Annotated in this window: 50 protein-coding genes and 5 pseudogenes (2 of these 55 running past the window's edge); 35 read left to right on the plus strand and 20 right to left on the minus strand. The window is 61.3% G+C overall.

The genetic code is table 11. The features are described from left to right. Both AWB68_RS01570 and AWB68_RS01575 read left to right on the plus strand, forming a co-directional pair. Window positions 1-1,300, plus strand: the end of a protein-coding gene (locus tag AWB68_RS01570) for a GH36-type glycosyl hydrolase domain-containing protein (RefSeq protein ID WP_087642611.1). 7,310 nt of this gene lie to the left of the window's left edge; the window shows 1,300 of its 8,610 coding nt (coding positions 7,311-8,610); its start codon lies beyond the left edge, outside the window; its stop codon occupies window positions 1,298-1,300. Further along, a complete protein-coding gene (locus AWB68_RS01575; protein WP_087642612.1) occupies window positions 1,290-2,639 on the plus strand; it encodes a sigma-54 dependent transcriptional regulator in 1,350 nt (449 codons plus the stop codon). The genes AWB68_RS01570 and AWB68_RS01575 overlap by 11 nt, the downstream gene beginning before the upstream one ends. Before the next feature lie 82 nt (window positions 2,640-2,721). On the opposite strand, the gene AWB68_RS01580 is transcribed toward AWB68_RS01575, so the two are convergent. Continuing rightward, window positions 2,722-3,210, minus strand: a complete 489-nt coding sequence (locus AWB68_RS01580) for an NUDIX domain-containing protein (RefSeq protein WP_087642613.1) — start codon at window positions 3,208-3,210, stop codon at window positions 2,722-2,724. 667 nt (window positions 3,211-3,877) lie between these two features. On the opposite strand from AWB68_RS01580, the pseudogene AWB68_RS01590 reads away from it, so the two are divergent. Next, a pseudogene (locus tag AWB68_RS01590) lies at window positions 3,878-4,153 on the plus strand (L-lactate permease); the annotation flags it as partial. A gap of 40 nt (window positions 4,154-4,193) precedes the next feature. Next, a complete protein-coding gene (locus AWB68_RS01595; protein WP_087642615.1) occupies window positions 4,194-5,348 on the plus strand; it encodes an alpha-hydroxy acid oxidase in 1,155 nt (384 codons plus the stop codon). Between the two features lie 12 nt (window positions 5,349-5,360). Here AWB68_RS01595 and AWB68_RS01600 read toward each other — a convergent pair whose 3' ends face one another. The 3 genes from AWB68_RS01600 to AWB68_RS50745 form a co-directional block, all read right to left on the minus strand. Continuing rightward, window positions 5,361-5,816, minus strand: coding sequence for a RidA family protein (locus AWB68_RS01600; protein WP_087642667.1), 456 nt, complete (start codon window positions 5,814-5,816; stop codon window positions 5,361-5,363). A gap of 117 nt (window positions 5,817-5,933) precedes the next feature. Further along, entirely contained in the window at window positions 5,934-6,131 is a 198-nt protein-coding gene (locus AWB68_RS01605; protein WP_160109943.1) for a DUF2970 domain-containing protein, read from the minus strand. Window positions 6,132-6,189: 58 nt separating this feature from the next. Then, window positions 6,190-6,312 carry a hypothetical protein gene (locus AWB68_RS50745; RefSeq protein WP_268810908.1) on the minus strand — a complete coding sequence of 41 codons (123 nt, stop codon included), beginning with the start codon at window positions 6,310-6,312 and terminating at the stop codon, window positions 6,190-6,192. 512 nt (window positions 6,313-6,824) lie between these two features. Between AWB68_RS50745 and AWB68_RS01615 the strand changes: the two genes are divergently transcribed. From AWB68_RS01615 to AWB68_RS01655, 9 genes are all read left to right on the plus strand, one after another. After that, window positions 6,825-8,138 carry an MFS transporter gene (locus AWB68_RS01615; protein ID WP_087642617.1) on the plus strand — a complete coding sequence of 438 codons (1,314 nt, stop codon included), beginning with the start codon at window positions 6,825-6,827 and terminating at the stop codon, window positions 8,136-8,138. Window positions 8,139-8,544: 406 nt separating this feature from the next. Then, entirely contained in the window at window positions 8,545-9,444 is a 900-nt protein-coding gene (locus AWB68_RS01620) for an MBL fold metallo-hydrolase (RefSeq protein WP_087642618.1), read from the plus strand. Between the two features lie 132 nt (window positions 9,445-9,576). Further along, on the plus strand, window positions 9,577-10,755 hold the full coding sequence (locus AWB68_RS01625) for an ABC transporter substrate-binding protein (protein WP_087642619.1): 1,179 nt from the start codon (window positions 9,577-9,579) through the stop codon (window positions 10,753-10,755). A 39-nt stretch (window positions 10,756-10,794) separates the two neighbouring features. Beyond that, complete coding sequence (locus AWB68_RS01630) at window positions 10,795-11,664, plus strand: branched-chain amino acid ABC transporter permease (protein WP_087642620.1); 870 nt, start codon at window positions 10,795-10,797, stop codon at window positions 11,662-11,664. Further along, window positions 11,661-12,692 (plus strand): branched-chain amino acid ABC transporter permease, encoded by a 1,032-nt coding sequence (locus tag AWB68_RS01635; RefSeq protein WP_087642621.1) that lies wholly within the window; start codon window positions 11,661-11,663, stop codon window positions 12,690-12,692. Before AWB68_RS01630 ends, AWB68_RS01635 begins: the two co-directional genes overlap by 4 nt. Continuing rightward, the gene (locus AWB68_RS01640; protein ID WP_087642622.1) at window positions 12,689-13,471 is read left to right on the plus strand and encodes an ABC transporter ATP-binding protein; all 783 of its coding nucleotides are present in this window, start codon (window positions 12,689-12,691) and stop codon (window positions 13,469-13,471) included. The genes AWB68_RS01635 and AWB68_RS01640 overlap by 4 nt, the downstream gene beginning before the upstream one ends. After that, a complete protein-coding gene (locus AWB68_RS01645) occupies window positions 13,449-14,159 on the plus strand; it encodes an ABC transporter ATP-binding protein (protein WP_087642623.1) in 711 nt (236 codons plus the stop codon). The genes AWB68_RS01640 and AWB68_RS01645 overlap by 23 nt, the downstream gene beginning before the upstream one ends. A gap of 77 nt (window positions 14,160-14,236) precedes the next feature. Beyond that, the gene (locus AWB68_RS01650) at window positions 14,237-15,238 is read left to right on the plus strand and encodes a dihydroxyacetone kinase subunit DhaK (RefSeq protein ID WP_087642624.1); all 1,002 of its coding nucleotides are present in this window, start codon (window positions 14,237-14,239) and stop codon (window positions 15,236-15,238) included. Window positions 15,239-15,240: 2 nt separating this feature from the next. Further along, the gene (locus AWB68_RS01655) at window positions 15,241-15,852 is read left to right on the plus strand and encodes a DAK2 domain-containing protein (RefSeq protein ID WP_087642625.1); all 612 of its coding nucleotides are present in this window, start codon (window positions 15,241-15,243) and stop codon (window positions 15,850-15,852) included. Between the two features lie 69 nt (window positions 15,853-15,921). Here the strand turns inward: AWB68_RS01655 and AWB68_RS01660 are convergent, their stop codons facing one another. From AWB68_RS01660 to aldA, 4 genes are all read right to left on the minus strand, one after another. Continuing rightward, window positions 15,922-16,833: an SMP-30/gluconolactonase/LRE family protein gene (locus AWB68_RS01660; protein WP_087642626.1), complete on the minus strand. Its 912-nt coding sequence runs from the start codon at window positions 16,831-16,833 to the stop codon at window positions 15,922-15,924. A 62-nt stretch (window positions 16,834-16,895) separates the two neighbouring features. Continuing rightward, on the minus strand, window positions 16,896-17,534 hold the full coding sequence (locus AWB68_RS01665) for a flavin reductase family protein (RefSeq protein WP_087642627.1): 639 nt from the start codon (window positions 17,532-17,534) through the stop codon (window positions 16,896-16,898). 80 nt (window positions 17,535-17,614) lie between these two features. Beyond that, window positions 17,615-20,236, minus strand: coding sequence for a CaiB/BaiF CoA-transferase family protein (locus tag AWB68_RS01670; RefSeq protein WP_235028155.1), 2,622 nt, complete (start codon window positions 20,234-20,236; stop codon window positions 17,615-17,617). Window positions 20,237-20,355: 119 nt separating this feature from the next. Beyond that, on the minus strand, window positions 20,356-21,789 hold the full coding sequence (aldA, locus tag AWB68_RS01675) for an aldehyde dehydrogenase (protein WP_087642628.1): 1,434 nt from the start codon (window positions 21,787-21,789) through the stop codon (window positions 20,356-20,358). Window positions 21,790-22,009: 220 nt separating this feature from the next. On the opposite strand from aldA, the gene AWB68_RS01680 reads away from it, so the two are divergent. The 8 genes from AWB68_RS01680 to AWB68_RS01715 all read left to right on the plus strand — a co-directional run bounded on the left by AWB68_RS01680 (window position 22,010) and on the right by AWB68_RS01715 (window position 31,595). Beyond that, window positions 22,010-23,170 (plus strand): CoA transferase, encoded by a 1,161-nt coding sequence (locus tag AWB68_RS01680; RefSeq protein ID WP_087642629.1) that lies wholly within the window; start codon window positions 22,010-22,012, stop codon window positions 23,168-23,170. 9 nt (window positions 23,171-23,179) lie between these two features. Next, the gene (locus AWB68_RS01685) at window positions 23,180-24,397 is read left to right on the plus strand and encodes a CaiB/BaiF CoA transferase family protein (RefSeq protein ID WP_087642630.1); all 1,218 of its coding nucleotides are present in this window, start codon (window positions 23,180-23,182) and stop codon (window positions 24,395-24,397) included. Further along, entirely contained in the window at window positions 24,394-25,578 is a 1,185-nt protein-coding gene (locus AWB68_RS01690) for a thiolase family protein (RefSeq protein ID WP_087642631.1), read from the plus strand. Before AWB68_RS01685 ends, AWB68_RS01690 begins: the two co-directional genes overlap by 4 nt. A gap of 9 nt (window positions 25,579-25,587) precedes the next feature. Next, window positions 25,588-26,037: a Zn-ribbon domain-containing OB-fold protein gene (locus tag AWB68_RS01695; protein ID WP_235028156.1), complete on the plus strand. Its 450-nt coding sequence runs from the start codon at window positions 25,588-25,590 to the stop codon at window positions 26,035-26,037. Window positions 26,038-26,370: 333 nt separating this feature from the next. Beyond that, the gene (locus AWB68_RS01700) at window positions 26,371-27,135 is read left to right on the plus strand and encodes a GntR family transcriptional regulator (RefSeq protein ID WP_235028157.1); all 765 of its coding nucleotides are present in this window, start codon (window positions 26,371-26,373) and stop codon (window positions 27,133-27,135) included. Window positions 27,136-27,491: 356 nt separating this feature from the next. Further along, window positions 27,492-29,018 (plus strand): D-arabinonate dehydratase, encoded by a 1,527-nt coding sequence (locus tag AWB68_RS01705; RefSeq protein WP_087642632.1) that lies wholly within the window; start codon window positions 27,492-27,494, stop codon window positions 29,016-29,018. A gap of 209 nt (window positions 29,019-29,227) precedes the next feature. Next, window positions 29,228-30,535: an MFS transporter gene (locus AWB68_RS01710; protein ID WP_235028158.1), complete on the plus strand. Its 1,308-nt coding sequence runs from the start codon at window positions 29,228-29,230 to the stop codon at window positions 30,533-30,535. A gap of 1 nt (window position 30,536) precedes the next feature. Further along, window positions 30,537-31,595 carry an amidohydrolase family protein gene (locus tag AWB68_RS01715; RefSeq protein ID WP_087642633.1) on the plus strand — a complete coding sequence of 353 codons (1,059 nt, stop codon included), beginning with the start codon at window positions 30,537-30,539 and terminating at the stop codon, window positions 31,593-31,595. Between the two features lie 57 nt (window positions 31,596-31,652). Here AWB68_RS01715 and AWB68_RS01720 read toward each other — a convergent pair whose 3' ends face one another. Together AWB68_RS01720 and AWB68_RS01725 are read right to left on the minus strand one after the other, a co-directional pair. Then, window positions 31,653-32,063, minus strand: coding sequence for a Zn-ribbon domain-containing OB-fold protein (locus AWB68_RS01720; protein ID WP_087642634.1), 411 nt, complete (start codon window positions 32,061-32,063; stop codon window positions 31,653-31,655). 2 nt (window positions 32,064-32,065) lie between these two features. After that, window positions 32,066-33,196: a thiolase family protein gene (locus AWB68_RS01725; RefSeq protein ID WP_087642635.1), complete on the minus strand. Its 1,131-nt coding sequence runs from the start codon at window positions 33,194-33,196 to the stop codon at window positions 32,066-32,068. Window positions 33,197-33,738: 542 nt separating this feature from the next. Between AWB68_RS01725 and AWB68_RS01730 the strand changes: the two genes are divergently transcribed. Together AWB68_RS01730 and AWB68_RS01735 are read left to right on the plus strand one after the other, a co-directional pair. Then, the gene (locus tag AWB68_RS01730) at window positions 33,739-34,455 is read left to right on the plus strand and encodes a FadR/GntR family transcriptional regulator (RefSeq protein WP_087642636.1); all 717 of its coding nucleotides are present in this window, start codon (window positions 33,739-33,741) and stop codon (window positions 34,453-34,455) included. Between the two features lie 208 nt (window positions 34,456-34,663). Then, window positions 34,664-35,515 (plus strand): oxidoreductase, encoded by an 852-nt coding sequence (locus AWB68_RS01735; RefSeq protein ID WP_087642637.1) that lies wholly within the window; start codon window positions 34,664-34,666, stop codon window positions 35,513-35,515. A gap of 86 nt (window positions 35,516-35,601) precedes the next feature. Here the strand turns inward: AWB68_RS01735 and AWB68_RS01740 are convergent, their stop codons facing one another. Both AWB68_RS01740 and AWB68_RS01745 read right to left on the minus strand, forming a co-directional pair. After that, window positions 35,602-36,294, minus strand: coding sequence for an ABC transporter ATP-binding protein (locus AWB68_RS01740; protein ID WP_087642638.1), 693 nt, complete (start codon window positions 36,292-36,294; stop codon window positions 35,602-35,604). Then, window positions 36,287-37,120, minus strand: coding sequence for an ABC transporter ATP-binding protein (locus AWB68_RS01745; protein WP_087642639.1), 834 nt, complete (start codon window positions 37,118-37,120; stop codon window positions 36,287-36,289). The genes AWB68_RS01740 and AWB68_RS01745 overlap by 8 nt, the downstream gene beginning before the upstream one ends. A gap of 240 nt (window positions 37,121-37,360) precedes the next feature. Between AWB68_RS01745 and AWB68_RS01750 the strand changes: the two genes are divergently transcribed. The 4 genes from AWB68_RS01750 to AWB68_RS01765 all read left to right on the plus strand — a co-directional run bounded on the left by AWB68_RS01750 (window position 37,361) and on the right by AWB68_RS01765 (window position 42,034). Beyond that, entirely contained in the window at window positions 37,361-38,503 is a 1,143-nt protein-coding gene (locus AWB68_RS01750; protein ID WP_160109944.1) for an ABC transporter substrate-binding protein, read from the plus strand. Window positions 38,504-38,524: 21 nt separating this feature from the next. Further along, on the plus strand, window positions 38,525-40,453 hold the full coding sequence (locus AWB68_RS01755) for an ABC transporter permease (RefSeq protein WP_087642641.1): 1,929 nt from the start codon (window positions 38,525-38,527) through the stop codon (window positions 40,451-40,453). Beyond that, window positions 40,450-41,406, plus strand: coding sequence for a D-2-hydroxyacid dehydrogenase family protein (locus AWB68_RS01760; protein ID WP_087642642.1), 957 nt, complete (start codon window positions 40,450-40,452; stop codon window positions 41,404-41,406). The genes AWB68_RS01755 and AWB68_RS01760 overlap by 4 nt, the downstream gene beginning before the upstream one ends. An 85-nt stretch (window positions 41,407-41,491) precedes the next feature. Continuing rightward, the gene (locus tag AWB68_RS01765; RefSeq protein ID WP_087642672.1) at window positions 41,492-42,034 is read left to right on the plus strand and encodes a DUF2889 domain-containing protein; all 543 of its coding nucleotides are present in this window, start codon (window positions 41,492-41,494) and stop codon (window positions 42,032-42,034) included. Between the two features lie 179 nt (window positions 42,035-42,213). Here the strand turns inward: AWB68_RS01765 and AWB68_RS01770 are convergent, their stop codons facing one another. From AWB68_RS01770 to AWB68_RS01785, 4 genes are all read right to left on the minus strand, one after another. Next, a complete protein-coding gene (locus tag AWB68_RS01770) occupies window positions 42,214-42,393 on the minus strand; it encodes a hypothetical protein (protein WP_087642673.1) in 180 nt (59 codons plus the stop codon). A gap of 29 nt (window positions 42,394-42,422) precedes the next feature. After that, a complete protein-coding gene (locus AWB68_RS01775) occupies window positions 42,423-44,120 on the minus strand; it encodes an FAD-dependent oxidoreductase (RefSeq protein ID WP_087642643.1) in 1,698 nt (565 codons plus the stop codon). Between the two features lie 112 nt (window positions 44,121-44,232). Then, entirely contained in the window at window positions 44,233-45,624 is a 1,392-nt protein-coding gene (gene hpaX, locus AWB68_RS01780; RefSeq protein WP_087642674.1) for a 4-hydroxyphenylacetate permease, read from the minus strand. Window positions 45,625-45,852: 228 nt separating this feature from the next. Next, the gene (locus AWB68_RS01785) at window positions 45,853-46,671 is read right to left on the minus strand and encodes a helix-turn-helix transcriptional regulator (RefSeq protein WP_087642644.1); all 819 of its coding nucleotides are present in this window, start codon (window positions 46,669-46,671) and stop codon (window positions 45,853-45,855) included. Window positions 46,672-46,847: 176 nt separating this feature from the next. Here AWB68_RS01785 and AWB68_RS51960 point away from each other — a divergent pair, with 176 nt between their 5' ends. Together AWB68_RS51960 and AWB68_RS01795 are read left to right on the plus strand one after the other, a co-directional pair. After that, window positions 46,848-47,144 carry a hypothetical protein gene (locus AWB68_RS51960; RefSeq protein ID WP_087642645.1) on the plus strand — a complete coding sequence of 99 codons (297 nt, stop codon included), beginning with the start codon at window positions 46,848-46,850 and terminating at the stop codon, window positions 47,142-47,144. Further along, window positions 47,101-47,806 (plus strand): annotated as a pseudogene (locus AWB68_RS01795) (IS91 family transposase); the annotation flags it as partial. The gene AWB68_RS51960 and the pseudogene AWB68_RS01795, both read left to right, overlap by 44 nt. Window positions 47,807-48,228: 422 nt before the next feature. On the opposite strand, the gene AWB68_RS01800 reads toward AWB68_RS01795, so the two are convergent. After that, on the minus strand, window positions 48,229-49,095 hold the full coding sequence (locus AWB68_RS01800; RefSeq protein ID WP_087642646.1) for a LysR family transcriptional regulator: 867 nt from the start codon (window positions 49,093-49,095) through the stop codon (window positions 48,229-48,231). 84 nt (window positions 49,096-49,179) lie between these two features. Here AWB68_RS01800 and AWB68_RS01805 point away from each other — a divergent pair, with 84 nt between their 5' ends. Both AWB68_RS01805 and AWB68_RS51295 read left to right on the plus strand, forming a co-directional pair. Further along, entirely contained in the window at window positions 49,180-50,145 is a 966-nt protein-coding gene (locus tag AWB68_RS01805; protein WP_125482849.1) for a DMT family transporter, read from the plus strand. Between the two features lie 214 nt (window positions 50,146-50,359). Next, a complete protein-coding gene (locus AWB68_RS51295; protein ID WP_087642648.1) occupies window positions 50,360-50,515 on the plus strand; it encodes a DUF1330 domain-containing protein in 156 nt (51 codons plus the stop codon). Between the two features lie 31 nt (window positions 50,516-50,546). Here AWB68_RS51295 and AWB68_RS01815 read toward each other — a convergent pair. Both AWB68_RS01815 and AWB68_RS01820 read right to left on the minus strand, forming a co-directional pair. Then, window positions 50,547-51,926, minus strand: a pseudogene (locus tag AWB68_RS01815) (tannase/feruloyl esterase family alpha/beta hydrolase); the annotation flags it as partial. A gap of 10 nt (window positions 51,927-51,936) precedes the next feature. Continuing rightward, window positions 51,937-52,947, minus strand: a pseudogene (locus AWB68_RS01820) (porin); the annotation flags it as partial. A 10-nt stretch (window positions 52,948-52,957) separates the two neighbouring features. On the opposite strand from AWB68_RS01820, the pseudogene AWB68_RS01825 reads away from it, so the two are divergent. From AWB68_RS01825 to AWB68_RS01835, 3 genes and pseudogenes are all read left to right on the plus strand, one after another. After that, window positions 52,958-53,524: pseudogene (locus tag AWB68_RS01825) on the plus strand (FAD-dependent monooxygenase); the annotation flags it as partial. A 435-nt stretch (window positions 53,525-53,959) separates the two neighbouring features. Then, a complete protein-coding gene (locus AWB68_RS51300) occupies window positions 53,960-54,241 on the plus strand; it encodes a transposase (protein ID WP_125482850.1) in 282 nt (93 codons plus the stop codon). A gap of 30 nt (window positions 54,242-54,271) precedes the next feature. After that, window positions 54,272-54,793, plus strand: a complete 522-nt coding sequence (locus AWB68_RS01835; protein WP_087642650.1) for a PH domain-containing protein — start codon at window positions 54,272-54,274, stop codon at window positions 54,791-54,793. A 447-nt stretch (window positions 54,794-55,240) separates the two neighbouring features. Here the strand turns inward: AWB68_RS01835 and AWB68_RS01840 are convergent, their stop codons facing one another. After that, a complete protein-coding gene (locus AWB68_RS01840; RefSeq protein ID WP_087642651.1) occupies window positions 55,241-55,972 on the minus strand; it encodes a GntR family transcriptional regulator in 732 nt (243 codons plus the stop codon). Window positions 55,973-56,131: 159 nt separating this feature from the next. Here AWB68_RS01840 and AWB68_RS01845 point away from each other — a divergent pair, with 159 nt between their 5' ends. Beyond that, window positions 56,132-57,267: the 5' portion of a class-II fumarase/aspartase family protein gene (locus AWB68_RS01845; RefSeq protein WP_087642652.1), read on the plus strand. 235 nt of this gene lie beyond the right edge of the window; 1,136 of the gene's 1,371 nt are visible here — the first part of the coding sequence; its start codon is at window positions 56,132-56,134; its stop codon lies beyond the right edge, outside the window.

The following is a 57,267-nucleotide window of genomic DNA, read 5'->3' on the forward strand; positions in this document are numbered from 1 at the left end:
GTGGCTGCCGCATTCGGGGCAGGGCGTGCGCACCCGGATTTCCGACGACCGCGTGTGGCTCGCCTATGCGAGTGCGACCTACATCGGCTGCACGGGCGACGCCGCGATTCTCGACGAGATCGTCCCTTTCCTCGATGGACCTCCGCTGTCGCCCGGCGAGCACGACGCTTTCTTCCAGCCGATGATCGCGGACGAATCGGCGTCTCTGTTCGAGCATTGCGCTCGCGGACTCGATCAATGCATCGAACTGACCGGCGAACATGGCTTGCCGCTGATGGGCACCGGCGACTGGAACGACGGGATGAACCGCGTCGGCGCGGGCGGGCGAGGGGAGAGCGTCTGGCTAGGCTGGCTGCTCCTGCGGACGATCGACTTGTTTGCGCCGCTCGCGCAAGTGCGTGACCGTCAGCGCGCGGCCCGCTGGCGCGCTCATGCGGAGTCGGTGCGCGAGGCGCTGGAGCGCGCTGCGTGGGACGGCGAGTGGTATCGTCGCGCGACGTTTGACGACGGCAGGTGGCTCGGTTCGAAGCAAAGCGACGAGTGCTGCATCGATTCGATCGCGCAGTCGTGGGCCGTGCTGTCAGGTGCAGCCGATCCGGCGCGTGCCGCGCTGGCGATGGCGTCGCTGGAGAAGCACCTCATCCGCCGCGACGACGGGCTTGCGTTGCTGTTCACGCCACCGTTTGACAAGACATCGCACGATCCCGGCTATATCAAGGGCTATCCGCCTGGGCTGCGCGAGAACGGCGGGCAGTATAGCCACGCGGCGATGTGGGCGATCCTCGCGTTCGCGAAGCTCGGGTGCGGTGACAAGGCCGCCGCGCTGTTCTCGCTTCTCAATCCCGTGAACCATGCGCGCACGCCGATGGAAGTCGATCGCTACAAGGTCGAGCCTTACGTGGTTGCCGCCGATGTCTATTCCGTGGCGCCGCATGTCGGGCGCGGCGGCTGGACCTGGTACACGGGATCGGCGGGGTGGATGTACCGTGCCGGTGTCGAAGGCATTCTGGGGATTCGTCGCGAGGGAGACTTTCTGGTGATCGACCCGTGTATTCCGGATGCATGGCCGGGGTTTCGAGCGACGGTCAATATGCAATCGACGTGCTATGAAATCCACGTGGAAGTCGAGGCCGGGCGCCGGATGACCCATGCGCTGCTCGATGGCGTCAGCGTCGATTGCGGCGATGGTCCCGTGCGCGTGCCACTCGACGCGGGGTCGCACCGTCTCCTGATTTCGCTTCGCGTCGCAGTGCACGAGCCCGTCGACTCCGGTGAAGAGGGATGCGCATATGCCCGGTGATGGCCGTCAACTGCTGTATGTGACACGCAAGGCAAACGACTCCCTTTGCGAGCGATTCGAAGCGCGGGGATGGACGATTGCAGTCGCATCGAGCGCCCATGAGGCAAGCCAGAGGCTGCGTTCCGCTTTGCCGACGGCAGGCTTGCTCGACCTGGCGAGCTGTTTCGAGGCGCGTGAACTCGTCGCGTTGACGGCTTCCCTCGCGCGGATGGACGTTGCCTGGGTCGCGGCCGCCGCGGGTCATCAACTGGAAGACGCGTCGTTGTCCGCGCTGATTCGCGATTATTGTTTCGACTACGTAACCCTTCCGGCTTCGAACGATCGTATCGTCGATGCCGTCGGGCACGCTTACGGCATGGTCGCGTTGCACGATAGCGCGCCGGCTGATTCATATGATGGGTCCGCGGACGGCGAGATGGTGGGTTCCTGCGACGCGATGCTTGCTCTGTTCCGCTCGATCCGCAAGGTCGCCATGACCGACGCGCCCGTTTTCATCTCCGGCGAATCGGGAACCGGCAAGGAGCTCACGGCCGTTGCAATCCATGAACGCTCGACGCGGCGCGGTCAGCCGTTTGTCGCGATCAACTGCGGAGCGATTCCGCCGCATCTCTTGCAATCGGAGTTGTTCGGCTATGAGCGCGGCGCTTTCACCGGCGCCAACCAGCGCAAGATTGGCCGGGTAGAAGCGGCGAACGGCGGGACCCTGTTTCTCGATGAGATCGGCGACCTGCCGATCGAAAGCCAGGCGAGCCTGTTGCGATTCCTGCAGGAAAGCAAGATCGAGCGGCTGGGCGGACATGACTCGACGCCGATCGACGTGCGCATTCTTTCGGCGACTCACGTCCATATGCCGACCGCGATGACTGAAGGCCGCTTTCGCGCGGACCTCTACCACCGCTTGTGCGTCCTGCAGATTGACGAGCCGCCGCTGCGCGCGCGTGGCAAGGACATCGACTTGCTGGCGAAACATATGCTTCACCGGTTTGCGAAGGATGCAAGCCGGCGGCGGCGCGGGTTCGCGGCCGACGCGCTCGCCGCGATGCACAACTACGGCTGGCCTGGCAACGTGCGCGAATTGATGAACCGCGTACGGCGCGCGATCATCATGTCGGAAGGGCGTCAGATCCACGCGCGCGACCTGGAGCTCGGCGAATATGTCGAAGGCGTGCCGGTTTCGCTGGATCAGGCCCGCGAAGCGGCAGAACGGCGCGCCATCGAATTCGCCTTGCTTCGCCATCGCGGACGTCTGGGCGAGACTGCCGCCGAGCTTGGCATCTCTCGAGTGACGCTATACCGGCTGCTCACGGCCTATGGGATGCGAACGCCGGCGGATTCTTGACTTGGAGACGAAATCGTACGGGTGGTGACCGTCTTTCCCGTCACCCGGACCCGTCGAGATGTCCCGAAAGGATAACGGCCAACTAACCGCCGTGATCTTTGCCGAGATACGCAACGACCGCCTTTGTCAGCGCGATGCTGTGCAATTCTTCCGGCGATGCCAGATGCGCGGCGACAATCTCTCGATTATCGAGCCGCAGCGCGGGTATGCAATCGAGGTGCAGTTCAAAGAAATGCACCCGGTCTCTTCGTCCGTCCCAAATGCCGCTGGCGCTGCCCGCGGGGAGTAATGTGTCCGACGACAGACCGATCTCCTCCTCCATTTCGCGCCGCGCCGCTGCATCAGGGGTCTCACCGGGTCGGAGACTCCCGCCGGGAAAGTTCCACTCGGCCCGGTACGAAGACTTCACAAGCAACAGTGCCCGCCCGACGTAGATCGCTACTAGCGCGCCTTCATGGCGAGGCCGTCGAAGGTGCCACCAGACGCGAACGAACGGGAATCCGAGGCGAAGCACCATGCGCCAGACGGAGTCGACAAGCCGGGCTGGTCGCGCTTGCTCGAGGCTCGGCATTGAAGTTCTCTCCTTTCCTTTCATGTTTCGGGTCTCAAGGTCATTCAGCGTCTGTCACACCACCGCCGGGAAACCGTAGTTTAGCCAGCGGCCGCATGTGAACCGGGCGTCTCTGTTTCGAAACTCGCCCGAGCATGCGAATGCCGGAAGCAGCAACAACGAATCGGGCTTTCGAAATGCACGGTTGAAAGCGGAGGGGAAAATTCTTTGCGCTCTGTCGTGGCATCCTCGATCGTGCGCAACTAACTGTCTGATTCGCCTATCTACCCCAAGACTGTGCGCGAATCACACAGCCGCGAACGTTCAATCGGCAATCCGATGCTGTTTTGCAGGGCACGGCCAACGTGGTGAACCGTCCGGCCGGAGCAACGATGCTTGCGAGCGCGGCAAATCCTGGCAGAGCGAGTGCGCCACCCAGCAGGAAGTCTGCCGGAATGCCGGAGGGATCGACGACCGCGCCGCCGACGAACGATCCCGAGGCGATTGCCCTGGATGGTGCGGGAATCGCGTTCCTGCGAAGCCGGTGCTCTGCGCCTGCGGCGCCGAGCCAACGAGCGCCAGTGCCAGGACCCATGGCCGCCGTTCAGCCCAGATTGAATTTGTCGATCTGGAATGGTCGCTATCGAGTAAATTGAATGCTCGTTGACGGTCCCACTGCGGACATCGGAACGTGCTGTTCGGCGGCATGCAGAAGGCGGCGGCTGGCCAGTTGGGTCTGGGCGTCAACCTGATGGGCGCAGCCAACAGCTCGGGCGGTGTGATGGGCACGATGATCGACGCGCAGTCGATCGTGGTGGCTTCCGCCGCTACCCGCTGGGTCAACCACGAAGGCGATATCCTGCGCTATGTATTCTTTCACTCCATTGCGCTCGCCTGCCTGGTGGGGCTCTTCGTCACGATGCAAGCCTACGTCTGGCCCTTCACCCTGATGGTCGTGCACTGAGCGCGGCGTTTGAAGCAATAACCCTGAACGAGATTTTCCAATGACCATCATTACCACCGTCGAAGACCTGCGGGTTCTGGCCGAGCGTCGCGTGCCGCGCATGTTCTACGACTACGCCGATTCAGGCTCCTGGACCGAGAGCACCTACCGCGCCAACGAGAGCGACTTCCAGAAGATCAAGCTGCGCCAGCGCGTGGCCGTGAACATGGAAGGCCGCACGACGCGCACCACCATGATCGGGCAGGACGTTGCCATGCCGGTGGCCATCGCGCCGACCGGCTTCACCGGCATGCAGCATGCCGACGGGGAGATTCTGGCGGCGCGCGCAGCCGAGAAATTCGGCATTCCGTTCTCACTCTCGACCATGAGCATCTGCTCGATCGAGGACGTGGCGGCGCACACCCAGGCACCCTTCTGGTTCCAGCTCTACGTGATGCGCGACAGGGATTTCGTCGAACGCCTGATCGAGCGCGCCAAGGCTGCGAAGTGCTCGGCGCTGATCCTCACGCTCGATCTGCAGGTGCTGGGCCAGCGCCACAAGGATCTGAAGAACGGCCTGTCGGCGCCGCCCAAGCCCACCATCGCCAACCTGATCAATCTGGCGACCAAGCCGCGCTGGTGCCTGGGGATGCTGGGCACGAAGCGCCATACTTTCGGCAACATCGTGGGCCATGCCAAGAACGTGGGCGACCTGTCGTCGCTGAGTTCGTGGACGGCCGAGCAGTTCGACCCGGCGCTGAGCTGGGCCGACGTGGAGTGGATCAAGAAGCTGTGGGGCGGCAAGCTGATCCTCAAGGGTGTCATGGACGCCGAAGATGCGCGCCTGGCGGCCGCCAGCGGCGCCGATGCGCTGATCGTCAGCAACCACGGCGGCCGCCAGCTCGACGGCGCGCCGTCGACCATCGAGACGCTGCCGCGCATCGTCGAGGCCGTCGGCTCCGAGATCGAGGTGTGGCTGGACAGCGGCATCCGCTCGGGGCAGGACGTGCTCAAGGCCATCGCGCTCGGCGCCAGGGGCACCATGATCGGCCGCGCCTTTCTCTACGGGCTGGGCGCCATGGGCGAGGCCGGGGTCACGAAAACGCTGGAGATCATCCACAAAGAACTGGACATCACGATGGCCTTCTGCGGGCACCGGGACATCCGCACGGTCGACCGCTCGATCCTGCTGCCGGGCACCATTCCGTCCGCGTGAATTGGCTCATCTTCACCGCTTCAACTCGAAGATGCTGTCGATCTCGACCGGGATGCCCATCGGCAACGTGTACACGCCCAGCGCGCTTCGAGCCGGAAGCTTGTCCTGCCCAAACAGCGTCAGCAAGAGGTCGCTGGCGCCATTGGCCACTTGCGGATGCTGGGTGAATGACTGTTCCGCACGCACGTAGACGGTCAGCCGGCTGCATCTTTCGACGTTGTCGAGTCCGCATGCCTGATCGACGCAGGCGAGGATCATGAGCATCGTCAGGCGTGCCGCGTGCTGGGCCCTTTCCAGAGACAGATCGCTGCCGACTATTCCGACGATTGGCTTGCCATCCTCGAAGGGACCGAGACCGGAGACATAGAGTTGGCTCCCTGAAACGGAGACCGTTCGATAGGAGCCGAGCGGGTTGATGGGCGGCGGCAATATGAGGCCCGCTTGGGCGAGGCGGTCGGATACGTTCATGTTCGGCTCAGCGTGATGTAAGGAACGGAGGGTCGACTCGACGAATTTTGCGGGATGCAATGGGTTCGAACGTTCGCCATCGGTTGCATCGGGCTCGTTCATGAGCGGGCACAGGAATCAACCCGCAACGTGAACCGCTATGTCGGCAAGCGAATACACCAGCACCGCGAACATACCGGCCACGACGAAGGCCATCAAAGGCAATACTAGCGGTACTTTGATGTCGTCGAGATCAGCGCGATGATCGGCGCTGCTGCGCACACCAAGAAAACGCCAGAATACTGTTCTGAGTAACGCGACGATAAAAATGATCAACCTCATTCCGAACGTAATCAATGTTCGTCAGGTTACGCCATTGACGGAAAAGACCGGATCACAGTTGCATCGTTTCCCGATAGACACAGTACAGGCCCGCAAAGTTTCTCAGGCCGCCGAGCGATGAATCGAAGTAGCGCACGCCGGCGTCGAGTGCGGCGACGACGTTTGCAAGTCTCATGTCCACGCGTGACGTGAAAGTGGCAGGGGACGGGCACATCGCCAGTCAGCGGCAGCACCTGCCGCATCAGTTTGCGCACTTGTCCGGGGTTCGCGTAACCCACGGTGTCCGCCACGGCAATCTGTCGAATACTTTCTCGTCGTCCATGCCCGACGCCGCGGTCCCGGGGAGTCGGCGCCCGGCCGCTCGCCGCGCGACCGCACGCGCTTTCCTTTCCCATCTGCCGATCTCCTGACGCACCCGCTCAGGGCAAACCCCAACGCGGCAATGATTGTCTGTTTGCATTATATTTATATAAAATATAATTTATGGGGCGCGACGAGGCAGTGCAGTCTGACCGGTTCCTTGAGACCGCGACACCTTTGCGTACGCTCGATTCGTTGCGTGACTCGCCTACTCAAGTATCCGACTAGTCGCGATCATTTGCTGGCATCCGCTGCAGGGCTCAAGACGGTATCCAGCCTGAGAGCGACCCTTCTTCCTAAAAAACCAACAGCGTTCAGGAGATATTCGTGCAGCCCACCGATCCTGTGTCACTTGCGTCACCTGGTTCCGTTCCCGACGAACATGCGCAAGTCTATGGACGCATTGCACGCCGGTTGTTGCCGTTGCTTTTGATCTGCTACGTCGCGTGTTACCTGGATCGGGTGAACGTCGGATTCGCGAAGCTGCAGATGGCGGCCGACCTGGGCTTCAGCGATTCGGTCTATGGTCTTGGCGCGGGGATGTTCTTTATCGGCTACCTCGCGTTCGAGATGCCCAGCAACATGATCCTGTACCGGGTAGGGGCACGCCGGTGGCTGGCGCGAATCATGATTACGTGGGCATTGGTATCCGCTGCGACACTCTTCGTGCGCACGCCAACCATGTTCTACGGCATGCGTTTCCTGCTCGGCATTGCGGAAGCCGGCTTCTTCCCGGGTGTGGTGTTGTATCTGACGCAATGGTTTCCTTCGGCACAGCGCGGCAAAGTCATCACGCTGTTCATGATCGGGATACCTATTGCCGGTGTGCTCGGCGGTCCGGTATCGGGATGGATCATGGAGCATATGAAAGGGACGGGTGGCCTGGCCTCATGGCAGTGGCTGTTTCTGCTCGAATCCTTGCCGTCCATCGTCCTTGGTTTCGTGCTGTTCTTCTTCTTGCCCAATAGCCTGTCCGACGTCAAATGGATGAGCCCGGATGAGAAGCAGTACGTCCGCTCGCAACTCGCAAACGAACGCCGGGGGAAGGCCGATGCGTCCTTCACGCAGATGCTGCTCGATCGGCGCGTATGGATATGCGTGGCGATCAATTTCTGCAATGCGATGGGGCAGTACGGCATTGGCTTCTGGCTGCCCACGCTGGTACAGAAAATGGGCATTCACGATAACTTCGAGATCGGCTACCTGAGCGCGATTCCTTACGCGGTCGCCGTGGTCGCGATGGTGCTGGTCAGCCGGAGCGGCGACCGCCTGCGAGAGCGGCGCTGGCACGTAGCCGGCCCCGCATTGGTCGGTACGCTGGGCTTCGTGCTGAGTACCTTGCTGGTCAATCAGCCGTCGCTCGCAATCGCTGCGTTGACGCTCGCGACTGCAGGCGTGATGACAACGCTGCCGCTTTTCTGGTGCCTCCCGACCGCGTTCCTGAAAGATGCATCGGGCGCAGCCGGTATCGGGTTGATCAATTCCGTGGGAGGTCTGGCGGGCTTCGCGAGTCCGTTCCTGACTGGACGGCTCAACGATGTGACGCACGACGCGCGTTATGGCGTCTGGATGCTGGCCGCGTGGCTGGTCCTGAGCGCGTTCCTGATTCTTTCCATCCCGGCGAAGCTGGTGAACCGATAACGATCGGCTTCCGTAGCGCTAACGCTTGCTGAGCGGTTCCGGAAGGGTCTCGTGCCGCGCCGGCTACGGACGGCGCTCGCCCATGTACCAACGTCCCGCGCGTTCCAACTGCTGCTTGACAAAGACCGGCCAGACATAGAATATAAAAAATAAAAAATATTTCTACTGTGACCGGTGATATAACTACAAGCGCGTCGACACTGGATGCACGCTCCGGAGATCGCCCTCGGGGCCACATTGAAACAGGTGCATGCCGGCCTCGGCGGGGCAGCACGATGTAGTCAGTGCGCAGTGAGAGACCTGACGCAAAGCGTCGCCTGGTCGTCGTCAGGCCGGCAACCCGATCGAGCGGTGACGCTCGCAATTTTTGGAAGAACCGCTGTAAGAGAAGATTCAGGAGACTGACTTGAACGTTCAGAAGATTGGCAACGTAGCGATCCATAAAGTCGATGAAATTGCGCGGATGGCGCTGGAAGCGAAGTGGCTGTTTCCGTCGATTGACGAAGGGCTTGTCGAGGCGCATCGGCACACGCTTGGCCCGCTGCTCGTGGAACCCGGGTCCACGAGGCTATACATGAGCTTTCATAGCTATGTCATCCGCACGCGACATCACACCATCCTGGTCGATGCCTGTAACGGCAACCACAAGCAGCGTCCCTCCATGCCGGCGTGGAACAACCTCGATACGCCGTATCTCGCCAATCTGGCGGCCATTGGCGTGCGGCCTGAAGACATCGACATCGTGCTGTGCACCCATTTGCACGCGGATCATGTCGGCTGGAACACGCGTCTTCAGGATGGCCGATGGGTGCCGACGTTCCCGAACGCCCGCTACCTGATGGCGCGCGTGGAATACGAATACTTGTTGAACCAGAAGGAAGCCAATCCGCACACTCCGGTCAATCGCGGTTCATTCGACGACAGCGTGCTGCCGGTCGTCGAGCACGGCCGCGCGGACATGGTCGAGATGGATCACATGGTCGAGCGCGAGTTGGGCGAGAACATCTGGTTGTCTCCGGCATGCGGCCATACGCCGGGCCACGTGTTCGTCAACGTGGGCGAGCATGGCCATCAACGTGCCGTGTTCACCGGCGACGTCATTCATCACCCGATCCAGTTCATCGATACGGGCGTCGCCAACCTGGCCGACTTCAACCCGCAGCAAGCGCAGGAGACACGCCTCGGGCTGATGCGCCGTTACGCCGATACTGACACGCTCGTCATGACCGGACACTTTCCTTCGCCGACCGCGGGCCGCATCGTGAGTCATGGCGATCAGTTCCGCTTCGCGTTCAAGGAAGATTGAACGCCTCGAAACAGCCGCGAAATCGAGCAAGGGGCTTTCCTTGCGGGTCGAATCGACCGTCGAAGCGGGGTGCAAGCAATCGTATCGCGGGCGAGTGAACACCAGCCCGAACAATTCCAACTGGAGACATGTATGAGCAAGAGGAAGTTTGGGGCGATCGCGACACGCGCGCTATGCGCGGGTGCCATGTGCGCAATCGCATTGCCGGCTCATGCGCAGGAAGTGATGAAGATTGGCGTGATTGCTTCGCTGTCCGGCGGCGGTACTGCCTGGGGTCTCGGGCTCGAGCGCGGCGTACAGATTGCGGCCGACCAGATCAACGAACAGGGTGGACTGAAGCTCGCGGGCAAGACCTACAAGCTGGAGGTCATTCCCTACGACGACCAATACAACGCGGCACAGGCGAAGACGGCCGCCGACCGGCTCGTCAATCGCGACGAAGTGAAGGTGATCTTTGGCCCGGTTGGCTCACCGGGCGCGATGGGCTCGCTGCCGGTCACGCAGCCGGCAAAGGTAATTCAGTTCGTCGACGGTTATACACCCGCGATCCTGAAGAACGAGTGGCAGGGCGCGTACGTATTTCGTATCAACAACAGCACGCTCGAATTCTCCGAGCCGATCGTCGACTGGTTGAAGAAGACTTATCCGAATGCGAAAAAGGTCGGCATGATCGCACCGAACGACGCGACGGGGCAGGCGGGCGTGCCGATCCTCGCGACGGCCTACAAGAACAAAGGGTTCGATGTATGGACCGAGCACTACGAGCGGGGAACGAAGGAGTTCACGCCGCTGGTGCTGCGCATGATGGCGCAAAACGTCGATGTCTTTGATCTCAACGCGAACGCGCCGGGCGAAGCCGGGCTCCTCGTCAAGCAGGCGCGTCAGGTTGGCTACAAAGGGCTGATCGTGCAGTCGGGCGGGGCGGGTATTGACGAGCTGATCGCGATTGCCGGACCGCTTGCCAACAACATGCTGAAGTACGACGTCATCGACGAATCGTTGCCGCGTGTCCAGCCGTTCGTGGCGCTTTATCACAAGAAGTACACCGGTGTGATGAACGGTCTGGCGCCGGTCTACTACAACGCCGCGAACATCTATTTCGAAGCCATGCGGCGCGCTGATTCCACCGATACCACGAGGATTCGCGACCAGATCGAAAAGCTGGGCGGGAATTATGATGCACCGATCTTCGGCAAGGTCGTGTGGACCGGACAGAAGAACTACGGCGTGAACCATCAGCTTCTGCATACGTTCGTGATCAAGGAAGTGCAAAACGGCAAGGCAACGGTGAAAGCGGTTATCACGCCGTAACCGTAACCGTAAGCGGCGAAAGGCGATTCAGGAGCGTTCATGTTTTCTTTTTCTGTTTTAGCGCAAGTGTTTGTGGACGGCATTGGCCTGAGCGCGATCTATATCCTGATCGCGCTTGGCTTCACCTTGCTGTTCGGCATCATGCGCGTCGTAAATTTTGCGCATGGAGCATTTGCGATGCTGGGCGGCTACGCGCTCTATTACCTTTACGGCAATGCCGGACTGCCGTACCTCGTTGCGGCGCCGCTCGCCGCGCTCATTGTCGCCACGGGGGCGCTCGTGCTCGAGCGGCTCGTGTATCGGTTCTTCTATCAGAAGATGTTCCAGAGCATGATCGGGCTGCTCGGGCTCGACATGGCGATCATGTATCTCGCGGTCATTGCATGGAATGCCGAGGAACGTTCGGTGCCGCCGAGCACGGATGCGCTGATGCAATTGGGCACCCTCGTGTTTCCCGAGCAGAAGCTGATCATTGCCGGGATCGCGGCCGTGGCGCTGCTGGCCTTCTACCTCTTCACGCACTATTCCCGCTATGGGCTGGCGATGCGCGCGGCATCGCAGGATGTGGACATCGCCGAGGCGCAAGGTGTCAACAGCACGACCATTTACCGGCTTGCGTTCTTCATTGCCATCTTCATGGCGGCACTCGCCGGCGGCTTCTATGCGCAGACCTACGCGCTCTCGCCGTTCGCGGGTGAGCCACAATTGATGATCGCCTTCGTGGTCGTGATCCTGGGCGGCATGGGCAGCATTCCGGGCGTGGCGCTGGGCGGCTTGCTGCTCGGTTTTGCCAATAGCTTCCTCGGAACGTTCTATGGCAGCGCGACCTCGATCTTCGTGTCGTTTGGGGCGGTGATCCTGTTGTTGATCGTGCGGCCCTGGGGGCTGTTAGGAACGAGGGAAGCATGAGCGAACAATCGACTATCGACTCCGGCGTGTTGCATCAAAGCATCAGGCCGCGCAGGCTCGCCGAACAGCCGGTGCGCCGCTGGCTCACGCATCCGGCTGTGCTTGCAATCATTGTGCTGGCGCTGATCGCGTTACCGCTGGTGGCACCGAACAAGTTCATCCTGTCCGTCGCGGTGACGACCTTTATCACCGCGATCGCCGCAGCGTCACTGCACCTGATCGTGCGAACCGGTCATGTCTCGCTCGGGCATGCGGCGTTCATGGGGATTGGCGCTTACGTTTCTGCGATTGCGACCATGCAGTTGAACCTCGCGTTTCCGCTTGCGTTGACGCTCGGCTTTCTCGCGCCGGCCGCGCTTGCATTGCTGATCGGCCCGGTCGTGCTGCGCCTGACCGGCAAGTACTTCGTGCTGGTGACGTTCCTGCTCGGTGAAATTGTCCGGACGGTGTTCGTCAACTGGTCGAGCGTGACGGGTGGTTCGACGGGCATATCAGGCGTGCCCGCGCCGAGCCCGCTGTTTGCGCAGCCGGTGCCGTTCTATTACCTCGCGCTCGCGTTCGTGGTGCTGATCCTGGCCTTCATCGGACGGCTGCTGAGTTCGGAGATTGGCCGCACGATCGAGTCGATCCGCGAAAGCGAGCCGCTTGCGCGTTGTTCGGGCGTGCCGGTCCTGCGCACGAAGGTGGCAATCTTTGTGCTGGGCTGCGGACTGGCCGGCGTCGCCGGTGCGCTGCAAGGGCACTTCGTTCACTACATCGATCCGACATCGTTCTCGGTCGACCAGTCGCTCAATCTTGTGGTCATCAATGTGGTCGGCGGCATGTACACGCTGATCGGGCCGATTGTCGGCACGCTTTTCATCGTACTGTTGCCTGAGTTCCTGCGCGGTTATGTGGAGCTTCAACACGTGTTCTTCGGCATCGTGCTGATTATCGTCATGGCGTTTTTCTCCGGCGGTATCGCCGATATCGGCACGTTGTTCGGGCGGCTCTCGCAAGAGCGCGACGCGAGGAGGGCAACGAAATGACGCATCTGCTCGATATCGAGAAACTTACCCGGCATTTCGGCGGCCTGGCCGCCGTGTCCGACCTGACCTTTCACGTCGACGAAAACGAAATCCTCGGCATCATCGGACCCAACGGCGCGGGCAAGACGACGGCCATCAACCTGGTAAGCGGCGTGATCCGGCCGAGCAGCGGGCACGTACGCGTCGCGGGCGAGGACGTGACCGGACTCATGCCCCACGTGCTGGCCCGCAAGGGGCTCGTGCGCACCTTCCAGTCGACGACGGTATACGGCGAGCGCACGGTCCGCGAGAATGCCATGCGCGGCGCGTATCTCGGCATGTATCCGGGCGCCGTTGCGGCCTTCCTGAACACCGCGCGTGCGCGTCGGCTACGGGAGGAATCCGTGCGTCGCGTGAACGAACTGCTGGAATGGCTCAATCTCGCCGATGTCGCGCACCTCAAGGCGGGCAGTCTTCCGTATGGACATCAGAAAACGCTCGGCATGGTCATCTCGCTCGCAGCGCAACCGCGCATCATCATGCTCGACGAGCCAGTCGCCGGCCTGAGTGCCGAAGAAGCCGATCACGTTCGCGACACCATTCTGAAAATTCGCGAGCGCGGCATCACGGTAGTTGTCATCGATCACAACATGCGTTTCATGAAGGGTCTATGCGACCGCGTCATGGTGATGAACCAGGGACACGAGCTGACAACAGGCTTGCCGCTTGAGGTGCTCGCGAATCCGCTGGTCATCGAAGCTTATCTTGGGAGGGGCCATGCCGCAGCTCACCGTATCTGACCTGAACGTGCGTTATGGCCGCGTGATCGGCACGCAGGACGTCTCGTTTGCCGTGGACGAAGGCGAGATCTTTGCGCTCGTCGGCAGCAACGGCGCGGGCAAGAGCAGCGCGATCAAGGCCATCCTTGGCATGGCGCATTACAGCAGCGGCCAGATCATGTTCGAAGGCCAGAACCTGGCTGGACTGAAGACGAGTGAGATTGTCCGTCGCGGTATTGCGCTGTCGCCGGAGGGGCGGCGCGTGTTCCCGCAATTGACAGTCGAAGAGAACCTGCGCATGGGCGCGTTCACGCGTTCGCGCGATGAAGCACAGGAGCGCATGCAACAGATCTACCGCTATTTTCCGCGCTTGAAGGAACGCATGAAGCAGCACGCGAGCAGCCTGAGCGGCGGTGAACAGCAGATGCTCGCGATCGGCCGGGCGCTGATGTCGCGGCCAAAACTGTTCTTGCTCGACGAGCCGTCGCTCGGGCTTGCGCCGATCATCGTCGAACGCATCGGCGACGTGCTCGACGAGATTCGCCGCGAAGAGAAGCTCACGGTGATCCTCGCCGAGCAGAACGCGCACTGGGCGATGCACCTTGCGTCGAGAGCGACGATCTTCGAGCTGGGCCGCTCGGTGAATACCGGACAAACCGAGGCATTGCTGCAGGACCCTGCCGTGCGCAACGCCTATCTCGGCGTGTGACGCGGGGACGCGGTGCAGCACATCAAACCCCTCTTTCGCACACGATGCGACGGGCCGCAACGGCCTCCAAGGAAACCATGAAGAAGATACTGAATCAACCTGACGATTATGTCGACGAGACGCTCGACGGAATGTGTGCAGCGCATCCCGATGTGTATCGGCGCACGGGTGAAAGCGGGCGCGTCATCGCGCGCGCCGAGCCTGGATTTGAAGGCAAGGTCGGCGTGGTATCCGGTGGCGGCTCGGGACATCTGCCTTTGTTCACCGGCTACGTGAGCCCCGGCTTGCTCGATGCATGCGCGGTCGGCAACGTCTTCGCCGGACCGGCTATCGGCGATTGCGTCGACGCAATGCGGGCAGCCGATCAAGGCGCGGGGGTGCTGCGGCTGTACGGAAACTATGGCGGCGACCGGATGAACTTCGACATGGCGGGTGAGCTGACCGAGCTCGACGGCATGCGAAGCGCGACCGTCCTTGTCGCCGACGATGTCGCCAGCGCGAGCCACGAAGAGCGCGCGAAGCGGCGCGGCGTGGCGGGTGTGGTCTATGCCTACAAGATCACGGGTGCGAAAGCGGAACAGCGGGGGGCGTCGCTGGAGGAAGTCACGCGGGTGGCCCGTAAAGCGGTCGATGCCTGCGCTTCGATTGGCGTGGCGCTCACGTCGTGCATCGTGCCTGAAGCCGGCATGCCGAGCTTCACGATCGGCGACCACGAGATCGAGATGGGCATGGGCATTCACGGCGAACCGGGCATCTGGCGTGGCGAGCTTAAGTCCGCCGATGCGCTTGCCGCCGAGATGCTCCAGCGCGTGTTGAACGACCTCGGCATTGGCGCAGGCGAGCGCGTTTCGGTGATGGTCAACTCGCTGGGCGCAACGCCTTATGAAGAACTTTATATTCTCTATCGCGCGGTCTCCCGGGAACTGGCGGCCAAGGGCGTGAGCATTGTTGCGCCGCTGGTTGGCCGCTATGCGACATCGATGGAAATGACGGGCGCATCGCTCACCTTGCAACGGCTCGACGGCGAACTCGAGGCACTGTTGCGCGCGCCGGCGAATTGTCCATTCTGGAGGTCCTGAGCATGCCGGTTACCGTAGGTGCAACCGATCAGGCGCTGCATCGTTGGGCCGACGCAATGGACCGCGCGGCGCCGGAATTGAACCGGCTCGACGGTCAGCTTGGCGACGGCGATCTGGGCGTAACGCTCGTCAAGTCCGCGACGGCTGTGCGAACAGCACTCGATGCCGGGCCGTACGCCGACCTCGGACAGCTCTTCAAGGCGTGCGCGATGGGCTGCGCGCGTGCCTCGGGTTCGAGCTTCGGCACACTGTTGACCTTGACGTTCATGACGCTCGCGAAGCGGCTCGAAGGCCGTGCGACGCTGGAGTGGAATGCGTTGCCCGCCGAACTGCAGGCGTCGCTCGACGCAATGTCGAAGCGTGGCGGCGCGAAGCTCGGCGACAAGACCGTGCTCGACACGCTGGCAGCCGCGACGAATGCAATCGAAGGATTGTTGGACCCGCAGGCGCAGCATGCAGCAGCGAGCGCGGCGGTGGATGCGGCCATCGGGCATTTCCGCACGCAGCCAAACCGGATTGGCCGCGCGCGGATGTTCGCGGAGAAATCCATCGGTCTGGATGATCCGGGGATGATCGCGTTTCGCCATATGCTGGCGAGTCTCGCGGGCGCATAGCCGCACACGACGGAGAGACGCAACCCCGCGTTGCATGCAAGCGGGGCGTGCGCTTCAGTCAATCAGAAGTCACGGGCGCTGCGCGCCGCACTGGCCGACATACACCGCCATCAGCGACGAAGCTGTAGTCACGAACAGACGGTTTCGCTTCGGACCGCCGAAGGTCAGGTTGGTGGCAACCTCAGGCAGGTGGATCTTGCCAAGCAACTCGCCATCGGCGGCATAACAATGTACGCCGTTGCCGGCTGTGGTCCAGATGTTGCCTTCCGTGTCGACGCGAAAACCGTCGGCCACGCCCGGCGAGATAGTCGCGAACACTCGTTGATTGTCGAGCCGGTGGCCATCGATCACGTCGTAAGCAACAATATGGTGCGGCCCTGACGGATCGTGGGAAATCCCTGAATCCGCGATATGTAAAATGGTCTCGTCGGGCGAAAACGCGAGGCCGTTCGGTTTGACAAATGCGCCAGTTGCAACCGACATTTCGCCGTTGCGCGGATCGAGCCGATACACATTGTTCGCCCCGATCTCGCTTTTCGCCTTGTTGCCCGTGTAGTCGCTGAGGATGCCGTAGTCCGGGTCGCTGAACCAGATCGTGTCGTCGGACTTCACGACAATATCGTTCGGTGAATTGAGCCGCTTTCCTTCGAATCTGTCGGCAAGAACGGTGATCGTGCCATCGGGTTCGGTGCGGGTCACCCGGCGTCCGCCGCTCTCGCATGTAACCAGTCGTCCCTGACGATCACGGGTATTGCCATTTGCATGACTGCACGGGCTGCGATAAACCGTCGCCGGCGCGCCTTCCACCCAGCGCATGATGCGATCGTTCGGAATGTCGCTCCACAGCAGGTAATCGCCATCGGCGAAATAGACAGGACCTTCAGGCCAGCGCATGCCTGTATGCAGCACTTCAATGCGTGCGTTCGCAACGAGGCTCGAGCGAAAACGCGCGTAGTTGATGATTTCGAATTCCGGGCTCACAGGGTCTCCATTGAAAATGAATGCGGGCGATGGCTTGAGCCTGAATGCCCGCGGGCTCGCAATCATTCGCTTGCAGTTTTCGACTCCCACGTGGCGACGGGAATCGTCGGCATGTTGAAAATTTCGTTGGTGCGCACGTAGTGGTGGCCATGCATGCGTCCGACAAGCTGTAGCTGCGGCGTATCGATCAGACATCGCCCGGCGTCGAGCACGGCGTGATCGCTGATGTGCATGGCGAGGACCTCGCCAATGACCAGTGAGCGGCGCGTACCCAGCGGGACGATCTGCATCAGCGTGCATTCGAACGAGACGCTGCTTTGCGCAATGCGCGGCGTGCGAATCAGCGTGGAAGCCGCCGGCGTCAGACCGGCCGCGACGAATTCATCGACCTCGGGGCCGAATTCGATCGCTGTGATGTTCATACGCTCGACCGTATCGCTGGTCACGAGATTGACGACGAACTCGTTTTGCAAGCGCACGTTCTCGCCGGTGTCTTTGCGGTCGGTATCGGAGCGATGGTTGATGGCAAAGCCGAGCGTCGCCGGATCTTCGGCGAAGACATTGAAGAACGAAAACGGCGCGGCATTGGGCTGACCGTTTGCGTCCATCGTCGACACCCAGGCGATGGGGCGCGGCGTGACCGTCGACGACAGCAGCTTGTAGCGCTCATGCGGGGTGTGCTTTGCGAAATCGAAGTACATGACGATCCTCTTGATCAATGAACGGTGGGCAGCGCCCGCTACGTCTCGGCCTGAGGCCCGTGGCGGCGGCACTTGGCGCTTCAGATCACGCCTTCTTCGCGCAACCCCTCTATCTGTGCTTTCGAGAAGCCCAGCCAATGTTCGAGGATGTGTTCGTTGTCTTCGCCATAGCAAGGCGCACCGCGGTCGATCACACCGCCGCTATAGGCGGGCGTCGCGCTCATCTTCACGGGGAACTCGGCGACCGGCCAGCGGCCGATGCGCGTGCCGGTGACTTCGGTCAGCCATTCGAGCGACACCAGTTGCGGGTCGCTGTCGCACCGGTCGCCTGCCGTCTGGCACACGCCTGCGGGCACGCCAGCGCGCTGCAAGCGTTCCATGCCCGCGTAGGCGTCCTGCGTCGATGACCACGCGGTGACGAGTGCATCGAGCGCATCTTGGTTCGCGAGCCGCGATTCAAGTGTCGCGAAGCGCGGATCCGACCTCAGGGCGGAGAGCCCCGTGACTTCGGCGAAAGCGCGCCATTGTGTATCGTCGAAGCACGCGATGCTCAGCCATCGGTCGTCGCCCGCGCACCGATATGCGCCGTGCGGCGCGGCGGCCTTATAAGGCGAGCGGTTGCCGTAACGCGACCACGCGCGGCCGTTCGCGGACCAGTCCAGCACGGCCGTTGCCGTCTGGAAAATACCGGACTCGCATTGCGATGAATCGATCCACTGTCCTTCGCCGGTCTGCTCGCGGTGATAAAGAGCACCGAGCGCGGCGAGCGCGAACCCATATGCGCCGATCCAGTCGAGATACGAATAGCCCCAGCCGGCCGGTGGCGCCGGATCGGGCAGGCCGGACATTTCCGTGCTGCCGACAAACGACGCCGCTACCGGCCCGACCGTGCGAAATCGTCCGTACTTGCCGATCGCGCCCATGCCCGCTTGCTGCACATAGATGATGTCCGGACGGATCGACTTGAGTACGTCGTAGCCCAAGCCTAGCCGCTGCAACACGCCCGGAGAAAACCCTTCGGCGACGATATCCGACATGCGGATCAGGTCCTTGGCGATTGCAAGTCCCTTGGGGTGACGAATGTTCAGAGACATCCCGCGTTTGCCGGCGTTCTTGTTGTTGAACTGGCCGCCCATGTCGGCATCGGTGACGGCTTGCAGGGGTGCGGTTGCATTGATGCGCGCTTCACGGCCCCCGACGGGCGCCATTGCGCCGAGCCGCGTATCGGGATTCTCTTTCCACTCGACTTTGATGCTTTCCGCGCCGAGCGAATTCAGGAACCGTGTGCCGCCCGCCGACGCCAGGAACCATGAAAAATCGAAGATTCGAATGCCTTGCAGCGGGAATGGTTTGCTGTGCTTCGAGAGCACCGGAGTGCGGGGTTCGGCGGGTATGCGGCCCGTGGTTGCCGGGTCTTTCAAGGGACGGGTAAGACTTGCGTCGCCGTTGTGTTCTCCGAGCAACGGCGCACGGGGACCCGGTCGCCAAGCGGTCGCGGTGCTCAGCCATTTGCTCGTCGGGTATTGAAATGTGCGGCCCAGTTCAGGATGTTCAATGTCCGAAAACGTGGAGCGCATAAGCCAGTGTTCGTCCTGCGCATTCTCGTGTGGCTTGCGTACCGGTGCCCACAACAGCCCGGCGTCTTGCGCTTCGCGCCAGGGCAGATGCGCATAATCGTAGGACGCAACAAAACGCTGGATCACCTCCAGCATGTGCTCGGCTTCCTTGTCGAGCCGCGCCGACCCGGGGGTGTCACGCGCGGAAAGATCGCTATCGGACGCGGGTGGGCGCAGGTCTTCCGCTTTGTCATAGTGCTGGAGGAACGGCACGAGCCGCGCCTTGTCGCGCGCCGAAACACCCCACGTCATGTTCCATCGGTTATCAGCCGTGGGGCTGATGTTGAGCATGCTGTTCGTGGCTTCCGCTGCGTGGCGCGCGGTCTGGCGCATCAGCGGCGCGCGGCGCATCACCCACGACATCAGATCCAGTTCCGTGTTGATCGCCACGGCCTGATGCACGGCGCAAGAGAGGTCCTGTCCTTCGCCCGTTTGCTTGCGATGCAGCAGCGCCGCAACGATCGCCACCGCCGTCTGATCGCCGGCGATGTGATACGCGTGCCACACCTGCGGTGCAATGGGCGGCCTGGCATAGCTGCCGTCCGGTTCGGGATCGTATCCGCAATTCATCATGACGCCGCCCAGCGCGAGATGGATCAGGTCGGACGCCCGGTAGTCCTTCCATGGGCCGCTGTCGCCGAACGGGGTAATGCGCGCGACGATCAGATGCGGATATCGTTCTGTCAGCGGCTGGTCGAGTTGCAACTCGCGCGCGAGGCGGCCGCAGCTGCTGTCGAGCAGGATGTCGGCATGACCAAGGAGGTCGAGAAACTGCTCACGTCCGTCAGCGGTTGCGGTATCGACGACAACCGACTTCTTCCCGCGGTTATAGGCCCAGTAAAACAACGAGCGTTCCGGACCGGGCTCGTCTTCGAAGAACGGTCCGATCTTGCGCGTCGGGCTGCCTTTCGGCGGTTCGACCTTGATGACTTCGGCGCCCAGGCCGGCTAACACGAGTCCGCAGTATTCGCCCAGTTCGTCGGCGACTTCGATCACGCGCAACCCGGCCAGCATGCCAGGCAGGGTCTTCTGATCGGGCATCAGCGAGTTCGGAGAAGCGGAGGTGCTGGAAGTGGGATGCGACATGATTTCCTTGTATTGACCGGGACAGCCGCGGCTCGCCGCGCCTCGCCAGGAGCGGGCTCCTGGGCGGCACGAGCATGAGCGGGACACCCCGCCCGCCGCGATGGTGGCGCCGTCTCTGCCTAGCGCGAGTTCTGGATGTAGACGACGTGAGTCTGCGTGTACTCGTAGAGCCCGTGCTTGCCGTCCGCGCCGCCAATGCCGGAACGGCGCACGCCGGCGTGAAAGCCTTGCATCGCTTCGAAGTTCTCTCGGTTGACGTAGGTTTCGCCGAAGCGAAGTTCGTTGCAGGCGCGCATTGTGTTGCCGAGGTTACGTGTATAGATCGATGACGTTAATCCGTAATCTGAATCGTTAGCCATGTCGATGGCCTGATCGAGCGTATCGAAGACGGTCACCGGCGCGACCGGACCGAAGATCTCGCGACGCATGATCTCCATGTCCTGGCGACAGTCCAGCAATACCGTGGGCTCGAAATACTGGCCGCCTTCGCGTTCCACCCGTTTGCCGCCGGCCGCGAGCCGAGCGCCATCGGCGAGCGCACGTTCGACCAGTCCGTGCACCTTTTCTGCGGCAGCGACGTTGATGAGCGGTCCCATGTTGACATCCGCGGCGCCAAGCGGGTTGCCGAAGGTGGTCGCACGCATCGCGCGCACGAGTTTCTCGCTGAAGGTATCCGCCACTTTGCGATGCACGTAGATGCGCTCCGCGCAATTGCAGACCTGGCCGCTGTTGATGACGCGTGAATCCCTGATGGCGTTGACCGCCAGATCCAGATCGGCGTCGTCCATCACAATCGCTGGCGCCTTGCCGCCCAGTTCCAGATTGACCTTGGTGATGTTCTTCGCCGCGGCGGCCATGATGCGCGAGCCGGTTTCCACGCTGCCGGTGAAACTGATCATGCCAATGTCGCGATGGCCTGCCAACGCGCTGCCGGCTTGCGCACCGTTGCCATAGACAAGATTGAAGACGCCTTTGGGCAGGTCGGTTTGCGCAAGCAGTTCGGTAAATAGCGCAGCGTTATTCGGTGTCTCTTCGCTCGGCTTGATCACGATGGTGTTGCCGGTGACAAGCGCCGGCGCCATCTTGCGGGCGATCAGGAAGAACGGAAAGTTCCACGGCAGGATCCCGCCGATCACGCCAATGGGCTGACGGAACAGGAAGATGTTTTCGTCGGCGCGATCGCTGGTAATGACTTCACCTTCCAGGCGGCGTGCCCACTCCGCCATGTAGTCGAGGTAGTCCGCCGTGAAGGTGGCCTCGGTGCGGGCGAGTGAAAGGATCTTCCCTTGCTCCTCCGAAATCACGCGTGCAATTGCCTCGGCATTGTCACGAATCTTCCCGGCGATGCGCCGCAAATGCCCGGCCCGCTCGATTGCCGGAAGGCGCGCCCAACCGCCCTGGGCGCGCTTCGCGGCTTCTATGGCCTGCTCGACAACCGTAGCCGGCGAGTTCGGTATCTCCGAAATGACGGCGCCGGTGGCGGGGTTGAGAACCGCGATGCGTTCGCTGTTGTCCGGTTCGATGAATCGGCCATCAATGTAGTTACGGTGCATGTGTCTCTCCATGTTGCGTGAACTGACCGCGCGCGCCTGGCTGGCATCCGACGGATCAGCATGGGACAGCTTTTGGCTATTTATATTGAATATAGTTTATATAATGCATTGTATTCGCCCACGTCGTCAACGCTTGATGCCCTTCGATCCGCCTCTTGTGCGCAGGCAAAATATAAATTATATTCTTCCCATCGAGAACAAATAGCAACGAGGAGGGGTGATGGAAAGGCCGTTCGACGATGTACGGATTCTCGACATGACGTACGACCTGGGCCGCTATGTCGGGCGTCTGTTCGCAGACCTGGGAGCGTCAGTGACGCGCCTGGAGCCGCCGGGCGGGTTACCTGACCGGCGGCAAGCCAGCAGCAGCGACCCGGCTGCGCGCGAGCCGGCGGTCTACGAGTTCGAGTTCCTGAATGCGGGAAAGGCATGCCGCACGCTTGACTTGAAATCGGGTGACGGACGTGCGGCGTTCGCCGCGCTCGCGACGTCCGCGCAAGTGATCTTGCTGGAGCGGGGCGGCCCGCTATACGACGAGCTTGACTGGGTGAGGTCGCTCTCGCCCTCTCTGGTCGTGACCTCGGTGTCGCCGTTCGGGCGCACCGGCCCGTGGGCGGATGCGGCGGCGACCGATCTGACGCTGCAGGCGGCGGGCGGTATCGCGTGGCTGTCGGGGCGGCTCGACGACGCGCCGCTGCGCCTGCCCGGTTCCCAGGCGACCATGATCGCCGGTGTCTATGCCGCGGTGGCGACATCACTCGCGCTGTATGACACCAGGGCGACGGGGCGCGGCCATGTCGTCGACGTGTCAGCGCAGGAATGCATCGCGCACTCGCTGCAGAATTCGATCCAGATGTGGGACTTCGAGAAGAAGGTGTCGATGCGTGGCGGAGAGGGTACGCGCGACGCGAGCGAGGACATGTTCGCGTGCAAGGACGGCCTGATCTTTCTCGCCGCGCCGCGATCGCTGGGCGTGTCGTGGAATGCGTTGATCAACTGGATCCGCGAGACCGGACATCCTGCCGGCGTGGCATTGTCCGAAGCGCGCTGGGGCGACCGGGTGTGGCGTCTGACCAGGGAGGCAAAGCACACCTTGCGCGAGACGATGGAGTCTTTCACGCGGCAGTACACGAAGCAGGAACTGACGCACGAGGCGCTCAAACGCAAGATCGTGCTGGGGCCGGTCAGTACCGTTCTCGACGTGCTGGAGGACCCGCAACTGCTGCACCGGCAATTTTTCGAGTCGGTCGCGTTGAAGCATTTGAACGCCACCGCGTCGAACCCGACCGTGCGCTTTCCCGGCGCCCCTTATCGACTGTCCGAGCCGGTATGGTCGGTCAGTCCGGCGGCGCCTCTCGACCAGACTTCCGCTCGATCCTAGGAATTTTTCATGCGACCCAATTTTCTCAAGGGCATCCGTTTCACAGACCTGACGTGGGCAGGCGCGGGTCCTTTCGGCACGAAGGTATTCGCGGATTTCGGCGCCGAGGTGCTGAAAATAGAAAGCATGACGCGGCCCGACTCGGTGCGCACTGCCGGGCCTTTCAAGGACGGCGTGGTCGGCACCAACCGCAGCGGTTACTTCGCGTCGCGCAATACAGGCAAGCACAGCGTCTCGCTGAATCTCAAGACCGAAGAGGCGCGGCGCATCGTGCGTGATCTGGTGAAGCACTCCGACGTCGTCTGCAATAACTTCGGACCGGGTGCGATGGATCGCCTCGGCTTCAGCTACGAAGCGCTGTGCGAGATCAAGCCCGACATCATCTACCTGTCGATGCCGATGTACGGCCAGGACGGACCGCGAGCGGACCTGCTGGGCGTTGGCATGACGATCAGCGCGGTGACGAGCATCATGTGGCAGACCGCTTATGGCCCGGATGACCCGGTCGGCCCGGGCACGCACTATCCCGACCATGCTGCGAACCCATACCACGCTGCGTTTGCCGTGCTTGCGGCGCTCGCACACCGGCAGAAGACGGGGCGCGGCATGAAGATAGATCTGTCACAGGTCGAATCCACCACGAACTTTGTCGGACCCTCGATGGTGGAGGCGGCGGCGACCGGCATCGAGCCGCCGCAGATCGGCAATCGCAGCCGCAATGACGCGCCTCACAACATCTTCCGGGCGCGCGGCGACGACACATGGATCGCGATTGCGGTCACGGACGATACCCAATGGCGTGCGCTCACGGAAGCGATCGGCCGCCCGGATCTCGCAGCCGATGCAACCCTGTCCCACGCCGCCGGCCGGCTTGCCGCACTGGCGCGTGTGGAAGACGCTGTAGCGGGCTGGACGCGGGAACTGGACGCAGCGGACATCATCGCCGCGTTGCGCCCTCACGGTATGGCGGTGGCGCGGGTGTCGTCGTCGCGCGATCTGATCGAAAACGATCCGCAACTGGCGCATCGGCAGTATTGGCAGCACGTCGATCACCCCGAGGTCGGTCCGGTCCTGCTGAGTTCGTTGCCGTTCACCATCGACGGGGAGCGCGTTCAGCTTGACCGGCCACCGCTCTTTGGCGAGCACACGAACGCAGTGCTGGGAGGCTTGCTTGGCCTCTCCAGCGAGCGCATCGACGCGCTGAATGAACTCGGAGCGTTGTCATGAGCGAGAAGGATTTCAAACGGCCCAGCTCGAATTTGCGCCGGGCGGCGGCGGTCGTCGGCGTGGGCCATACCGATTGGGTCGGCGACTGGAAGCGCGTTCGCGCCGGCGAAAAGCCTACCGACAGCTACGGCTACGGTGCACTTGCATTACGCGAGGCGTTGACCGATGTCGGGCTGACACGCGCCGATATCGACGGCTTGATTGTTGGTCCGACCACGGCCTACGAGCGCATGTCGGAAGTGCTTGGCATCAATCCGCGCTGGGGTGACCAGGCCGACGCAGTCCTTTCGGTGGCGCAGGCCGTCACGGCGATCGAAGCCGGGCTTGCCGAGACCATCGCCCTGGTTTATGGGAATGACCAGCGCTCCGCTGAAATCCAGTATGGCGGACCGCAGGCGATGGGCGGCGATGCGTTCTTGTCCTACGTGTACCACTCGCCGTGGGGCCTGACATCGCAAGGCGCGCTCTATGCGCTGACGTTTCGCGCGTACTGCCATGAGCGCGGCTTCGATCCGCTGGACCTGGGACAGGTTGCCGTTGCGCAGCGCGCGTGGTCGTCGATGAATCCGAACGCGGTAATGCGCAAGCGCATTACGCTCGACGATTATCGCGAAGCGAAATACATCTGTGAGCCATTGCGGCTTTACGACTACTGCATGATCAACGACGGCGGCGTGGCATTGATCGTCACCACTGCCGAGCGGGCGCAAAAGTTGCGCAAGCCGCCGGTGTACATCGAAGCGCTGGGTCGGCGTGACCTGAATCGCGGGGCAACGAGCCTTGAACCGAGACTGACCGATTTCTATCTGTCCGCACAGCAGGATTGCGCGCGTCAGGCGTACGACATGGCCGGCTTCGGGCCGCGCGACATGGACTTGTTCCAGGTGTACGACAGCTTCTCGGTTCACGTACCGCTCGCGCTCGAAGGCTACGGCTATTGCGATGTCGGCGACGCAGGGCGCTTCCTGCGCGAAGACGGTATCGGCCCGGGCGGAAAATTGCCGACCAATACGAGCGGCGGCCATCTGTCCGAAACCTACATGCAAGGCTGGGCGCATCAGATTGAATGCGTGCGCCAGTTGCGCGGCGAATGCGGCGAGCGCCAGGTGCCCGACTGCCGGCACGCGCATTACACGTCAGATGTTGCCGGCAAGGCGGTGTCGATCATTTACAGCCGATAGGGAAACGCGATGAGCCATGCCACTTCTGAAGCGGCGCGTACGCCGCAGCCCGTGCTGGGCCTCTACGACCGGCCCATGTGGGAAAGCATTCGCGAACGGGCGATGAAACTGCAATGCTGCACCGAGTGCGGAGGGTTTCAATATCCGCCCGCGCCGGTGTGCGTGCACTGCTTGTCCTCGCAGCTTGAATGGCGCGTTTTGTCAGGGCGCGGGAGCATCATCTCGTGGGTGGTCTTTCACAAAGGCTATCTTGACGCGTATCCGGCGCCTTATAACGTGATTGCGGTCAGACTGGCGGAAGGCCCCGTGATGATTTCCAATCTGGAACCGCCGCTGCCTGAAGGTAATTTGACAGGTACCTGGATCGGCAAGCCCGTGCGTATGACGTATATAACGATGCCGGACGAACTCGTTCTTCCGCGTTTCACGACCGATGAAGGTGAGCTGAAACAGACCTGATGCCCAGTGATTGCTTCGCAGAAAAGCCCGAAAAAGCGTGCGCCGTCTGCGTAATCGCTATTTCGGGCTTCAGCAGTTATGCGGGCTGGAGGCGCCCAGGCTGCTAGGGTAGAATCCCGCATTGCTTCCGGCAACAGGATAATTTATTTTATATGTATAAAATATGCGGCCAGTTCGGTGTTTGGGAGCGAGGCGCGTTGCCGCTTTTCTCACGACTCCCGTCGAGTATGCCCATGCAATTGCATAGGCGCGCTCGAGGCGAACCAAAGCAGGCACCCCGCGAGGGTCGCCCTTGATGATCAGCGGTCAGCATCGACGGTGCGGTCTCGTGCGATGTCGGGAATCGGACAGTGGCTGGGGCACTGGCCCGCTCGACATGATTACGCCCCGTCACGGCGCCCTGGTCTTGTTGACCTTGCGGGACGTGCACTGGAAACCCTTGGAATGCATATGACTTTTTGGACGAAACTCGACCAGGTTGCCGAACGATTGCGCGAACGTATCATTTCGGGCGAATACAAGCGCGGTGACAAGCTGAAGCAGGCCGATATTGCCGCCGAACTCGGCGTCTCGATCACGCCGGTGCGCGAAGCGCTGAAGGTGCTCGAGATGGAAGGGTTCGTGGTGAGCGTTCCTCATAAAGGGCTTTCGGTTCCCGAGATCGAGCCGCAACGTGCGCGTGAGATTTTCGAGCTGCGCGTGATGCTCGAGCGGAGCCTGACGGAAAAGGCGCTTGCGCGGATCACCAAGGAGGAGATCGCCGAGATTCGGACGCTGCATCGCGAACTGACGGCTCTCGTGAAGGCGCGCGAGGTATACCCGGTGCGCGCGGCCAACGTGCGTTTCCATTTCCGAATTTACGAAATTGCGGATTGTCCGCAAACGCTGCAGTTTGTGCGCGTGCTTTGGGCGAAGTATCCGTTCAATTTCCACGATGACCAGGCGGTACGCTTCAAGCAACTCTTGCAGGAACACGGCGAAATCATTCGCGCGCTCGAGTCGGGTGATAAGAAGACGGCCCTTGCCGCGATGGTCAATCATATTGAAAGCGGTTGGAACCGTGTCTCTGACAACGTGATGTCCGCAAAACATCCGTAGCGCTAAAGCAGTTCGTTATAACGGAACGCTGCAGCAAGGGCGGCCATGCTGCTTCCATCGGCCGGTTCGCTCTTGCAACGTCTGTGCGCGTGGGCAATCCACGCGCGGTTTCTCAAATCCCATCTCCAAGGTTTCATCACCCGCCCGGTGTTGCGCGAGGCGCCCTGACTTTCGTCAAGCGCGCCGCGTCGCGGGTGCTCTTGATCCTTGATTCGTAGTGTATAGCCGATCAAAACGTTCGGAAACGTGGTCGGACCAATTTGTCCGGGTCCTGCGCGTTACTCATGATGGCGGGGAGCAGCGCTTGCATTGCGCAGCGCATATCGAACAGATATATCCCCGCATTGGAGAACACCATGGACACGCTTTCGCAGGTTATCCGGCTGCACGAAGACGACAACGTCGCGATTGCCCGCAATACCTTGCCGGCCGGCACAGTGCTGGAAGATCTGGACGGGCTCGTTGTGCGCACCGAGGTTCCGGCAGCGCACAAGATCGCGTTGCGCAACGTTGAAGCGGGCGAGCTTGTGCGCCGCTACGGACAGACGATCGGACGCGCGTCTGTCCGCATCGAGCGAGGCGAGCACGTCCATATCCATAATGTATCGATGGGCGATTTCGAGCGCGACTACGCGTTCGGCGAAGACATGAAACCCGTCGACCAGGCACGCGAGACGCTCACCTTCCAGGGCATCCGCCGCGCGGATGGCCGGGTGGCGACGCGCAACTATATTGGCGTGGTCAGCACGGTCAATTGCTCGGCTACCGTCAGCAAAATGGTCGCGCAACATTTCTCCGCACCGGGCCGGCTCGACGCTTATCCGAACGTGGACGGGGTCGTCCCTGTCACGCATAGCTTCGGCTGTTGCATCGACCATAACGGCGAAGGCATCCAGCAATTGCGGCGCACGATTGGCGGTTTCGTCAAACACGCGAACTTTGCGGGCGTGCTTGTGATCGGCCTGGGTTGCGAGGCCAATCAGATGGGCGCGATCTTCATGACGGGTGGCATCGCCCCCGGTCCAACGATGGTGCCGCTCGTCATGCAGGAGCAGGGCGGTACGCAAAAGACAGTCGATGCCGCGATCAAGGCGATAGACACCATGCTGCCTCTGGCCAATCAGGTGGTGCGAGAACCCTTGCCGATCTCGCACCTGAACATCGCCCTGCAATGCGGCGGTTCGGATGGCTATTCGGGGATCACGGCCAATCCGGCGCTCGGCGCGGCCGTTGACTTGCTGGTCCAGCACGGTGGCACCGCCATTCTCTCCGAGACGCCGGAGATCTATGGCGCGGAGCATTTGCTGACACGCCGCGCGGTTTCCCTTGAAGTAGGGGAGAAGATCGTCGAGCGCATTCGCTGGTGGGAATCTTATGCGGAGCGCGAGAAGGGCAGCATCGATAACAACCCGACTCCAGGCAACAAGGCGGGGGGCCTGACGACGATCCTCGAGAAGTCGCTGGGCGCGGTCGCCAAAAGCGGTTCGACGCCGCTGATGGGCGTCTACCGGTACGCGGAGCCGATCGATACCCATGGTCTCGTCTTCATGGACGCGCCTGGATACGATCCGATGGGCGCGACCGGACAGATTGCGAGCGGCGCAAACCTCGTTGTGTTCACGACGGGCCGCGGTTCATGCTTTGGTGCCAAACCCGCGCCATCGATCAAGCTCGCAACCAATACGCTCATGTACAACCGCATGCGCGACGACATGGACATCAATTGCGGCGACATCATGGATGGCTCGGTCAGCGTGCGCGAGAAGGGCGAACAAATCTTTCGCTCGATCATCGAGATCGCCTCGGGCGCGCAGAGCAAGAGCGAGGCGTTAGGCGTGGGCAACGAGGAATTCGTTCCGTGGATGATCGGCGCTCAGATGTAAACCTCGATGAAGAGCACGTCGCCGTCTTTGCCATGCCTCTGTGTTGTGGATCCGGGCAAACCCTGAAACGAGGCACTTTCGGTTGTCGCTTAATTTAATATAAATTATATTGCAGAGACCAATATAAACCGGCCGGCTGCGAGACGCACGCGTGCCTTGCAGCTTCGCAGCTTCGCAGATTCGCAGGCCGCGTCACAACGGAGACAAAAGTGACCTGGAAGTCCCGCTATTGGGTGTTCTTGATGTTGTTCGCGCTCGCGACCATCAACTATCTGGACCGTGTCGCTCTATCCATTTCCGCAGGCAGGATATCCGCCGATCTGGCCATCACGAAGGTCCAGCTCGGTTACCTGTTCTCATCGTTTCTGTGGGGCTATACGCTCTTTCTCATTCCAGTCGGCCTGCTGGTGGACCGCTTCGGCTCGCGCTCGGTCGCGGCCGTCAGCATGGCGGTATGGTCGGCTGCTACTGCACTGACGGGGGCGGCGATGTCGGTGGGCGCGGTGATCGCGGCGCGCATCGTCATGGGTGTGGGCGAGTCCAGTTGCTATCCGGCAGCGGGGCGGATCATCCGCGAATGGGTGCCGAACAGCGAGCGGGCAACCGCCACGACGATCTTCAATTCGGGCGCGTATTTCGGTCCTGCGTTGGGCGCCGTGGGGTTGTCGTGGCTCGTCTCGGTAGCAGGCTGGCGCTGGTCCTTCGCGATCTGCGGTCTGGTCGGCTTCATATGGCTCGCGTTCTGGCTCGTGTTTTTCCGCACACCGGAGAAGGCCACATGGTTGCCGGAAGCGGAACGGCGCATCATCGAACGCGATCGGGAAACCGGGCGGCAGGTGCGTGGCAATACGGCGCCGCCGGTCGGACTGGCCGGCCTGATACGCAGCAAGACCATGATCGGCCTGATGATCACGCAAGGCTGCAACTCTTACACCCAGTACCTGTTTCTCACGTGGCTGCCGAACTATCTGCAAACCGAACGCGGCATGACGATGCTCACGAGCGGCACCGTCATGGCATTGCCCTATCTTGGCGCGATCGTCGTGTCGATAGCGCTCGGCGTACTGAGCGACCGGATGCTGACCGAGCAAGCGGTGGAAGCAGGACGCCGCCGCACGCTGATCGGGATCGTGATGATCGGCGGCGCTTCCATCCTGTTTGTACCGTGGATATCGAGCGTGTGGGTCATCATCGGGTTGATCACGCTCGCACTCGGTGGCGTTGCAACCGGTAACGCCCTCAATATCGCGTTGCTGGGCGACCTGCTGCCGTCGAAATCGGACGTCGGGCGCGGTACGGCAATGCTGCTGATCGGCGGTAACGTACTGGGTTTTCTTGCGCCTATCGTCACGGGCTACGTTGTGCAGGCGACCGGGCAATTCGCCGCTGCGTTCGTGGCGGCGGGCGTACTGCTCGTGGTTGGCGCATTGTCGACGTGGTTTCTGACACGTTCGCCTATTGGTCCAGCAAGAATCGCAGTCACAACCGCGAACGCGCCGCGGGCTGCCGGGAGTTGACATGAACGGGCCTCTTTCCCGCACACCGGTTAAGCTCGCAACGGCTCCGCACGTTGGCATCCGGCCCGAGTGGCTCGCGCTGCGTATGGAACCCGCGCTTGAGCCGGCGCTCCCGATCATCGATGCGCATCATCATCTTTGGGAACTGCCTGACAAGACGTATCGGGTGGCTGACCTGCTCGACGATATGAGGGGTGGCCACGATATCCGCGCGACGGTGTTCATCGAGTGCAAGACCCACTACGACACGAACGAACCCGCCGGATTCGAGCCGCTGGGCGAGGTGCGCTTCGCTTGCGATGAAGCGCGCAAGGCGCAGGCCACGGGCGCCCATACAAAAGTGGCGGCGGCGGTCGTTGCAAACGCGGACCTGTTGCTTGGCGACAAGGCACGTCAAGTCCTCGAACGCATGCTCGACGTTTCCGATGCCCGCGTGCGCGGGATCCGCAATATTGCCGTGTGGCATGCCGATCCGACTGTGCGTGCATCGGCGGCTACACCACCGCAAGGGTTACTGTCGGATCGGCGCTTTCGCGATGGTTTCAGGCATCTCGCTCCGCTCGGCCTGAGTTTCGATGCGTGGCTGGTTCATACACAGATCGACGAGTTGTGCGCGCTCGCTGCGGCCTTCCCGGATACGCGCATCGTGCTGAACCACGTTGGCGGACCGCTCGCGCTGGGTCCTTATCGTGGGCATCGCAGCGAGGTCTTCGATGCCTGGCGCGCAAGCGTCACGGCGCTTTCGCGTTATCACAATGTCTGCATGAAGCTCGGCGGTTTCGGTATGCCGCTCTTCGGTTTCGATTTTCAGGAACTTCCGTTGCCGCCCGATTCGCAGACCGTCGCGAGCGCGATCCGGCCTTACGTGGAAACGTGCATCGATACTTTCGGTGCGACGCGCTGCATGTTCGAGAGCAACTTTCCCGTCGACAAAGGTTGCTTCAGTTACAGCCTGTTGTGGAATGCATACAAACGTATCACCGCGGGTGTCCCGGACGCCGAACGGGCGGCGCTCTTCCACGATACTGCGGCCGCGGTTTATCGGATCGGGTCAACGTGATGTGATCGGCGGCGCTATTCAGCCCCGCCTGAGCCGCATACGCTCGCCAACCGCTACCTATGCCGGCACGAACTTCGCGAGTGAGATGTCAGGCGTGACATCGTCGAATTGCACTTTCATCGGCATGCCCATTGCGGCGTTTTCCGGAATGGCGCCCACAAAGTTTCCAACGACCAGCGGGCCGTCCTCGAGTTGCACAAGACAGACGTGATACGGCAGGTCGTCACGGAACGCGGTCCAGTAAGCGCGGTGGAACGTCACCCACGACACCAGCGTGCCGCGTCCGCTTACCGGCTCCCAGCTTTGCGTATTGGAGAGGCAAGCGGGGCAAACCGGCGTGGGTGGAAAGTGACGATGGCCACAAGCCTTGCATACCTGAACCGATAGCCTGTGCGCGCGTGCATGTTCCCAATATCCTTTCGAATCTTCATCGATAATCGGCAATGGCTTGTCATAGGAATTGAACATGACTATCCCTTCGTGTAGATGATGGAGCGCGTGCAGGGCGTGGCGGCAACGTACTGGACGACTTCACAATCCGCTACCTGTCGCGCGCCGCATTCTCCGCGCAATTGACGGACGGCTTCGACATTGAGCGCCCACCCCTGCATGTAGGAGTTGGACAGATGTCCTCCGTCGGTATTGGTCGGCAGGCGGCCATTGAGTCCGAGCGCACCATTCTCCACAAACACGCCTGCTTCACCGCGCTCGCAAAAGCCCAGGCCTTCGAGACTGAAGAGGACTGTGGGCGTGAAGTTGTCATAGCACATGAGTGCGTCGATGTCGTCGTGCGTCACGCCGGCCATCTGATACGCGTTCGTGCCGGCCTCGCGCACCTCGTCGTACCAGAACTCCTGATCGAAGTTGCCGATTGCACTGCGCTCGAACGCGTCGCGCGCGCCTACACCGGAAATTAGCACAGGGGGTTTGCTCAGGTCGGCGGCACGGTCGCGTGTCGTGAGGATCATGCAGACTGCGCCGTCGTTGACGAGACAGTAGTCGAGCAACCCGAGCGGTCCGACGATCCGGCGTGCCGCGGAGTGATCGTCGAGCGTGATGGGCTTGCGCATCACTGCATCGGGATTGAGGATTGCGTTGTTGCGAAACGCGACCGACACCTCGCCAAGCTGACGCGTGGTCGTACCGTAACGCTCCATGTGCATGCGGAACATCAGCCCATGCGAGGCGCCCGGGGAGGTGAGTCCCCACGGGTCCCAGAACGTGGCAAATTCGTCGCCGCCGTAATTCATCCGCCGCGATCGGCCGATGTTCGTATAAATGAGCGCGACGTAGTTGGCCGCACCCGTTTCAAGCGCGAGCATTGCCTCGGTGATCGCCATGCCGGACATGCGGCCGTGACCCGGCAAGGTCATCGTCCAGCGGGGATTGAGACCGAGGATCTCGCCCATGTGTGCGTAGAAAGGCACGCGGCAAGTGAGCAGTCCGTCCACTGCGTTCTTCTCCAGCCCGCAATCATCAAGCGCGAGTTTGAACGCTTGCGCGCCGAGCGCATAGTCGCTGACATCGGGGAAATCACCGTATCGGGTATTGCCAACCCCGACAACGGCTACACGATTACTCAGGTCCTGCATTGGATTCATGCCTGTTTCTCCGTCGAATGTCGGATAGAAGCGCCTCACCCGGAGGCAGCGTATGGCCTGTGTTGCAGCGGATCTATCGGCCTGTAAGGACAGGAACAGGACGCGGCAGGCGCGACGTTCAGGTATGGTCTGTTCGACCAGTGCGGGCCTGCCTGTTTCAGTCCGAATCGGTCACAGCGGCCCCGGCGGGACAGTCTTGTCACTAGGAAATATAAAATGTATTTTATGGGTCGTTGGGTGATGTGGTCAAGCTGAAAATCTCGTCAGTCGGCGTGGTCCAAGTCTTCTTTTAGCTGACAAGGCCCCGGAGCCGGGGCGCGTTGCCAGTCAGCCGCTTCGATGGTGTTTTCGTCACGATATATTTTTATATAATATAATTTTGCATCGGGCCAAGGTTTGCCATGGATCGTAGGGGGAATTTCATGAGGCACTATTTCCATGGCGATCGTAGGCAACGCTGGTCGATATGAAGGAATTGCCGGGATGCTGTCATAACCCCGGTCGATAGAGAAATTGGTTGGGCAAGGAGGCAAGTAACGGATATGGCATCCACCAGCGCAGGCCGTCAAACATTGGCGAGGGTCATCGCGGATCTGGAAGGCAAGATTCTCGACGCATCGTGGCGAAAGCAAACGCGACTTCCGTCCGAGCGGGAACTCGCCACGTCTCTTGCGGCTTCACGCACGACAGTGCGCGAAGCGATTCAGCGTCTGGTTGCGCGTGGCCTGCTTGAAACGCGTCGCGGCAGCGGCCTGCATGTGAGTAGCCACCCGCCGGCCAGGCTTGGCGCACCATGGCTTCAATTGATTGCCGAGAACCCGCCAATGCGTGCTGACACGCTTGAGTTCCGGCTCGTCTTCGAATGCGCGGCTTCACGGTTTGCGGCTGAACGCGCCACGCAGACCGAGCTGGCTAACCTGGATTCCATTCTCGAGAAAATGGAGCATGCAGTGCGCATCGAGGACGTGCAGGCTGAAGCACTCGCCGATGCCGAATTCCACACGGCGTTGGCCGGCGCTTCGCACAATTTGATGATGGGCCACTTTCATGCAAGCGTTATTGCCGAATTGCGGGAGCACATTACGAGCAACACGTTCGACGCATCGCACATCGTCGTCGACGCGAGACGCCTTGCCTCGATGCGTCTCGAGCAGCACAGGGCGATCTACGAGGCCATTCGTGCGCGTACGCCCGATGCAGCGTTCAACGCCATGTATACGCACATCGATTTCGTCGGCAAGCAATTTGTGTCGATATGAAGGCATGGCTGCATGTCGAACTTGTCTGGAAGCTACATGCTGATGTGCGGCGCGGTGTATGGAGAAGCGTTCCGCATCGACGACCCTTGAGAAGGCAGTTCACGCGTTTTCCGGTATTGCGATACTCTTTGAATCTCTTCCTCCGTTGGCCGATCCGTGCCTTGAATGAAGGTGTCGCGCATCGTGTCAGTGCTCACCAGGGACCACCATGCCGATTGACTCTTCCGCTTCTCCCGTCTGGTTCATTACCGGCTGCTCGACCGGATTCGGTCGCGAGATCGCACAGGCCGTGCTCGCGCGCGGCTGGCGTGCGATCGTGACCGCCCGCGATCCCGCCGCCGTCGCAGACCTCGCAAGTGCGCACCCCGGCCTCGCGTTGCCGCTCAAACTCGATGTGACTTCTCCCGCTGACATGGCCGCGGCCGTAGCGGAGGTGAAGGCTTCGTTCGGCCGCATCGACGTGCTGGTCAACAATGCCGGATATGGTTACTTGTCGGCTGTCGAAGAAGGGGAGGATGACGAAGTCCGCGCCATGTTCGAAGTCAATTTCTTTGGCGCAGTCAGCGCGATCAAAGCTGTGTTGCCGACGATGCGCGAGCAGGGCGCAGGACACATCGTCAATATCACGTCGGTGGGCGGCCTGGTGGGTAATCCAGGCAGCGGCTATTACGCCGCGACCAAGTTCGCGCTGGAAGGCCTCGGCGAAGCGCTTGCACGCGAGACAAGAGAGTTGGGAATCAAGGTCACGACCGTCGAACCGGGACCGTTCCGAACGGACTGGGCGGGGCGCTCACTGAAGCAGACCAGTCATTCAATCGACGCATACGAATCAATCGCCGGCAAGCGCCGCGCTGACGTTGCTGCTCATAGCGGCCGGCAACCGGGCGATCCGGCACGCGCGGCACTGGCGATCATCGCGGCCGTCGAGGCAACCGTGCCGCCGTCTAACCTCGTGCTGGGCAAGCCCGGGCTGGAAGCGGTCCGCGCGAAACTCGGCAGGCTCAAGAATGACCTCGATACCTGGGAGACGACGACGGTCGGTGCGGATTTTCCGGACTGAGATCGTGGTTCAGCGCGCGCTCGAATCTAGCGGGCATCTTCGGCAAGTCGCTTTCAGACGAAAATGCCCGCTTCAGACGCCGCGCTTCAAACGCCGAGATGCTCCAGCAATTCGTCTTCGCGTGCGATCACGTCCTCGTTGGTCAGCGTCTGGATGATCCTGCCGTCGACCATCAGGTTATGGCGGTCCGCCACCGATATGGCGAAGCGCAGGTTCTGTTCCACCAGGAGGACAGTGCGGCCATCGGCCTTGAGTTGCAGGATCACGTCCCCGATCCGGTCGACGATGACAGGCGCGAGACCCTCCGTCGGTTCGTCGAGGAGGATGAGTTGCGAACCCATGTGAAGCGGGCGGGCGATAGCGAGCATTTGCTGCTCTCCGCCTGACAATGTCGATGCTTTTTGATGGCTGCGTTCGCTCAGCACCGGAAACAATTCGAAGATGCGTTCGAGAGACCATGCAGCGGGACCGCGAACGGGCGAGATGACAAGATTCTCCAGCACGCTCAGCGTCGCAAAGATGCCGCGGTCTTCGGCGACATACCCAATGCCCGAGCGCGCGGTCCGCTCGGGACCCAGCGGCAGCACGTCTACGCCCTTGAACCGCACTGTTCCGCTGCGCCGCCGCATGTCGCCGATAATCGCTTTCAACGTCGTGGTCTTACCGACGCCATTGCGGCCTATCAGCGTGACCACTTCCCCGGGCTGGACGTCGAAGTCGACACCGTGAAGCACTTGCGTCTCGCCGTACGATGCGTGCAGGTTGCGTACTTCAAGCATGTCCGTTTCCTCCAATGCCGCGTTTGCCACCGAGATACGCTTCGATCACCCGCGGGTCGGAGTGCACTTCGTCATAAGAGCCAACCGTCAGAACGCTGCCTTGTTGCAGGACGATAATCTGCCGCGCGAGATCTGACACGACCCGCAGATTGTGTTCGACCATGATGACCATTCGGTCCTCGGCAATGGACCGGATCAGTTCGATGATCCGGCCGATGTCCTGCGATGACATCCCCGCGGTCGGTTCGTCGAGCAGCAGAACCTGCGGCCGCGTCGCGAGGCTGATGCCAAGTTCCAGCGAACGTTTGAGACCATAGGGCAGGGCTGACGCCTGCTCATCGCGCCAGACGGACGCGATGCCGACCTGATCCATGATGTCGTGGATTTCCTGACGATGGACCTCGAGCCCATGACTGCGGCGCCAGAATTCGCATCCGCTCGTCGCCCGGCGCTGCATCGGCAGGAGGAGGTTTTCCGCGACCGTCATGTGACTGAAGATGCTGCTGATCTGGAAACTGCGCACGATACCCAGCCGTGATACTGCCTGCGGATTGAGGCGTGAGATGTCCTGATCGTGAAACAGCACTTTTCCGGCGGAAGGCTTCAGGAAGCTGCTCAGCAGATTGAAGAAAGTCGTCTTGCCCGCGCCGTTCGGCCCAATGATGCCGAACACGCCCGTTCCCGCGAAGCGTAAATCCACGCCCGCCACAGCGACGAACCCATTGAATTCCTTGCGCAGCCCACGCGTCTCGATGACGGGTTCCCGCGCTGCAATGCGGGCCTGCGTCGCAGCGCCGCTTCTCACGTATTCAGCACTCGCTGACATCGTCGAACCTCCGGTAAGTGCTCAAGAAATATAAAAAATAAAAAATAATCGTTGGGCTAATATACAATGCATTTTCGCGGCAAGGTTGAAGTTACATCAAAAAATTCTGGAGACACAACCATGGGACTGGGAAGCGGATGTCGGCGTGCGGGCTGGCTGCGCAGTTTGCCAATGAGAGCGATTGCGTGTACTGCCGCAGTTGCTGCGGCGGTGGGAGGGGCGGCTCCGGCGCAAGGCGAGATGACCGGAAAGGCGTTCACCATACTGGTCATCACCGATCTGTCGACGGTCTATTCGGATACGTCCGGCAAGGGTTCCGTCGACGCTGCAAAGATGGCGATCGCCGATTTCGGCGGCAGCGTGAACGGCGTGCCCATCAAGCTGATCGTGCTCGACAACAAGCTTGATGTTGGCATCACGGTCAACAAGACGCGGCAGTTGATCGAGACCCAGGGCGTGAACATGATTACCGACGTCACCGGATCGGCCGCAGCTATCGAGGTAGCGAAGCTCGCCAAAAAATACAAAGTGACGACTACCTTTGTGAGTCCCGGAACGACGGCGCTGACAAACGACTTCTGTACGAAGTACGCCTGGCATTACGCATGGGATACCTACGCACTGGCAAATCTCGCCGCGACCAAGGTGACCAAGCTTGGCGCGAAGCGCTGGTATTTCATCACCGCCGACTATGCGTTCGGTCACTCCCTGCTCGAGCAGTTCAGCCGGGCCGCGAAAGCGGCGGGCGGCACGGTGGTGGGTAACGACATGGTGCCGTTTCCAAACGATGACTTCTCGAGTTTCCTGCTGAAAGCGCAGGCCGCCCATGCGGACGCGATCGGCATACTCGAATCAGGACAGGACCTGCGTAACGCGGTGAAGCAGGCGGGTGAATTTGGGCTGATGAACGGCTCGGTGCGCCTCGTCCCGGGACAGATGAACCTGACCGACGTCGCGGCCCTTGGCATCTCGGCATGGTCGGGCGCAATCCTGGCGGACCCGTGGTACTGGAACTACGACGACCGCACGCGGGAGTGGAGCGGGCGCTTCCGCAAGCTTTACGGATTCGCACCCGGCAGTCTCCACGCGGGCAACTACTCCTCGGTCATGCAGGTCTTGAACACGGTCAAGCGGATTGGGTCGGACGATCCGGACAAGATCGCGGCGGCACTGGAAGGCAGCACCTTCGACGATTTCTTCGCCCGCAATGCGACGTTCAGGAAAGCGGATCATATCGTTGTTCACGACATGTATCTCGAGCAGGTCAAGAAGGCGAACGAGGTCAAGACGCCCGATGACGTTTTTGCCGTGCTCGCCACCGTTGCAGGCAAGGATGCGTTCATGCCCGCGTCGGAAAGCACGTGTAAGCACGACTGGCAATAGCGCTACCGGCGGAGGGTTTCCATGTCGCAATACTATTTATCGCAGTTATTCAACGGACTCGTCAACGGTGGCTTCATCGCCTTGATGAGCCTGGGCCTGAGCGTGATCTTCGGCATGATGCGGGTTGTCAATTTTGCTCACGGCGCGCTTTATATGCTCGGTGCCTTCATCGCGTTCAGCGTGGGCTCCGACTTTGGGCTCTCGCTGTGGGTCGCGATGCTCGTCGCGCCCATCGTGATAGGCGGCTTTGGTCTCGTGCTCGAACGCTTGTTCCTCAGGCGTCTCTATGGACTGGATCCTTCGTATAACCTGCTGCTCACGTTCGGCCTGACGCTGATCATCGAAGATACGATGCGGCATTTCTTTGCCGTGCAGGGCGCGCCGTTTCTCGTGCCAAGTGCGCTTGCGGGCGCCATCGACCTCGGCTTCATGGCCTATCCGAAGTACCGCTTCTTCGTACTCGTGTTTTCGATGGGGGTCTGCGGCGCGACCTGGCTGTTGCTCGAGCGCACCCGGCTTGGCGCGCTGGTGCGTGCCGGAACCGAGCGCCCGGAACTGTTGCGCTGCTTCGGCGTACGCGTACCCGTGCTCGTTTCCGGCACGTTCGCATTCGCGGCGGGCCTCGCGGCGATCGCCGGCGTGCTCGCCGCGCCGCTGCGCAACATCTCGCCGTTCATGGGCCAGGAGATGATCGCTACGACATTTGCCGTCGTGGTGGCCGGCGGATTGGGCTCGATTGCCGGCTCGGTCGTGATGGGATTTGCCGTGGGCGTGCTGTCGGCGGTTGCAGCGATCTGGTATCCGCCGGCGGCCAACGCGGCGACTTACATTCTGATGATCGTGGTGCTGATCGTGCGTCCGGGCGGCATCTTCCGCGGGATCGACGTTGCGCATTTCCCACTGCACTACACGCCGATCACACCGGCCGCCCGCCGGCTCGTAATGGGTTGGAAACTCAAGCTGGCGGCGCTTGCTGTCGGGCTGGCATTGCCGTGGCTGGTCTACCCGGTGCTCGCATGCGATATCGTGCTGTGGGGCTTGTGTGCGCTCGGCTTCGACATCCTCTTTGCATTCGCCGGGCTGCTGTCATTCGGACAAGCCGCGTATTGGGGCGGAAGCGCCTACATCACGGGCATCATGATCGCGAAGCTTCACTATCCGATGTGGGTCGGCTTCATTGGCGGCGTGTCGATCAGCACGATGATCGCGGTGGCCTTCGGCGCGCTGATCTCTCGCAAGCAGGGCATCTATTTCTCGATGGTGACCTTCGCACTCGCCGAGATCGTCTACTTCGTCATCAACCAGACGCCGCAATATACGGGCGGCGAGGATGGCCTGCACGGCATCGCGCGAGGCTCGCTGTTCGGCCTGAGCCTCGAGAACCAGATCACCTACTATTACCTGGCATTGTTTGTCGTCTCGCTTGCAATCGGCTTCGTTTTCCTCGTGATCCGCTCACCCTTCGGATTGTCGCTCGGCGGTGCGCGCGACAGCGAGCGACGCATGCTGAGCGTTGGCTATAACGTGCAGGGATTGCGACTGCGCGCCTACGCGTTGTCGGCGTTTCTCATCAGCATCGCGGGCTCGTTGTTCGCGCTCAACCATGAGTTTGTCAGCCTCGAATCCGTCTATTGGCGCGCGTCCGGTGAGCCCATCATGATGACGCTGCTCGGCGGCGCCGGCACCGTGTTCGGGCCGATGCTCGGCGCAGGCATCGTCGTGTTCCTCCGGGACTTCCTGAGTACGCTCACCGACAGCGGCAGCCTCGTGCTAGGCGTCACTTTTGTGATCGTCGTGATGGTTTTCCGGCGCGGCGTGCTTGGCGAGATTCTTTTCCGGCTGCCGTCGCTGGGGGACTGGCGTGCGAAACGTGCGCAGTCGCGCGGCAGACCGTCCATGAAAACCGGCGCTGACGAAACCGCCATTCACCGGAGTTCTGAATCAAGATGAACATAGCCCTTCTCGATGACTACCAGAACGTTGCCATGAAGATGGCCGACTGGAACAGCCTGGCACCGCGCGCGACTGTGACCGCTTTCCCCGATCACCTGGACGGTATCGATGCGCTCGCTGAACGCCTGCATCCGTTCGATGCGGTGATGCTGATGCGCGAGCGAACGCGCGTCCCTCGCGCGCTGCTCGAACGGCTGCCGAATCTCAAGCTGCTGATCACGGCAGCGATGTGGAACGCTTCGGTCGATATCGACGCCGCCACCGAGCGCGGCATACAAGTCTGCGGGACGGACGATCTGCCGACACCTGCCGCCGAAATGGCACTCGGCCTGATGCTTGCCCTTGCCCGCGCGATCCCGCAGGAAGAGCGTGCGATTCGCGCCGGGCGATGGCAGACCACGCTTGGCGTCGGCCTGAACGGCAAGACGCTGGGTGTGATCGGCCTTGGCAACCTGGGACGTCAGATGGCCGGCTACGGCAAGGTTCTCGGCATGAAGGTGCTTGCCTGGAGCCAGAATCTTTCGAACGAGGCCGCTGCGGCGGCGGGCGCGCAACGCGTCAATCTCGATGTGCTGTTGGCCGAGTCGGACGTGGTATCGATCCACTCGAAGTTGTCGGAGCGCACGCGCGGCTTGCTTGGCGCGCGTGAACTGTCGCTGATGAGGCCGACTGCCTATCTCGTGAACACGGCGCGTGGGCCCATTGTCGATCAAACCGCGCTCCTGGCGGCGCTTGCAGAGAAGCGAATCGGCGGTGCCGCGCTCGATGTCTTCGATGTCGAACCAATGCCCGTTGACCATCCCTTTCTGGCGCTTGAAAATGTCGTGCTGGCGCCGCACGTCGGATACGTGACCGAAGAAAATTATCGGTTGATCTATGGCGATGTGCTCGAAGATATCGTCGCGTTCCTGGACGGAAAACTCGTGCGTCCGCTCAATACCTTATCCTGACAGAATTGCCCGGCTGGCGGCCCATCATGAATCGACCTGTGCGATGGACTCGCCGCCAAAGCCGTTTGCTCCCGGACCAACCTTCATGCCTCTCTCGCCTGCTGGCGAACGCCAGTTACTTCACACTCGCAGGATCGAAGCCAACGGTTATTCCCGGCCAGGAGGGCTTTACGATCTCGAGGCCCATCTGATCGATACCAAGACGCACACCAAGGAGTCGCCGGCGGGCAATCGAATGGCGGGAGAGCCGATCCATGAGATGTGGCTGCGCATTACCATCGACGGAAGCCTGAACATCACGGCCGCCGAGGCGGCGTTCGATGCCGTGCCATATGCAGGGCATTGCGAGAACATCGCACCCGACTACGGACGGCTCACAGGATTGCGGATTGCACCCGGATTCTCCGCACAAGTGCGATCGATGTTCGCCGGCACCCAAGGATGCACCCACGTGAGCGACCTGATAGGAATACTGGCTACGCTCGCTTTTCAGACGATGGCAAATCGGCGCGCACGCGAGGAGCTGGACGTCAAACAACCGTTCCAACTGGATCGCTGTCACGCACTGTCGACTAGTGGTGAGGTGGTGGCCAGATACTATCCGCGCTGGAGCGTGAAAGCCGGGTAGCGGTTCAATGCCGGGCCACCACGTAATTCCCGTGTCCCGAACACGAAGCACGGGGTAGGCCACTTCCTGGGACAACGAGTGCCCTGACGGGCCAGAGACAACGTGAGTGCGTAAGTGTTATTGTTTCGCCCTTTTGCGTGCGAGCCTCGCTTGCATCCGGGGCCCGCACTTCGATACTCCTACTCAGGCATCCCTTCGCGCGCATCGTCAATCAGACTCAGGGCGACGGCCGGGTCGTCGATTGTGTTGATCGCGAGCATCGCGAAACGCGCCAGAAAAAGCGAAGTGTTCGGCTCGCCCAGTTGGGTCATTGTCTTGCACAGCCGCGTATAAATGACGTCGAGGTCGCTGTCGGTCATGGCGTTCTCCTTTATCGAATTGATCGTGATCACTTTTGCAGGACATGGCGGACGGCGGCCGCGATATCCGCAGCCGCTGCCGCGTGCCACCGCCCCAGTACATGACCGTCCGGGCGAACCAGATATACGGTGCCGGGTCTGGCGCCGTACATGGAAAACAGCCGACCCGTATGGTCCCAGTTGTGATCTCTTTTCGTCTCCGGGTGCAGATGCGAAGTCACGGCGATCAGCTTGAAAGGCAGCCCTTCGCGTCGGAGTGATGCTTCGAGTGCGACGAATTCCTCGGGCACTTTACCGTCTTCACTAAAATGCAAGGCCGTGAAAGAGGGAGCGACAAGGTCTGTCAGGTGAGCTTCCGTTGCGTTGCCACCTTCGACGATCGTCAACGGACACTCGCCAAGCACGGCCCCCGGCACCGGACCTGCCGCGAATGCGCCCGGCTCTGCGTCCGGCGTATTGAGCGACGACGCGGTATAGGTGATGGCCGAAGTCTGCCGCGGGTTGATCAGGGAGCGCACCCGCTCATGCTTGACCGCGAGACTCAACACGGCTTGTCGCATCAACTCGAAGGCGAATGACGGCGGCGCCATGAACTCGGTACTCTTTGTGCCGTAACTGAGATTTTCGTTGGCGGCAAAGACGCGCTCGTCCGAATAGCTCTCGAGCAATTCTTCGGACGCAAGGCCACGGACCACGAACGCCAGTTTCCATGCCAGGTTATCCGCGTCGTCAATGCCCGAGTTTGCGCCGCGCACGCCGAAGATCGGCACCAGATGGGCTGCATCGCCGCCAAACAGCACACGGTCATGACGATAGCTTTCCAGGGTCAGGGCATTGGCCTTGTAGATCGTGATCCAGATGGGTGACCACGCGCCGCGTTCGCCCATCATGTCCAACAAGCTCTGCACCCGCGGGATGACGCTTTCCGGCTTCACTGCCTGTTCGGCGTCTTCGCCGTCACGCAATTGATAGTCGATGCGCCAGACATTGTCAGGTTGCTTGTGGACCAACACGGTGGAACCGGGGTTCGACGACGCGTCGAAGTAGGCAAGACGCTCGGTCGGCCGGTCGCTCTCGAGCTCGATATCGACGATCACATAACGACCCTCGTAGCTCGTGCCCTTGAGTTGCAGACCCAACGCCTCGCGAATCGTGCTGCGCCCGCCATCGCAGGCGACGACCCAGTCCGAGTTGAGCGAATAGTCGCCTTCGGGGGTGGCAAGCTTGAGTGTGGCGCCGTCTACGCGCGAATCGATGGCGCTCACCCGCGTCTGCCAGCGGATATCGATCAGGTCGGACTTGCGTTGCGCAGCGTCCAGCAAAAACTGCTCGATGTGATATTGCGCAAGGTTCACCATCGGCGGCAGTTTCTGGTTGTCGTCCTGAGGCATTTCGAAGTGCAGCACTTCGGTGTCCCGGTAGAAGCTGCGCCCACCTGCCCACGGCAGCCCGGTCTTCAGAAACCCATCGACCGCGCCTAGGCGCTCGATGATTTCAAGGCTCCGGCGCGAGATGCAGATAGCCCGGCTCCCGTAGCAAACGGAGTCGTCGGCTTCGATCAATACGGAAGGAACGCCGTGGTTGGCGAGGCCGAGGGCCACCGCCAGACCAACCGGCCCCCCGCCAACGATCGTAACCGCATGTCGCTTTGTCTCGACGCCATTGTCGAGTCTTGGCAACCTGGCCGCATATTTCTTTGCGCTGAAGGGATAAGGTTTGAATTCCATCGTTTGCTCCTGAACTAATTTTTGATCAGTGTGCCGGGAACCGTGCACGGGCTGGCCTTCGTTGTCGGTATCCAGCCATCGTCCGGGTCGCGCCGCGCAAAGGCGACAGGCACTAACTGGCGTTGCTTGATAATTCGGCGTGGCGCGGACGCCTGGACTGAATCGGCAGCACTGCAACTACGACGGCGCCAATCACGAGCAATGCCGCTGCATAGAGCAATCCGGCCGCGAAGCTATGCGTCACGTCTTTCAACCAGCCCACCACCAGTGGATTCAAGGCCGAGCCGATGTTGCCGGTCGCGTTGATCACCGCAATGCCAACGGCACGGGCCCGGAAGCTCAGCGCGTGATCCGGGGTCGTCCAGAAGATCGACATCGCGGTGTACGATCCCGCCGAAGCCAGGCAGATGCCCAGCATCTGCAGCACGGGATGGGTCGAGTAAGCCGTGCAGAGCCAGCCAGCGGCAGAGAAGAGCATCGGCAGCATCAGGTGCCATCTGCGTTCCTGCTTGCGATCGGAGCGCCTTCCCCACCAGATCATGGCGACGATCGTGCAGATTTGCGGGATCGCGGCGAGGAGCCCAACGGTGCGATTGCTCGCGTCGGCGCTGAAGCTCTTGACGATCAGCGGCGTCCAGACCGCCACCATCGCGAGCGTGTTGACGAGGCAGAAATAAGCGAGCGCGAACTTGAGGACGGTCGGCGAGACGACTTCGCTGAAAAGGCTTTTTTCTTCGGTTGCCGTCGTGTGCGGCACCAGATCGGCTTTGTGCTCCGCCGCGAGCATCTGCGAGAGCGTACGCTTCTCATCCGCGCTGAGCCAGCTTGCCTTTTCAGGCGCGTCGCGCAGATAAGCGAATACGACCAGACCCAGGATCGCCGAAGGCAATCCTTCCAGAAAAAACAGCCATTGCCACCCTTTGAGCCCGAGTGTCCCATCCAGTGCCAGGATGTATCCCGAGAGCGCGGAGCCGATCGCAGCGGTCACCGGCATGGCGATCATGAACATCGCATTCGCTCTCGCGCGATATGCACTCGGAAACCAGTAGGTCATGTAAAGCAGGATGCCCGGCAGAAAGCCGGCCTCCGTCACGCCGACCAAGATGCGCAGCAGGTAAAGCGTGCCTGGACTCGACGCAAACATGGTCGCCGTGGATGCGAGACCCCAGGCGATCATGATGGTGCCGATCCATTTCCGCGCACCGATGCGCGCCAAAACGATGTTGCTCGGAATGCCGAATGCGATGTACGCGATATAGAACAACGTCGTGGCCAGACCGAACTGGACGCCGGAAAGGCCGAGGTCCTTCATCATGGTCAGTCCGGCAAATCCGATATTGATCCGGTCCAGGAACGAGAAGAAGAACAGGATGAAGAGAAACCAGAGCAGGTGCCGAGATACCTTGGCGATGACATGCTGCTCATGCAGTGAAGCGCCCGGTCCAGCATCGTTCGCCGGCCCGCCAGGAAGTGGGCCGCGGTCGGCCAACGGGGTCGTTTCCATGTAGGTCGTCTCCAGAATCAAGGCTGTGTCGAGCGCCACGGCACTCGATGCATTCGCGTCAGGCTCGTCAGGGCGGCGAGGCATGGCGATGAGTGGAGTATGGAGCGCTGCCCACGCGCGCTGTCCCCAAAATGGGTACGACGTGAAGGGCGAGACGAGTTAGGGGAAACCCCTGGTGCTACGCGAGCGCATGAGCGGCCGACGTCGGATTGACGAGGCAGTTTGGGATCAGCTTTTACCGGGTGCCAGGCATAAGGCGAACAACTGACGCTGGCTCGAAATGCCGAGGCGGCGGAAAGCGCGCTTCTGATAGGTCACCACGCTGGACGCCTTGACGCCCATCAGTTCGCCGATTTCTTGCGCGGTGCGGCCCTCCAGAACACCGCAGAGCACGTCGAGTTCTCGCTTCGACAAATCCGGGCAGATCCCACGGACGCGCGCCAGCATCAGTTGCGGAATGCCGGCCTGAATCTGGCCGCACAGCGCGTAATGGTGCTTGGCGGCTTGAGCGATGAGCGGGGCAAACGCTTCGATCAGCGCGATTTCACTCGGCTGAAAACTTCCGCGCCTGCGGTCGCGGTAGAGATTGACCGAGAGCCAGATGTCCTGCGAGGGCTGCAGCAAAAGAGAGAGCCGGCCCGACACGTCAGGCTGGTGATAACAAGCGGCTCGGTAGCCCTCATGCGAGATGTCTTCGATGGTTTGCTGGTGGAGCAGGACGGCCGAATCGAGTTTCTCGGGACGGGCCGACGAGATAATCGTCTGATTGCCGTCCAGCGCATAGAAGGTCCTGGCATACGTATCTGCCACGTTGCGCAGGTATCGGCCGCCGCGGTGATCGGCCACAGAGACCGTCCGGGGGCGATTGTTAAACTCGTACGCAAAGACGGTGCACTGTGAAATGCCCGCAGCATCCCCTAGCAACTTCAGGACTTCCGCGGCGAATGCATTGGCATCATCATGCCCGATGGCTGATACCAGGCTCGTTGCCCGAGAAAGATCCAGGTGTCCCGAGAGGCTGGGACGATCGAGTCGCCATGAACGCATGATTGGCTTCGGAGAGTGTCGATTAGGGCCATTTTAGGCGCCGCCTGCGGCGGACGATCGCTCGCTTTCTTTCCCGCCGGATGTGTCGGAGATGATGAGCGGACAACAGATACGATGGGTAAATATAACTCTTCGCGGTCAGTCGCGCCCACAGCGCCGATCTCGCGCACTCGCAAATGGAATCGAAGGGTTTCACCCTGTTTGCCTGGAGCGACGAACTCCGCGTGGATGTCGACCGTGGCAACGCCGAGACCTTCGGTTCCGACGAACCGCGCGAAGTCGGCTTCCAGCCCATCATTGAACCAGTCTTCGATAACGTCATGAAAAAGGACGAAGTACTGCCGATAGAACACAATTCCAGCAGGATCACCGTGCTGACACCGCACGAGCTTGTCGCAATGAAATTGCCTGCTTGTCGTCAAGGCATGCATCTCCACGGTCGTCCCCGGTGGTGGCCTGTCACCCGACGGTGAGCGGTGGGTCGCCTGCCGGCCCGGTTTCTTCCTGCCCGTGCGCGTGCTCTCACGGCTGTTCCGGCGACCGTTTCCTCAAAGAACTCGCAGCAGCGCATCGTCGTGGCGAGTTGCGGTTCTTCGGCGAGTATGCCGCGCTCGCCGATCCTGCCGTCTTCGCCCGGTGGCTCGTGCCGCTACGCGCATGTGAATGGGTCGTGTATGCGAAGCGCCCGCTCGCGGGACCCGAGGCGGTGCTCGCCTACCTGTCACGCTACACGCATCGCGTGGCCATCTCCAACCAGCGACTCGTTTCGCTCGATGAGCGCGGCGTCACCTTCCGCTGGAAGGACTGTCGCGCGAAGGGGCGCACCCGCTACAAGACCATGACCCTGGGCGCGTACGAGTTCATGCGCCGCTTTCTGCTGCACATGCTGCCCCGCGGCTTCCACCGCATCCGCCACTATGGCCTGCTGCCCAATCCCGTGCGCCGGCAGAATCTTGCGAAGGTGCGTGGGCTGTTGCACGTCGTGCCCGCCGCCAGCACGCAACCCGACGACACCGGTCCCGCTGTGCGTCCCGCCTTCATCTGCCGGCACTGCGGCGCGCCGATGATCGTCATCGAGGTCCTCCAACGCAGCCCACCGATCCGCGCACCACCCGCACAGCGAGCCGCAGCATGAGCACAGGTGTTTCGAGACGTTCAAGACGACCGTCGGCTCTCCGGCAGCGGGACCCGATAGCGGACGCTTGCGTCCCTCACAGGGACCACGCCGCTGTGCGCGCGGCCTCCCGTCACAAACGCGCGCCGGACAGCCTCGCCAACGTGCATCCCGTCGACATCAACCCGCTTTGCCCCAGCCCTGCGTCAGTCCAACACCGCACCCGACCTCTTCAATCCCCATAACGCTAAAGGTTCCGGCCACGCCGGAACACTCCGCGGTTTCCTCCATCGGGATTTGTACGACGCCTGCCCGCATGCGCTTGTGGCCCGCGCTCATGTCCGTGGTCGAGGGCAGGCATCCTACAAATCTAAACAAAAGCGGACGTGCAACGCGGGGCCGTTGTCTTCGCGCGAAGCCCAGCAGCGACTCGTAGTGGGTTCTTACTCCGCGCGGCGCAAAGTTCGGACGAGTTGGTCAAACATCGCTCCTGCCGCAGCCGATTGTTTGGCCTGCTTTGAACGGATGACGACCACCTCCATTTCAGGCAAATCCGGGAGTCCGTGGCGGCTGTCGAGCACTTTCAGGCCGGCAGGGAGACTGCATTGCGTTAGCACCGCCACCGCCATGCCGCTCTCTGCGGCGGCCAGTTGTCCAGCGACGTTTGGGCTGTGATAGACGATCCGATACTGACGCCTCTGTGATGAAATAGCTTTGAGCACGGCATCGCGTGGTCGACTTCCTGATTCGTGGACGGCGATGGGCAATGGATTACGACGCCAGGCCTCATATCGTTCTTTTCCGACCCAGACAAGCTTTTCTCGAAACAGCAACGTCCCTCTGTCAGCGCGATCCCGCGTGACGACCGCCAGGTCCAGTTCGCCCCGTTCTACTTTAGGAATGAGTGCGGTTGACTGCTCGCAGACCAAAGTGATTTCCACCGCTGAGTAGCGGCTCGAGAAGGTGCGAAGGACTGGTGTGAGATAAGCCATCGCATAGTCCTCCGGCACGCCCAAACTAATGCGGCCTGTGACCTCTGGCCCCCGAAGCGCAGTGATGGCCTCGGCGTGCATATCCAGCATTCTCCGCGCATAGCTCAAAAGCTCAGTGCCGGCGGTAGTTAAAAGCATATGACGTGGCCCGCGCAACATCAGCGATTGGCCCACGGCATCCTCGAGCTTCTTCAACTGCATGCTCACAGCGGACTGCGAGCGATAGACCTGCTTCGCCGCTGCCGTGAGCGACCCCGTGTCGGCGACGGCGACAAACGCGCGCAGCCAGTCAAGCTGTAGATCGGGAGATTGGGACATGGTGGCCAATCATTCGAAAATCGAATAATAACGAAATGATAAATTCGCTTTTCGTGAGGGTCAACTCCTTCCACAATCCAGGACATGAAAAGCGTAACTCCTTCCCCGCCTGAATCTGCCGTGCTAGGCCCATCAAGCACCTCGGAACGGCAAGGCACTGCGTTGATGGTCGCGGGCGGGCTAGTTCTCGGGACCATCGGCATTTTCGTCGAAGAAGCCCGCCAGGACCCGATGACCACGGTGTTCTTTCGTTGCTTCTTTGGGATGCTGGCCCTTTCGCTGTGGGGCGCGGCAACGGGACGGTTGCATGAACTCAAACTGCGATGGCAGGAGCTGACGGTGGCGCTGGGCGCAGGCGTGCTAATCGTGCTCAATTGGGTTTTGTTCTTTGCCGCCATTCCACGGGTGTCTATTGCAATAGCGACAGTTCTGTTTCACATCCAGCCCTTTTTCGTCATCGGTCTGGGTGCCTGGTGGCTGGGTGAGCGCGTATCCAAAGCGCAGGTCATTGCTTGCGTTGTAGCGCTGGCCGGACTTGTACTCGCCACCGGACTCATTGGAAGCAAGACGAGCTTGATCGCGACATCGTCTTATCAGACCGGCGTCGCCCTATGCCTCGTAGGTGCCGTCGCCTATGCTGGCTTACCGTTCATCGCGCGCAAGGCGAAACGAGTTAGTTCGTTTGCCTTGTCCTGGTGGCAGAGTGCTGTCGGGGTGCTGCTTACAGCTTGGTGGCCGCTCTGGCATGGATTGCCGCAAACTACGACTGCATGGCTTTGGTTAGCCGGGCTAGGAAGCATCCATAGTGGCATCGCGTACGTCGTTCTCTATGCCGGGATGAGCCAGCTGCGCACCAGTCGTGTGGCGCTGTTGCAATTCGTCTATCCGCTGACAGCCATTGTCGTGGACCGGGTTGTATACGGACACCAACTAACCGCACTACAGACCGTTGGGGTCCTCATCATGGCGGGCGCATTGTGGACCGTTCGCCGCGATAGCAAACGCGTCTGCAAAATGCCGCCTGGCGCACAGGCATCCACGTCGGCTTGACGTATTGAACTCGACTCCATTTGGGATTAAACGCTCGGGCACCGTTCTACTGCAGCATCGCTCTTCACTTTAAGGAGCACACATGGCAGCATTTGTCGTCGTACAGGAATCGATAGAAAATGAAGCTGTTTTCAATCAATATCGCGCAAAGGCGCCAGCGACGATCGAGGCATAGGGCGGCAAGTTCCTCGCGCGTGGCGGCAACCTCGAAGTGATGGAGGGCGAATTGCCGTACGAGCGGCTCGTCATCATCGAATTCCCTACGCGCCAGGACGCGATTGCATGGTACAACTCTTCCGAATACCAGGAAATCCTGCCTATGCGACTCTCGAGCAGTAAAGGCATTTTCGCAGTGGTTGATGGCGTGTGATTGGAGCGCCGAACCGGTTTGGAGAAGCCACTTCGTTCGATGAGAACACCGGGTCGCTCGTGCCGTGATACACCATCAGCTTCGCACCGCGCGCTTTCAATGCGCCGAGATTGGTTTCGTCGGGCGGGGTCATGAACGACCAAGATGCCTCAGCGTAGACGCCGCTCGTGGCGAAGATCTTCGGCGCGTCGTTGTCCATGCTGAAGTTGAGCGCATATGACGACAACTGCGAGATCACCGAAGCGCTTTGCGGCGGCGTCGTGAATGTGAAGGCCGCGGCGGCCGGATCGAGGGTGATGGAATTGGTCTGCTTCCACAACGACCAGTTCGCACCGTTGACGCCCACATCGTACGGAAAGCTCGCATAGAGCGCCGTGCCCGCGCTGTTGTGCGCGCCGGAGAACACGTTGCCGATCGCGTCCTTCTGTGCAGTCGTGAGGCACGAGCCATCGCGCACATTCCCCGAGCAGGTCGGCACGTCGTTGGCCAGGCTGAAGTTCGCCTGACATGCCTTGATGTCCTGAACCATGCCGTCGGTCACACCATCGAGCGAGTCGCACTTCGCGATGATTCGCGATGCAACCAGTTGGCGCTCTGCCGCAGTAAAGCCGGTCTTGATGTCGGGAAGGCCGTTTGCGGCGTTGGCTGTCGCGACCTTCGCGAGTTGCTGCGCGCTCCACATCTCGCCGATCGCCGCCTTCGGCAGATGAAAACCCGGATCGCCCGCGATGATCCCGTCATATTCCACCGACGAGCGCGCCGCTGCCACCATCGCGTGCCGGCCGCCGTTCGAGCAGCCGTCGAAATAGCTCCGGTCGGGCGTCTTGCCGTACGCGGTCTTGATGACCTGCTTCGCCATCGGCGTGAGTGTGGCGACCGCGTTATAGCCGTAGTCGATACGCGCCTGCGGATCGAGACCGAAGAGCGGGTTCTGCGACGATGAATGGCCCGCATCCGAACTGATGACGGCGAAGCCCATGTTGAGCGCATCGTTGAGCGGACCGCCGCCGCCGATCTCGCCGGTTGCGGTCAGTACGTTGCCATCGAGGCCGCCGTTTGCCTGATAGAAGAAGCGGCCGTTCCATGCGACGGGCAGGCGCATTTCGAAGCCGATCGCATAGGTCTTGCCATCGACTGGACTCAACCGCTGGTTCATTTTTCCTTCGATCACGCAGTGTTCGGGGATCGGTTTGCCGGCCACTTTCAGCGTGCCCGCAGGCACATCCTGCACGGATGTGAACGCGGTATTGGCGAACGAGAGCTTGGCGGCTAGCGCGTCGCAGGTTCCCGAGAGACTCGCGGGCGTTGCCGCACTGAGTTGGGGAAGCGATGACGAATTGTTGTCAGAGCCGCCGCCGCATGCGGCAACTATCGTCGTCGAAACCAGTATCGCGATTGCAGTCTTGTTCATCTCATGTCTCCTAGAACATGTGCCGGACGCCAACCATCGCGCCCGTCTGTCCCATGCCCGCGGCTGGCGTCGTCCCGCCACCGCCGCCACTGACCGAATAACGCGCCTTCGCGCTGTTGGCGAGATAAGAGGCCTGCGCGTAGACGGCCGTGCGTTTTGTCAACAGGTAGGTCGTGCGCAGCGTGCCCATCGTGGCGCGCGAGTCGTGATCGCTATTGACGATCCGATACACCTCGCCATCGACGAGAAACGCCGGTGTGACGAAATACGATGCGCCGACGAAAAACAAGTTCGAGCGCACATCGGGCACCGCCGGAGAATCGGTGACGACGCGTCGTCCAAGCCAGCCCGCACCGATCTTCGCGCCGCCGTACTGGGCGTAGGCGCTCACGTGGGTGCGCGCGTCCTTGTCGGCGGCGTTGATGAGCGGCGTGGGCGGGACGCCGTCGAAGAAGTTCGCTGCGGCAGTGGCGCCGCCGCGCTCTTCTTCATACGACGCGGCCACGCCGAAGTACTGCGCGTCGTACTTGAGCATCACCGACCAGTCGCGGCATTCGGTGGCGTGCCCCGGCACCGAGCCCGTGCACGTTCCCTGTCCCGGCGAGTTGCCCGTACCTGCGGCATCGCGTCCGAACGAATAGCCCGCGCCGAGCGTCACGCCGTTGTACGCGCCGATGTAGGTCACCGAGTTGTCGGCGCGTGCGTTCGGCACATAGGCGTCGAGCGAACCCAGGCCATAGATGTCCGGTCCGATGATGTCGGCGCCCATCAGCGCAAGATAGGTCATCGTGTACTGGCGGCCGAATGCGACGGTTCCGTAAGGGGCCTTGATACCGACGAACGCTTGCCGACCGAAGAGACGCCCGCCCTGGCCGACGCTGCCGTCGCGCACATTGAAGCCGTTTTCCAGCGTGAAGACAGCGCTGTAGCCGCCGCCGAGATCCTCTACTCCGCGCAGGCCCCAGCGCGAAGGAAGCTCGCCTGTAACGCCGGGCATGCGGAACAGCCGGTCGCCAGCCGCAAACTCCATGCACGAGCGTGGCTTCGTTCTGGTGAGCACCCGCTCGCCGGACGTCCAGCGCATGTACTTTCAGTGTTCGCCAACCGAGAAGACCGACAACTGGTCGGACGAAAAGATTTGGGCCGAGTTTCGCGCCCGACTCGAGACGTCCGATGGATGGGTACCGAAGGAAGGTCCGATTTTCAGCAAGACGGTGATCGGCATGCGCAGTCTTGTCGTCGAGCCGATGCGCTATGGCCGCCTCTTTCTAGCTGGCGACGCGGCGCACGTGGTGCCGCCTACCGGCGCGAAAGGGCTTAACCTCGCTGCCAGCGACGCGCAGATTCTCGCGAAGGCGTTCGTCGCCTTCTACAAATCGAACCAAAGTGATCTGCTCGACCAGTATTCGGCGACCGCGCTGCGGCGCGTATGGAAAGCGACCCGCTTTTCATGGTGGATGACCTCGATGCTTCACACGTTTCCCGGCGCTGACGAGTTTCAGCACCGACTGCAATTGGCCGAACTGGACTATGTGACCGGCTCACGTGCCGGGGCAGCGGCCCTAGCCGAAAACTATGTCGGGCTTCCAATCGAGTGAATCGACCAGCAGCCATTCCTTTACTGTCGCCTGGCGCGCGGAAATAGTAAATGGTAGTTGTACCTTGGAAGCGGCCATTCACGTTGCTGCCGCCGCGGCTGACCCATGTAGCTCATGCTTGGCAAGGCGGTTGCTGCGCGCTTGTGTGGCGATGCGAAGTAGCAGGAGCGCGAACACCTCCGCGAGCAGCGTGGTCAGCGCCGCTGCAACATCGCGGGTCGCCTCTTCGGACAGGCGCGCCGGCGTTTTCAACGAGGGGCGTAGGTGTGCGCACCAACGCCGGCAGCGGTCGTCTCCACCTGCTTACGAACTGGGCAACAAGGCAGCTGAACTGGAGGGACCCATCCGTGCGACGCATCGTACGGATGAAGCTGGACAACTTCTCGAAACAATACCCGGGGTCGGGCATCTCACCGCTTCCGCGCTGCAGCCTAAATCGGTAACCCGCGAGCCTTTCGGGATGGCCCCGAAGTCGCCGCGTGGTTGGGTCTGGTCCCGCGTCAACTCTCCTCAGGTGGCAAGCCGCGCTTGCTGGCCTGCGCCGAAACAGTTCCTCGGGCCGAAAGAGGCAGTGGGCCGTCTGCAACGATCACTGCGCTACAATCGCCCCATCTAACTGTGCCTGGCGTAACGGTCACGGCATCGTCGCCGGTCAGCAGTCAGTTCGCCGACGCGCAGCCGAATCAGGCGGCGCTGCCTTTTTCGACGAACGACTAGAGCCGTCGGTCAGAAAAAGGAATATATGCGATGGCTAATCAGGTGATTTTCAGCGGCGCGCCGTCGCAGGCCTGCAACCTTCCAGCGCTCCTGAAGGGGGGCGTTGTCATGGCAATGATTGGCGGTATACATGCCTGCACGTCGAACTCTTTCCCGCTTCAGTGGAATGTGCTGCTTGCACAAGCCGGCGCGGTTTTGATCGGTGTCGGTTTGCCGTTCCTCAAGACCGCGTTCACCCGAATCGTCATCGATACCGCACGAATTACCTGGACGCAGGGCATTCTGCATCGCCGTGTGTCGACTCTCGAGCTTTCCCGGATTCAGCGCATCACCTCGATCCACCCATGGTGGCAACGCCTATTCGGCGCCGGCTCGATCATCCTGACGACCAACGATGTAGCTCATCCCGTGAGGCGTTTGCCGGCCATCAGGAACGCGGATCAGCTCTGCAAGACGCTTGACGAGGCGGTAGCCATGCATCAGGAACGGCTTATTCCCGCATCCACGAATGATCCGAACGCACCGGGTTACTCTCAGGTGCACAGTATTTGAACGGGCGACATCAGTTCGCACATGCCAGATATTTGCTGACAGTTCAATGCAAGCCAGTCTCGACCTGTCGGGACCGGATGCAGTCGGCCATCTACGGTCATTCGCCCGCGCGTGAATGCAGACGTTCGAGCGTCACCTACACTCCTACACTCAAACAACGACCATTCGCGTCGGGGCCGATCCCGCTGCTAACACTCGCACCTTTCCATCCGACTCGCTGGCCTATTTCGAAACTGACGCAAGGGTGACTTCCGCTGGATCGCAGTAACGCACACGTGCTTTTTCTCCAGACTGCGCACCAGCGAGCCGGTGATAGCTCGCTCGATCACCGCTTTCCTCGCTAGCAAGCCGATTCTCCGGATCACAGGCCAGGGGCATGGTGCGAGTGATTTGGCCCATTAGAAGTATGTCGATCGTCGGCAGCAACCCCCGTACGGTCAAAAGGCGTCAGCTGTCCGAGCGCAGCAGCCGCATTGACATCGAGAAGCGCTCAGCCGGGTGGACGCTGATCGTCACCTCGAACGTGTCACCTGCAGCGTCGAGATACCGGCGTACGATTTCGAGCGCTGCCGTCCCCGTCTCCACGCGCAGCCGCCGAGCCATCTCGTCCGAAACGATGATCGCCTGAACGCCCTGCTGGATCTCCGCAATCCGGCGGCCATGGCTTGCCTCGATCAACGAACTGATCAGCGTGCCCGGTTGCGAGCGTGCCGTCTCCGCGACGTCGGTGTACGCCGAATCGATATACACGTCGGTCCAGCCAACCGGCGGACTTTCCCGGTCTCCATCGACGCGAAGGCTCGATATGCGCAGCCAGCGCGTGCCATCGGTGCATCGCAAGGCCTTCGCGAGCTTGCCCGTCGCCACGACTTCCGCCGTCGATTGGACGAGACGCAGGTGCTGCGAGCCGAATTGCACCAGATCGTCCAGCGATGCCAGCGAAGGCCTGAAGTCGTTTCGCGGCTGCGCCGACTCGACGCGCGTTCCCGCGTTCTTACGCCGCGAGACGAGCCCCAGTTGCTGCAACTCGTGCAATGCCGCGCGAACCGTATGCCGGCTCGTCTGATAGTGGTCACGCAGTTCCAGCTCGGTCGGCAAATACGATCCCACCGGATAACGGCCGGACGCGATGCTCTCGGTCAGTTCGCGAGCGATCTCGGCGAAGTGCGGTCTGTTCATTTTTTGTGGCGAAGCAGTCAATTTGCATGGCTAGGGTAAATCATAGCTTGTCTATCATGTCCGGACATATTAATTTACGTATGTCCGGACATATTCACTTATCCGAAGCTGATTCCGGCCCCTATCCAGTCCGCATTTCCGCACATTCAAGAGGTCGTCATGACGAGTCGCACTATCCCCATGGCCAGCACAGTGGTCGATTCAATCCTGTTCCGCGATGCCTTCGGCACCGCGAAAATGCGCGAACTGTTTTCGGATTACGCCCTCGTGCAGCGATACATCGACGTCGAAGTCGCGCTGGCGAAGGCTGAAGCGCGCGTCGGCGTGATTCCGGCCGACGCTGCGGACGTCATCGCACGTGAATCGACGATCGACCGGATCGATTTCGATCACATGCGCGAGGAAACCGACATCGTTGGTTATCCGATCCTGCCGCTCGTGCATCAACTCGTCGGTATGTGCGGCGACGCAGGCCGCTATGTCCATTGGGGCGCAACGACGCAGGACATCATGGACACGGCGGTCTCGCTGCAGGTGCGCGATGCGCTCGACGTGATCGACGGCGACATCCGCGAACTTCGCGCGATTCTGGTCGACCTGTCGAAGAAGCATCGCGACACACCCATGGCCGGCCGCACGCACTTGCAACAAGCGCTTCCCGTCACGTTCGGCTACAAGGTCGCGATCTGGCTGGCGATGTTTGACCGCCACCAGCAACGACTCGCGGAACTGCGCCCGCGCGTGGCCGTCGTCGAATTCGCGGGTGCCGCGGGCACGCTGGCATCGCTCGGCGACAAGGGCTTTGAAGTGCAAAAGGCGATGGCCGACGAACTGAAACTCGGCGTGCCCGCCACCACGTGGCACGTGGCACGCGATGGTTTCGCCGAAGCGGTGAACCTGCTCGCGCTGGTGACCGGCTCGCTCGGCAAGATTGCACTCGACATCATGATCATGGCATCGACGGAATTCGCCGAAGTCTACGAGCCGTTCGTCAAGGGACGTGGAGCGAGCAGCACGATGCCGCAAAAGCGCAATCCGATCTCCAGCGAACTGATGCTCGCCGCGGCCAAAGCGGTACGTCAGCACGCTGGCCTGATGGTCGACGCGATGATCCAGGATTTCGAGCGCGCCACCGGCCCGTGGCACGCGGAATGGATCGCGATTCCGGAGAGCTTCATCCTGTCGGCAGGCGCCTTGCATCAGGCGAAGTTCGCGCTCGGGGGGCTGATCGTCGACACCGAGCGCATGAAACACAACCTCGGCATCACCAAGGGGCTGATCGTGGCCGAGGCCGT

Source organism: Caballeronia choica (genome assembly GCF_001544535.1).
GTDB classification, from domain to species: Bacteria; Pseudomonadota; Gammaproteobacteria; order Burkholderiales; family Burkholderiaceae; genus Caballeronia; species Caballeronia choica.

Coding starts and splice junctions, on each gene's coding strand:
- AWB68_RS01575 (WP_087642612.1), top strand. CDS start 1,290: ATGCCCGGTGATGGCCGTCAACTGCTGTATGTGACACGCAAGGCAAAC.
- AWB68_RS01580 (WP_087642613.1), bottom strand. CDS start 3,210: ATGCCGAGCCTCGAGCAAGCGCGACCAGCCCGGCTTGTCGACTCCGTC.
- AWB68_RS01595 (WP_087642615.1), top strand. CDS start 4,194: ATGACCATCATTACCACCGTCGAAGACCTGCGGGTTCTGGCCGAGCGT.
- AWB68_RS01600 (WP_087642667.1), bottom strand. CDS start 5,816: ATGAACGTATCCGACCGCCTCGCCCAAGCGGGCCTCATATTGCCGCCG.
- AWB68_RS50745 (WP_268810908.1), bottom strand. CDS start 6,312: ATGAGACTTGCAAACGTCGTCGCCGCACTCGACGCCGGCGTGCGCTAC.
- AWB68_RS01625 (WP_087642619.1), top strand. CDS start 9,577: ATGAGCAAGAGGAAGTTTGGGGCGATCGCGACACGCGCGCTATGCGCG.
- AWB68_RS01630 (WP_087642620.1), top strand. CDS start 10,795: ATGTTTTCTTTTTCTGTTTTAGCGCAAGTGTTTGTGGACGGCATTGGC.
- AWB68_RS01635 (WP_087642621.1), top strand. CDS start 11,661: ATGAGCGAACAATCGACTATCGACTCCGGCGTGTTGCATCAAAGCATC.
- AWB68_RS01640 (WP_087642622.1), top strand. CDS start 12,689: ATGACGCATCTGCTCGATATCGAGAAACTTACCCGGCATTTCGGCGGC.
- AWB68_RS01645 (WP_087642623.1), top strand. CDS start 13,449: ATGCCGCAGCTCACCGTATCTGACCTGAACGTGCGTTATGGCCGCGTG.
- AWB68_RS01650 (WP_087642624.1), top strand. CDS start 14,237: ATGAAGAAGATACTGAATCAACCTGACGATTATGTCGACGAGACGCTC.
- AWB68_RS01655 (WP_087642625.1), top strand. CDS start 15,241: ATGCCGGTTACCGTAGGTGCAACCGATCAGGCGCTGCATCGTTGGGCC.
- AWB68_RS01665 (WP_087642627.1), bottom strand. CDS start 17,534: ATGTACTTCGATTTCGCAAAGCACACCCCGCATGAGCGCTACAAGCTG.
- AWB68_RS01670 (WP_235028155.1), bottom strand. CDS start 20,236: ATGTCGCATCCCACTTCCAGCACCTCCGCTTCTCCGAACTCGCTGATG.
- aldA (WP_087642628.1), bottom strand. CDS start 21,789: ATGCACCGTAACTACATTGATGGCCGATTCATCGAACCGGACAACAGC.
- AWB68_RS01680 (WP_087642629.1), top strand. CDS start 22,010: ATGGAAAGGCCGTTCGACGATGTACGGATTCTCGACATGACGTACGAC.
- AWB68_RS01685 (WP_087642630.1), top strand. CDS start 23,180: ATGCGACCCAATTTTCTCAAGGGCATCCGTTTCACAGACCTGACGTGG.
- AWB68_RS01690 (WP_087642631.1), top strand. CDS start 24,394: ATGAGCGAGAAGGATTTCAAACGGCCCAGCTCGAATTTGCGCCGGGCG.
- AWB68_RS01695 (WP_235028156.1), top strand. CDS start 25,588: ATGAGCCATGCCACTTCTGAAGCGGCGCGTACGCCGCAGCCCGTGCTG.
- AWB68_RS01700 (WP_235028157.1), top strand. CDS start 26,371: ATGTCGGGAATCGGACAGTGGCTGGGGCACTGGCCCGCTCGACATGAT.
- AWB68_RS01705 (WP_087642632.1), top strand. CDS start 27,492: ATGGACACGCTTTCGCAGGTTATCCGGCTGCACGAAGACGACAACGTC.
- AWB68_RS01715 (WP_087642633.1), top strand. CDS start 30,537: ATGAACGGGCCTCTTTCCCGCACACCGGTTAAGCTCGCAACGGCTCCG.
- AWB68_RS01720 (WP_087642634.1), bottom strand. CDS start 32,063: ATGTTCAATTCCTATGACAAGCCATTGCCGATTATCGATGAAGATTCG.
- AWB68_RS01725 (WP_087642635.1), bottom strand. CDS start 33,196: ATGAATCCAATGCAGGACCTGAGTAATCGTGTAGCCGTTGTCGGGGTT.
- AWB68_RS01730 (WP_087642636.1), top strand. CDS start 33,739: ATGGCATCCACCAGCGCAGGCCGTCAAACATTGGCGAGGGTCATCGCG.
- AWB68_RS01735 (WP_087642637.1), top strand. CDS start 34,664: ATGCCGATTGACTCTTCCGCTTCTCCCGTCTGGTTCATTACCGGCTGC.
- AWB68_RS01740 (WP_087642638.1), bottom strand. CDS start 36,294: ATGCTTGAAGTACGCAACCTGCACGCATCGTACGGCGAGACGCAAGTG.
- AWB68_RS01745 (WP_087642639.1), bottom strand. CDS start 37,120: ATGTCAGCGAGTGCTGAATACGTGAGAAGCGGCGCTGCGACGCAGGCC.
- AWB68_RS01750 (WP_160109944.1), top strand. CDS start 37,361: ATGACCGGAAAGGCGTTCACCATACTGGTCATCACCGATCTGTCGACG.
- AWB68_RS01755 (WP_087642641.1), top strand. CDS start 38,525: ATGTCGCAATACTATTTATCGCAGTTATTCAACGGACTCGTCAACGGT.
- AWB68_RS01760 (WP_087642642.1), top strand. CDS start 40,450: ATGAACATAGCCCTTCTCGATGACTACCAGAACGTTGCCATGAAGATG.
- AWB68_RS01765 (WP_087642672.1), top strand. CDS start 41,492: ATGCCTCTCTCGCCTGCTGGCGAACGCCAGTTACTTCACACTCGCAGG.
- AWB68_RS01770 (WP_087642673.1), bottom strand. CDS start 42,393: ATGACCGACAGCGACCTCGACGTCATTTATACGCGGCTGTGCAAGACA.
- AWB68_RS01775 (WP_087642643.1), bottom strand. CDS start 44,120: ATGGAATTCAAACCTTATCCCTTCAGCGCAAAGAAATATGCGGCCAGG.
- hpaX (WP_087642674.1), bottom strand. CDS start 45,624: ATGGAAACGACCCCGTTGGCCGACCGCGGCCCACTTCCTGGCGGGCCG.
- AWB68_RS01785 (WP_087642644.1), bottom strand. CDS start 46,671: ATGCGTTCATGGCGACTCGATCGTCCCAGCCTCTCGGGACACCTGGAT.
- AWB68_RS51960 (WP_087642645.1), top strand. CDS start 46,848: ATGGAATCGAAGGGTTTCACCCTGTTTGCCTGGAGCGACGAACTCCGC.
- AWB68_RS01800 (WP_087642646.1), bottom strand. CDS start 49,095: ATGTCCCAATCTCCCGATCTACAGCTTGACTGGCTGCGCGCGTTTGTC.
- AWB68_RS01805 (WP_125482849.1), top strand. CDS start 49,180: ATGAAAAGCGTAACTCCTTCCCCGCCTGAATCTGCCGTGCTAGGCCCA.
- AWB68_RS51295 (WP_087642648.1), top strand. CDS start 50,360: ATGGAGGGCGAATTGCCGTACGAGCGGCTCGTCATCATCGAATTCCCT.
- AWB68_RS01835 (WP_087642650.1), top strand. CDS start 54,272: ATGGCTAATCAGGTGATTTTCAGCGGCGCGCCGTCGCAGGCCTGCAAC.
- AWB68_RS01840 (WP_087642651.1), bottom strand. CDS start 55,972: ATGAACAGACCGCACTTCGCCGAGATCGCTCGCGAACTGACCGAGAGC.